42 protein-coding genes (1 of these 42 running past the window's edge) are annotated in these 57,671 nt (G+C 56.4%); 24 read left to right on the top strand and 18 right to left on the bottom strand.

Features of this window, described 5'->3' with window-relative positions:
• On the bottom strand, nucleotides 1-2,632 hold the 5' portion of the coding sequence (locus BLQ12_RS16885; RefSeq protein ID WP_092212203.1) for a hypothetical protein. 569 nt of this gene lie to the left of the window's left edge; only the first 2,632 of its 3,201 coding nucleotides appear in the window; it begins with the start codon at nucleotides 2,630-2,632; its stop codon lies beyond the left edge, outside the window.
• A 533-nt stretch (nucleotides 2,633-3,165) separates the two neighbouring features.
• Here BLQ12_RS16885 and BLQ12_RS16880 point away from each other — a divergent pair.
• From BLQ12_RS16880 to BLQ12_RS16845, 7 genes are all read left to right on the top strand, one after another.
• Nucleotides 3,166-6,051 carry a M16 family metallopeptidase gene (locus BLQ12_RS16880; protein ID WP_175469884.1) on the top strand — a complete coding sequence of 962 codons (2,886 nt, stop codon included), beginning with the start codon at nucleotides 3,166-3,168 and terminating at the stop codon, nucleotides 6,049-6,051.
• The gene (locus BLQ12_RS16875; RefSeq protein WP_092212199.1) at nucleotides 6,048-7,886 is read left to right on the top strand and encodes an extracellular solute-binding protein; all 1,839 of its coding nucleotides are present in this window, start codon (nucleotides 6,048-6,050) and stop codon (nucleotides 7,884-7,886) included. Before BLQ12_RS16880 ends, BLQ12_RS16875 begins: the two co-directional genes overlap by 4 nt.
• A 450-nt stretch (nucleotides 7,887-8,336) precedes the next feature.
• A complete protein-coding gene (locus BLQ12_RS16870) occupies nucleotides 8,337-9,440 on the top strand; it encodes a microcin C ABC transporter permease YejB (protein WP_092212197.1) in 1,104 nt (367 codons plus the stop codon).
• Between the two features lie 573 nt (nucleotides 9,441-10,013).
• A complete protein-coding gene (locus BLQ12_RS16865) occupies nucleotides 10,014-11,048 on the top strand; it encodes an ABC transporter permease (RefSeq protein ID WP_092212377.1) in 1,035 nt (344 codons plus the stop codon).
• Nucleotides 11,045-12,622 (top strand): ABC transporter ATP-binding protein, encoded by a 1,578-nt coding sequence (locus tag BLQ12_RS16860; RefSeq protein ID WP_092212195.1) that lies wholly within the window; start codon nucleotides 11,045-11,047, stop codon nucleotides 12,620-12,622. Before BLQ12_RS16865 ends, BLQ12_RS16860 begins: the two co-directional genes overlap by 4 nt.
• A 75-nt stretch (nucleotides 12,623-12,697) precedes the next feature.
• Complete coding sequence (locus BLQ12_RS16855; protein ID WP_092212193.1) at nucleotides 12,698-13,306, top strand: hypothetical protein; 609 nt, start codon at nucleotides 12,698-12,700, stop codon at nucleotides 13,304-13,306.
• Nucleotides 13,307-13,805: 499 nt separating this feature from the next.
• Nucleotides 13,806-14,777, top strand: coding sequence for a hypothetical protein (locus BLQ12_RS16845; RefSeq protein WP_139164012.1), 972 nt, complete (start codon nucleotides 13,806-13,808; stop codon nucleotides 14,775-14,777).
• A gap of 318 nt (nucleotides 14,778-15,095) precedes the next feature.
• Here BLQ12_RS16845 and BLQ12_RS16840 read toward each other — a convergent pair whose 3' ends face one another.
• The 6 genes from BLQ12_RS16840 to BLQ12_RS16810 all read right to left on the bottom strand — a co-directional run bounded on the left by BLQ12_RS16840 (nucleotide 15,096) and on the right by BLQ12_RS16810 (nucleotide 22,656).
• Nucleotides 15,096-15,407: a hypothetical protein gene (locus BLQ12_RS16840; RefSeq protein ID WP_092212187.1), complete on the bottom strand. Its 312-nt coding sequence runs from the start codon at nucleotides 15,405-15,407 to the stop codon at nucleotides 15,096-15,098.
• A gap of 522 nt (nucleotides 15,408-15,929) precedes the next feature.
• A complete protein-coding gene (locus tag BLQ12_RS16830; RefSeq protein ID WP_175469883.1) occupies nucleotides 15,930-16,955 on the bottom strand; it encodes a helix-turn-helix transcriptional regulator in 1,026 nt (341 codons plus the stop codon).
• A gap of 65 nt (nucleotides 16,956-17,020) precedes the next feature.
• Complete coding sequence (locus tag BLQ12_RS16825; protein ID WP_092212181.1) at nucleotides 17,021-18,043, bottom strand: methyltransferase; 1,023 nt, start codon at nucleotides 18,041-18,043, stop codon at nucleotides 17,021-17,023.
• Between the two features lie 192 nt (nucleotides 18,044-18,235).
• Nucleotides 18,236-20,305, bottom strand: coding sequence for a ferrous iron transport protein B (gene feoB, locus BLQ12_RS16820; RefSeq protein ID WP_092212179.1), 2,070 nt, complete (start codon nucleotides 20,303-20,305; stop codon nucleotides 18,236-18,238).
• Entirely contained in the window at nucleotides 20,293-20,553 is a 261-nt protein-coding gene (locus BLQ12_RS16815; RefSeq protein ID WP_092212177.1) for a FeoA family protein, read from the bottom strand. Before BLQ12_RS16815 ends, feoB begins: the two co-directional genes overlap by 13 nt.
• 51 nt (nucleotides 20,554-20,604) lie before the next feature.
• Nucleotides 20,605-22,656, bottom strand: coding sequence for a TonB-dependent receptor (locus BLQ12_RS16810; protein WP_175469882.1), 2,052 nt, complete (start codon nucleotides 22,654-22,656; stop codon nucleotides 20,605-20,607).
• A 754-nt stretch (nucleotides 22,657-23,410) separates the two neighbouring features.
• Between BLQ12_RS16810 and BLQ12_RS16805 the strand changes: the two genes are divergently transcribed.
• The 6 genes from BLQ12_RS16805 to BLQ12_RS16780 all read left to right on the top strand — a co-directional run bounded on the left by BLQ12_RS16805 (nucleotide 23,411) and on the right by BLQ12_RS16780 (nucleotide 31,420).
• The gene (locus tag BLQ12_RS16805) at nucleotides 23,411-24,208 is read left to right on the top strand and encodes a thioesterase II family protein (RefSeq protein WP_092212173.1); all 798 of its coding nucleotides are present in this window, start codon (nucleotides 23,411-23,413) and stop codon (nucleotides 24,206-24,208) included.
• Between the two features lie 21 nt (nucleotides 24,209-24,229).
• Nucleotides 24,230-24,430: a helix-turn-helix domain-containing protein gene (locus tag BLQ12_RS28395; RefSeq protein WP_092212171.1), complete on the top strand. Its 201-nt coding sequence runs from the start codon at nucleotides 24,230-24,232 to the stop codon at nucleotides 24,428-24,430.
• A 337-nt stretch (nucleotides 24,431-24,767) separates the two neighbouring features.
• Nucleotides 24,768-26,777 carry a TonB-dependent receptor gene (locus tag BLQ12_RS16795; protein WP_092212169.1) on the top strand — a complete coding sequence of 670 codons (2,010 nt, stop codon included), beginning with the start codon at nucleotides 24,768-24,770 and terminating at the stop codon, nucleotides 26,775-26,777.
• Nucleotides 26,778-27,031: 254 nt separating this feature from the next.
• Nucleotides 27,032-27,838, top strand: coding sequence for an outer membrane lipoprotein-sorting protein (locus BLQ12_RS16790; RefSeq protein WP_217640336.1), 807 nt, complete (start codon nucleotides 27,032-27,034; stop codon nucleotides 27,836-27,838).
• Nucleotides 27,835-29,034: a DUF1302 family protein gene (locus tag BLQ12_RS16785; RefSeq protein ID WP_092212167.1), complete on the top strand. Its 1,200-nt coding sequence runs from the start codon at nucleotides 27,835-27,837 to the stop codon at nucleotides 29,032-29,034. Before BLQ12_RS16790 ends, BLQ12_RS16785 begins: the two co-directional genes overlap by 4 nt.
• A gap of 22 nt (nucleotides 29,035-29,056) precedes the next feature.
• Entirely contained in the window at nucleotides 29,057-31,420 is a 2,364-nt protein-coding gene (locus BLQ12_RS16780; protein WP_092212165.1) for an efflux RND transporter permease subunit, read from the top strand.
• Nucleotides 31,421-31,766: 346 nt separating this feature from the next.
• On the opposite strand, the gene BLQ12_RS16775 is transcribed toward BLQ12_RS16780, so the two are convergent.
• Nucleotides 31,767-33,929: a TonB-dependent receptor gene (locus BLQ12_RS16775; protein WP_175469881.1), complete on the bottom strand. Its 2,163-nt coding sequence runs from the start codon at nucleotides 33,927-33,929 to the stop codon at nucleotides 31,767-31,769.
• Nucleotides 33,930-34,506: 577 nt separating this feature from the next.
• Between BLQ12_RS16775 and BLQ12_RS16770 the strand changes: the two genes are divergently transcribed.
• From BLQ12_RS16770 to BLQ12_RS16735, 8 genes are all read left to right on the top strand, one after another.
• Complete coding sequence (locus BLQ12_RS16770; RefSeq protein WP_139164011.1) at nucleotides 34,507-35,316, top strand: DUF3450 domain-containing protein; 810 nt, start codon at nucleotides 34,507-34,509, stop codon at nucleotides 35,314-35,316.
• Nucleotides 35,313-36,737: a MotA/TolQ/ExbB proton channel family protein gene (locus tag BLQ12_RS16765; protein WP_092212159.1), complete on the top strand. Its 1,425-nt coding sequence runs from the start codon at nucleotides 35,313-35,315 to the stop codon at nucleotides 36,735-36,737. The genes BLQ12_RS16770 and BLQ12_RS16765 overlap by 4 nt, the downstream gene beginning before the upstream one ends.
• 3 nt (nucleotides 36,738-36,740) lie before the next feature.
• The gene (locus BLQ12_RS16760; RefSeq protein WP_092212157.1) at nucleotides 36,741-37,337 is read left to right on the top strand and encodes a MotA/TolQ/ExbB proton channel family protein; all 597 of its coding nucleotides are present in this window, start codon (nucleotides 36,741-36,743) and stop codon (nucleotides 37,335-37,337) included.
• Nucleotides 37,334-37,753, top strand: coding sequence for an ExbD/TolR family protein (locus tag BLQ12_RS16755; RefSeq protein ID WP_092212155.1), 420 nt, complete (start codon nucleotides 37,334-37,336; stop codon nucleotides 37,751-37,753). Before BLQ12_RS16760 ends, BLQ12_RS16755 begins: the two co-directional genes overlap by 4 nt.
• The gene (locus BLQ12_RS16750; RefSeq protein WP_092212153.1) at nucleotides 37,750-38,391 is read left to right on the top strand and encodes an energy transducer TonB; all 642 of its coding nucleotides are present in this window, start codon (nucleotides 37,750-37,752) and stop codon (nucleotides 38,389-38,391) included. Before BLQ12_RS16755 ends, BLQ12_RS16750 begins: the two co-directional genes overlap by 4 nt.
• 3 nt (nucleotides 38,392-38,394) lie before the next feature.
• The gene (locus tag BLQ12_RS16745) at nucleotides 38,395-39,642 is read left to right on the top strand and encodes a tetratricopeptide repeat protein (protein WP_092212151.1); all 1,248 of its coding nucleotides are present in this window, start codon (nucleotides 38,395-38,397) and stop codon (nucleotides 39,640-39,642) included.
• Nucleotides 39,643-40,151: 509 nt separating this feature from the next.
• Complete coding sequence (locus BLQ12_RS16740) at nucleotides 40,152-41,540, top strand: radical SAM protein (protein WP_139164010.1); 1,389 nt, start codon at nucleotides 40,152-40,154, stop codon at nucleotides 41,538-41,540.
• Between the two features lie 536 nt (nucleotides 41,541-42,076).
• Nucleotides 42,077-43,567, top strand: a complete 1,491-nt coding sequence (locus BLQ12_RS16735) for a hypothetical protein (RefSeq protein ID WP_092212147.1) — start codon at nucleotides 42,077-42,079, stop codon at nucleotides 43,565-43,567.
• A 248-nt stretch (nucleotides 43,568-43,815) separates the two neighbouring features.
• Here BLQ12_RS16735 and BLQ12_RS16730 read toward each other — a convergent pair whose 3' ends face one another.
• The 3 genes from BLQ12_RS16730 to BLQ12_RS16720 all read right to left on the bottom strand — a co-directional run bounded on the left by BLQ12_RS16730 (nucleotide 43,816) and on the right by BLQ12_RS16720 (nucleotide 46,881).
• Entirely contained in the window at nucleotides 43,816-44,535 is a 720-nt protein-coding gene (locus BLQ12_RS16730; protein ID WP_092212145.1) for a class I SAM-dependent methyltransferase, read from the bottom strand.
• A gap of 3 nt (nucleotides 44,536-44,538) precedes the next feature.
• Complete coding sequence (locus BLQ12_RS16725) at nucleotides 44,539-45,393, bottom strand: substrate-binding periplasmic protein (protein ID WP_175469880.1); 855 nt, start codon at nucleotides 45,391-45,393, stop codon at nucleotides 44,539-44,541.
• Nucleotides 45,394-45,540: 147 nt separating this feature from the next.
• On the bottom strand, nucleotides 45,541-46,881 hold the full coding sequence (locus tag BLQ12_RS16720) for an MATE family efflux transporter (protein ID WP_092212141.1): 1,341 nt from the start codon (nucleotides 46,879-46,881) through the stop codon (nucleotides 45,541-45,543).
• A gap of 1,028 nt (nucleotides 46,882-47,909) precedes the next feature.
• Here BLQ12_RS16720 and BLQ12_RS16715 point away from each other — a divergent pair.
• Nucleotides 47,910-49,286 carry a rhodanese-like domain-containing protein gene (locus tag BLQ12_RS16715; protein ID WP_092212139.1) on the top strand — a complete coding sequence of 459 codons (1,377 nt, stop codon included), beginning with the start codon at nucleotides 47,910-47,912 and terminating at the stop codon, nucleotides 49,284-49,286.
• 309 nt (nucleotides 49,287-49,595) lie between these two features.
• Here BLQ12_RS16715 and BLQ12_RS16710 read toward each other — a convergent pair whose 3' ends face one another.
• The 7 genes from BLQ12_RS16710 to BLQ12_RS16680 form a co-directional block, all read right to left on the bottom strand.
• Complete coding sequence (locus BLQ12_RS16710; RefSeq protein WP_092212137.1) at nucleotides 49,596-50,837, bottom strand: S41 family peptidase; 1,242 nt, start codon at nucleotides 50,835-50,837, stop codon at nucleotides 49,596-49,598.
• Between the two features lie 35 nt (nucleotides 50,838-50,872).
• The gene (locus BLQ12_RS16705) at nucleotides 50,873-51,553 is read right to left on the bottom strand and encodes a DUF1287 domain-containing protein (protein ID WP_092212135.1); all 681 of its coding nucleotides are present in this window, start codon (nucleotides 51,551-51,553) and stop codon (nucleotides 50,873-50,875) included.
• Between the two features lie 2 nt (nucleotides 51,554-51,555).
• Nucleotides 51,556-51,915 (bottom strand): cupin domain-containing protein, encoded by a 360-nt coding sequence (locus BLQ12_RS16700; RefSeq protein WP_092212132.1) that lies wholly within the window; start codon nucleotides 51,913-51,915, stop codon nucleotides 51,556-51,558.
• 17 nt (nucleotides 51,916-51,932) lie between these two features.
• Nucleotides 51,933-52,349, bottom strand: coding sequence for a FosX/FosE/FosI family fosfomycin resistance hydrolase (fosX, locus tag BLQ12_RS16695; protein ID WP_092212130.1), 417 nt, complete (start codon nucleotides 52,347-52,349; stop codon nucleotides 51,933-51,935).
• A gap of 42 nt (nucleotides 52,350-52,391) precedes the next feature.
• Complete coding sequence (locus BLQ12_RS16690) at nucleotides 52,392-52,964, bottom strand: flavodoxin family protein (protein WP_092212128.1); 573 nt, start codon at nucleotides 52,962-52,964, stop codon at nucleotides 52,392-52,394.
• 279 nt (nucleotides 52,965-53,243) lie between these two features.
• Entirely contained in the window at nucleotides 53,244-54,104 is an 861-nt protein-coding gene (locus BLQ12_RS16685) for a DUF4474 domain-containing protein (protein WP_175469879.1), read from the bottom strand.
• Nucleotides 54,105-54,837: 733 nt separating this feature from the next.
• Nucleotides 54,838-55,950: a linear amide C-N hydrolase gene (locus tag BLQ12_RS16680; protein ID WP_092212124.1), complete on the bottom strand. Its 1,113-nt coding sequence runs from the start codon at nucleotides 55,948-55,950 to the stop codon at nucleotides 54,838-54,840.
• A gap of 556 nt (nucleotides 55,951-56,506) precedes the next feature.
• Between BLQ12_RS16680 and BLQ12_RS16675 the strand changes: the two genes are divergently transcribed.
• Both BLQ12_RS16675 and BLQ12_RS27085 read left to right on the top strand, forming a co-directional pair.
• Entirely contained in the window at nucleotides 56,507-56,830 is a 324-nt protein-coding gene (locus BLQ12_RS16675) for a hypothetical protein (protein WP_092212122.1), read from the top strand.
• Nucleotides 56,831-57,489: 659 nt separating this feature from the next.
• A partial coding sequence (locus BLQ12_RS27085) for a sigma factor-like helix-turn-helix DNA-binding protein (RefSeq protein WP_175469878.1) occupies nucleotides 57,490-57,671 on the top strand: 182 nt, incomplete at its 3' end.

The raw sequence follows: 57,671 nt of genomic DNA, 5'->3' as shown, positions 1-57,671 counted from the left end.
CAAAAATGAGCCCGCTCTTGGCCGAATATATATTGGCTACCTCCGAGGCATCCTCTCGGTACCCGAGCCTCTCGTAAGCCTTCATTAGCCAATAGTACGTTTCGGCTAACTTTGTTGCGTCGACCTCACCCTCACGCACGGCATCGGCCGTAAGCCGGGCATCGTGAAGGCACAGGGTCACCCGCGAGTTGTTGCCGAGCCCATGCCAGCCCTGGGCCGTATCGCATAAGGCCTGGACCTTCCACAGGGCACCTGCGGTACTTCGGGCCTGGCATTCCGCTTTTTCAAGGTTTGCCTTCTGCTCGGCAATTTTCCCCATCAGCCCATAGAGATACGCCAACTTAACGTACCCCCGCTGCACCTTGATCTTGTAGTTAATTTCCCCATCATCCGTGGTAAACGTGTCCAGAAGCCCACCAGCTCTTTCAAGGGCCTGAACTGCGTGGGAGTATCGATGGGAGCCTTTGGCAATAAGGCTGGCCGCTATGCGCTTCACCTTCGAGTTAGCTGCACAATAAGTCAACGCATCGACTTTGAAAGCCACCTCATCTTCAGGGTCCTTGTCTGTGATCAGGTCCACCACGGCAAAGGCACCGTCCATATCCTCACCAGCCACGGCTTTGCTGGTGGCCTGCGAAGCGTAGACCTTCTTCCGGTATTTTGAAGCAAGCCCATCGGTGAGGGCCAGGGCAATGCCGTCCTCGCCAATAGCAAACAGAGAGGGGATACCCCAATTTGCCAGGTACAACTCGGTTTTTTCCGCTGTGAAGGGATAGGTGTCCCGCAACTCTTCAATCACGCAATAAGCCTTCAAGGCGCCGGCTCTGTATGAGGCATCTCCGAAATTCTCATATAGAGAGCCGTAAATCTCTAACGTCCTAATAAGGTAAAAAACCTTGGAACGATAATAGTCCACTACATTGGGATCATCCTCCTTTCCGGGGTAATCGGGGTTGGCCGCATCATCGGCTGGAACTTCTTTGGCTAACGCGAACATCACGCCGGGATACAATGCGGCCTGGGCCTCGTTGCCCTCTTCGATATAGGCCTCAGCCGTCTTTTCCATGGAAATAATAATACGTGGAAGGGCCGACTTGTTTGACTCCGACATGGCGGCGATACACTCTTCCATATAATCGGTCAGGGTATCCGCCCTGTCCATCTCGCCCGCATCCCTGTACCCCTTAATGAGACACTGCAATCCGCTCGAGTCTTTATCATCGAAAAAGGCCTTTCCCACGGACTCTATCTTTTTTTTATACAAGAATTCGGATTTCTCAAAGGCTCCCACCACTGTCTCTTGGGAAATGCTTCCGGTACGTTCCTTAAATTCAAGGAGAGACTTTCCCAGCCGCCGTAACCCTTCTGCGCGATACCAAGTGGAAAAGATCTTCGTGTCCAAGATGGGTTCCGCCTCGGAAAAAAAACCGGCTTCGGCCAGTCCGAGGGCGACACGTTCCAAAATGTAGTCATTGACCGTGTCGTCCCGCACCGTCTCGATGAGCTTTTCAGCCTTGTACAGATGGGAGGCATCCGAATTAAAGTAGTAATCCAACCGTTTGGCATTGTCGTCCCCCAAGAGCTCACCCGCAAACAAGGGCTCCCTGATATTGTATTTTGACGCCACCGGGGTGATGATGGATGCGATCTCCGTGTTGTCCCTGACCCAGCCTATGAGGACGGGAAAAGTGTCTCCCAGAAAGGTGTCGTAGGTTTCGATACCGGAGGTCCTGAGCACCCAGCGGATGACACGTTCGGGTGCCATGCTCTCAAGATGAATGGGCCGACCGCCTGCCGCAGCCAGAATATCTCCGATGAGGCGGCTCGCACGGGTTTTGAATGCCGGATCTTCCTTGGAAGAAGACGGACTGTTGGCATCCAACACATCTGTGAGACATGACAAAAGCCGCTGCCTTACAAACACCTCACCAGGCGCCTGTCCCCTTTCCAGGGCGCCTTTGATGACTGCAACGGCCTCGTCAAGTTCGGGATGATCCGTGGTGTCGGGGAGTCCGTCCACTGAAAAGGTAAGCCCCTCAAAGGCGCTTCCCTTACACCCCTTGGTTCTTCTTGCTGTTGCAACCAAGGAGAGCATCATGGTCTTGGCGTGAAAGTGGCCCCCTTCCACCGAAGGCCGGGCGGTGAGCTTCTCCTCGGAGACCTTCAGCATACCGGCCACGGCAGTGCGGGCAGCGCTCAAAGACGACCCGTTTGCCACATCAAGGCCCACCAGGGTGGTCACCGGGCTCACCACAACGGACCGTGTCTTGCCTTCATACATCTCCAGGGGAGCCATCATGACCATCCCCCTGAAATTCAAGCCATCGGGCCCGGTGGTGCCGTCTTTGCCGCCCCGGGCAAAAAGCATGAGCGACTTCAGGTCTACCCCGGCGTCCACGGTCACGGTAAACCGGCCCTTCTCATCGGTGACACAAGGCCCGTAAAGCCCGTCGCTGCCGTCCCTGTTCAGGGCGTAGACCGTGGACTTGAAAACGGGGCCGTCTTCCACCACGCCGGAGAGGGTGATCCCCGGTCCGGGGGCTGCGCCTCCTCCGCCTGACCCGCCGCAGGCAGAAAGGCTCAAGGCTGTCACGGCTGCCAGGAACAGCCTGATCCACATCACATGTTTCATCGATACATCCTTCGTGTTGCAAACGGTTCAATATCCGGGAACCCGGTATTCCCTTCTCCCTGCTCAAGGCACTGCCCGGGCGGTCTGCGAAGGATGGATATTGAAACGCCATCGTTCATCACAGCCGTTCGTACGTCTCACCCCACCTGAGGACACCATGTCCCCGTCATGGGCTGCGCCCATTGATAAGTTCGGCAAGACTAACTTTTCAGCGAAGCACAAGGACTACTACAATCAGCAGGATATCTGTCAAGTTTTTTTTGGGATTAAATCATTTTTTAGGAATACCAAATTCGCCACATCGATCCGGATTAACAGGAAATTAATTTCATAAACCTAAATTAAACAAAAATGAAACCTGTTGACAATCTGCGCAAACGCCAGTAGTCAGAACCTTTCTTTTGGAGTGCCTAAAAAAAAACGGGAGTCAAAACTGGCCTTTCACAGGCAGCACCAGAGAGACCGGTGTGGTCGACAGGGACCCAGTTTTTTTCCGAGCCCTTATGATTCACTTTCTACGGAGTAAACGGCCCATGATGTACACCCCCGAGACTGCTCACCCCTGCACCTTCCTGCCCCCCGGCGGGAAACGCAAAGCCCCCTTTTTGTTCTTTCTCATCGCCCTTTTGACCCTGGGCGGCGCCTGCGGGACCCTTAAGCCGACCCGTCAGGCAACCGCCCCCCTGCCCATGAGCGAGCAGGTGCTCACCGGTACACTGGCAAACGGCCTCCGGTACTACATCCGCCAAAATCCCACCCCCAAGGACCGTGTGGAACTGCGACTCAACGTCCGCACCGGCTCTCTCAATGAAACCGAAGAGGAGCGAGGCCTGGCTCATTTTGTGGAGCATATGGCCTTCAACGGGATCCGCCACTTTGAGCACAACGAGCTCATCGCATTTCTTGAAGAGGCGGGCCTCACCTTCGGGGCCCACACCAACGCCTACACCGCCACCGACGTCACCAACTACCAACTCAGCATCCCCCTGGATCGGCCGGAGCTTCTGGACAAAGCCTTCCTGGTCCTGGGTGACTGGGCAGACGGTCTGCTCTTTGACGAAGGCGAAATCGAAAAGGAAAAGGGCGTGATTGTCGAGGAGTGGCGCATGAGGGACGGGGTAAGAAAGCGCGTGGGCGACAAAAGCCGGGCCGTGCTCCTTTCAGGGTCACGCTACCCCTTGCGTGATCCCATCGGCCTGATGCCCGTGGTGAAGGGTGCCAACCGCCCCTTGCTCAAGGGCTACTACGACGCCAACTACACCCCGGACCGCATGTCCGTGGTGGTGGTGGGTAATATCGATGCCACCGAAATGAAGGAGCGCATTGAAAAGGCCATGGGCGGTATCGCGCCCCGCAAGGCCCGAGCCGCCGCCTCAAAGGAGGTCCCCCTCACCCCGGGCCTGCGTGTCACCACCATCACCGACCCCGAGCTCACCGCCGGAACCGTGGCCATGGACCACTTCTTCCTGCGTAAGCCCACCACCACCTGCGAAGGGTTTAAACGGGATCTCACCGAGCAGCTGGCATTTGCCGCCTTTAACCGGCGCGTCCGAAAAAAAATCACCGACCGGGAGCTGCCCCTGCTTCGAGCCTTCGCCCGCGTAACAAACATCCGGGGTGACCTGCACACGGCCCGGTTCATGGCCCGCCCCGTAAAAGGCAATGTATCCGAAGGGCTTTCGGGCCTCTACGCCGAGATGGAACGGGTCCGCAGGTTCGGGTTCCTGGCCGAAGAGCTCACAGAGCAAAAAAGCGCTTTTAAAAAAGCCCTCACCGAGGCAGCACGGCCCGATCGTCGGGTGGAATCCTCTGACCATGCCGCAGCCATCTGTGAATTCGACACCTACGGCGGCTCCCTCACCGACCCCAACCAGGACCTGGCCCTGTACCTGAAGGCTGCCGGCACCATCACCACAGCCGACCTCAACCAGGCTTTCAGAAGGCTCCTGGCCCCTGACAGCCGCTCGGTCATCTTCACCTTCCCGGAGAAGCGAAAAGCCGAAACACTTACCAAGCCGGAGATCATGAACCTGGCCGCCAAGGTCCAAAGGAAAAAACTGTCGCCCTACACCTTGGCCCCGGCCATCACCGCCCTTGTCACCACGCCCCCCAAAGGCGGAGATGTCGTGAAAGCCGAAAAAATGCCCGCCATCGAAGGGCAGGCCTTTACACTCTCCAACGGGACCCGGCTCGTGGTAAAACCCACGGCCAACGCCCCCGGTGAGTTTTTAATCCGAGCCACGGCCACAGGGGGGCTCTCCAGCGTCCCGGATGCCGACTACAAGCGGGTGAGCATGGCCGCGGGCCTGGTGAACCAAAGCGGCTTTGCGGGCATCCCCCAGACAGAGCTAACCCGGTTCCTCGCCGGACGGGACATCAACGTCTCCCCCTCCATCGGGGCCAACGCCACCCTCTTTTCCGGAGGCGGGGCCACCAGCGAGGCGGAAACCCTTTTTCAGATGCTGCGCCTCTATTTCACGGCCCCGGAGGTCTCCCCCAAGGCACTTTCCATCCATAAAGCACGGATGACCCAGACCATCAACGCCAGGGCCCACGACAAAAAATTCTGCTTTACGGCAGACGCTGCCGAGGCCCGCCACAACGACAAATTCCGGGACCAGCCCCTTGCCATCGGCGACCTTGCGGGCCTCACCCCTGAGGTCCTCCTTGCCGATTACACCGGTTTTTTCGTCTCCCCTTCAACCTTTACCTTCACCGTGGTGGGAGATGTAAACCCCGAAAAGATCGCCAACCTGGCAGCGCGCTACCTGGGCGACCTGCCTGCCGCAACAAACAAAAAAAACAAAGTTGACCGGGGCCTCAGGCTTAAAGCCGTTGGCGGCCCCGAGAGCATCCGCATCACCGGCAAGGGAGACCTTGCGGACCGAGCCTCGGTCTCCGCCTTTTACGAATTCGAGGCACCCTTTTCCCACAAACAAAGCGTGCAGATCTCCATTCTCAGGCGAATCCTCTCACGCAGGCTCAGACTCTCGGTTCGCGAAGAAAAAGGAGGGGTCTACTCCATCTCGGCTAAACTGCGCTTCCAGGCAGAACCGGCTGAACTTTTCAAGGCCTCCCTCTCCTTTACCTGCGATCCCCAACGCGTGGATGAACTCATCCCCCTCACCGAAGGCATGATCCGGGGCATGGGCACAACAGGGGTCACGCAGCAGGAGATGGAACTGGCCGTCAAGCAGAGCCTCACCACCCTGGCCCAGGTAGAGAAAAAAGACCGCTACTGGCTGAACACCATTGCAACGACCCTGGACCACGGCTGGGACTTGGACGAGGTCCTCAGCCGGGAGCAGGTACTCCGAAGCACAACCCGTGACGAACTCAACGCCCTGGCCAAAGAGGCCCTCACCGGCATCAAAGGATACATCACCGTCTATACCCCCGACACCAGGGAGGCTTCATGAAACGCCGCCTGATACACGTGGGCGCGGCGGCTCTCCTTTTTCTGGCCGGCACCCTGCCGGCCATGGCCGGGGAACGCACCACACACGCCGTCACCCTCATCGGCACCCCGAACTACGGAGAAGACTTCACCCACTTTGGCTACACCAACCCAGGCGCCCCCAAGGGAGGCGCCTACCGGCGAGGCATGGTGGGCACCTTCGACAACGTCAACGACGTGGCTGTCAAAGGGCGATGCGCCGCAGGCATCAGCTTCATCTACGACACCCTCATGGAGCCCTCCAAGGACGAGCCATCCACCGCCTATGGCCTCCTGGCCGAAACACTCACCGTGGCAGACGACAATGCCTGGGCTGTCTTCCACTTGAGAAAAGGGGCGACATTCCACGACGGACACCCCGTCACGTCCAAAGACGTCTGCTTCAGCTTTGCGGCCATCACCAGGGAGAGCCCCTTTTACAAAAACTACTTCAAAGGGATCGACCGCGTGGAGGCCCTTGGCCCGCACACCGTAAAATTCTACTTCAAACAAGAGGAGCGCAGCCGGGAACTGCCCTATGTCGCAGGACAGCTCAAGGTGCTCCCCGCGCACTACTGGCAGCACAGGGACCTGTCCAAAAGCACCCTTGAGCCCCCCTTGGGAAGCGGCCCCTATCGCATCGCCTCCGTGGAACCGGGCAAACGGATCACCTATGAGCGGGTTCCCGGCTACTGGGGCCGTGACCTGCCCGTAAACAAGGGGCGCTACAACTTTGACCACATGGTGTTTGAATACTTCAAGGATCGGACCGTGGCCTTTGAAGCCTTTAAGGCGGGCCACTACGACCTTCAAGGGGAGAGCGCAGGAAAAAACTGGTACCGCGGATACACCGGAAAAAACGTGGACATGGGATGGATCCAAAAAAAGGAGATCCCCCACAGCATGCCCTCGGGCATGCGGGGAATCATCATGAACACCCAGGTGCCCCCCTTGAACGATCGAAACGTCCGGCGGGCCCTCACCCGGGCCTTTGACTTTGACTGGATCAACAACAAAATCTACTTCGGCCAGCTCAAACGCCACACCAGCTACTTCTCCAATTCGGAGTTCGCCTGCAGCGGACTGCCCCGGGGCAAGGAAATGAAGGCCCTCGAATCCATAAGAAGCCTGGTGCCCCCGGAGATCTTCACCACCTCCTTTGCCCTCTACAAAGGAGACGGCTCGGGCATGGACCGCAATCGCCTACGCGAGGCTGCTGCCATCCTGGCCGAATCAGGGTATGCGTATAAAGACGGGGCCATGCGGGACACACATGGAAAGCCCTTGAAACTGGAAATCCTCATGGGCTCCAAGGCCACCCAGAAAAAATTCCTTCCCTTCAGGCAAAACCTGAAACGCCTGGGCATTGAGCTCACCCTGCATCTGGTGGACTCCACCCACTACACCCAAAAAGTCCGGAACAGAGAGTACATGATGATCTTCTCCCGGTTCCGCCAGTCCCTCTCCCCGGGCAACGAGCAGCGCGGCATGTGGCACAGCGAAACCGCCGGGGTCAAAGGGAGTCGAAACCTCTGCGGCATCGCCGACCCCGCCGTGGACGCCCTGGTGGAGAAAGTCATCGCCGCCCCGGACCGTAAGACCCTGGTGGCACGAACCCGAGCCCTGGACCGGCTCCTGCTCAACGGGTACTACATCATCCCCGACGGCTACAGCGACCGCTTCCGCATCGCCTACTGGGACCGATTCGGCAGGCCTGAAACCCTGCCCACCCACGGCCTGAGCATCGACGCCTGGTGGGTCGCCCCGGAAAAGGACGCCGCCATGCCCGGCTGCCTGGTCTCTAAAACACATAAATAAAAAAAACCACGGCGGCCTTGCCGGGGGCCAAACTTTTGAAAAGTTTGACAAACAGGCTTTAAACAGCATCACATTTTTACGTTAAACCAAAGGCGTATGTGATTTGGCCCGAGGAACGAGGGACAAACCGCATACGCAATCTGCTTTCAAGGTGGCACACCTTGCCGCCGGAGACAGTCCGGTTAAAGATGCCTCCGGCGGCCCTGCCGGGGGCCAAACTTTTGAAAAGTTTGATAAACAGGTTTTAAAGACAGACTCAGTTTAATCTGAACCAATGGCGAATGTGATTTTCCCTGAGGAACGAAGGGAAAAGCGCATTCGCAACGTGCTTTCAAGGTGGCACACCTTGCCGCCGGAGGCATCTTTTTGGTTTTTACCCTGAGCCCTCTTGCCCCTGTCGTTCATCCGACTTTAACCATAGAAGGCAGTTTTTTTACTTTCGGAGTCCTTATGAAAGAGTACATCGCCAAACGGGTGTTTCTGATCTTCCCCACCCTTTTGGGCATCATCACCATCAATTTTTTCCTGGTTCAGGCGGCCCCGGGAGGGCCGGTGGAGACCATGATCGCCCGGCTCAACGGCACCGAGGTCTCGGCCGTGGACCGGGCCACGGGCAGCCAGGAAATGAGTGGCCCCTCGGACACGGACGAGGCCCTGGGGGAGTCGTCTTCACCGTACAAAGGAGCCGACGGCATTCCGCCGGAGGTGATCAAGGAGATCGAGCGCCTCTACAACTTCGACAAACCGATCTTCACCCGCTACCTCCTAATGCTGAAGGATTTTTCATGCTTTGATTTCGGCGAGAGTTTTTTCAGGGACAAGCGTGTGGTGGACCTCATCAAAGAAAAGCTGCCCGTCTCCATCTCCCTGGGCGTCTGGAGCACGGTGCTCATCTACCTCATCTCCATCCCCCTGGGGATCGCAAAGGCCGTTCGCCACGGCAGCCGGTTCGACCTCTGGAGTTCCCTTGCCGTCATCGTGGGAGATGCCGTGCCCATGTTCCTCTTTGCCATCGTGCTCATTATCTTCTTTGCCGGGGGCAACTACCTTACCCTGTTTCCCCTGCGCGGCCTGGTCTCGGACAACGTTGCCCAGCTCAGCACCTGGGGAAAGATCCTGGATTACCTCTGGCACATGGTGCTGCCCATCACCACCATGGTCATCGGCGGATTTGCCTCCCTGGCCATGCTCACCAAAAACGCCTTCCTGGACGAGATCAGCGCCCAGTACGTCACCACCGCACGGGCCAAGGGCATCACGGAAAAACGTATCCTCTACGGACATATCTTCCGAAACGCCATGCTCATTGTAATTTCAGGGTTTCCCGCGGCCTTTATCTCCATGTTCTTTACAGGCTCCCTCATGACCGAGGTGATCTTCTCCCTGGACGGCATGGGGCTCATGGGCTTTGAGGCGGCCATGGGGCGTGACTACCCCGTGATGTTCGCCACCCTTTACATCTTCACCCTCATGGGACTGGCCCTGAGCATCGTCAGCGACCTCACCTACACCCTGGTGGACCCCAGGATCTCCTTCGGGTCGTCGGGGAGCTGATAAAAGCTTGCCTCCGGCGGCCAGGTGGGGGCACCTGGAAACCCTATGGCGAATGCATGGAGGCAGCTATTATGCCATCGTTCTCGGGGCATTCGCGTGATGTGTGACATGGGGCAACCGTCTTTGCAGGAGAGACCCGTTTCATTCTCATGGAAGCCACAATTCGAAAACGTATTGCCCTTGCGCTCTGTCCCTCGTTCCTCGGGCCAAAGCGCAAGGGCCTTCGGCTCGGGCTTCGCCCGATACAAAAGCAGGTGGTTCATACGAACAGACTCTCAGGGACCGGGAGAAAAGCATACGTTGTCGCAACATGCCCTTTGTCGGTTTAACCGTACTACCTGCAGAGGCCAGGAAAGAATATTACCGGAACTTTTTTCAAAAAGTGTCTTAGCGGAGGCATAGCTTTATAGTTACAAACAAATAGACAAGCCACGAATACCTCAGTGATTTACCCTGAGGAACGAAGGATAAATCGCTGAGGTAACCAGCTTTCAAGGTGGCTCACCTTGCCGCAGGAGGCAGCTTTTTGCCCAACCATAGACTTAAACCGTGCACATGGATACACGCTGCATCATGAAACTATCGCCCCTTACACGCAAACGCCTGTCTGTCTTCAGAAGAGACCGGCGCGCCTTTATCTCTTTGGTAGTCTTCGGCGTTCTCTTTGCCATGAGCCTGGCAGCCGAGATCATCGCCAACGACACGCCCCTTTATGTTCACTATAAAGGGAAGCACTATTTCCCCCTTGTGGTCACCTACAGCGACCGGGAATTCGGAGGATTTCTCCCGTCTGAGGCCTGTTATTCCGACCCCTACCTGATCCATGCCATCGAAGAGGACGGCTGGATCCTCTGGCCGCCGGTGCGCTACAGCTACGACACCATTCGCTACGACCTGCCGGTTCCCCCCCCCACGGCGCCCTCCCTTGCCAACCCCCTGGGCACCGACGACCTGGGCCGGGACGTCTTTGCCCGCATCCTCTACGGGTTTCGCCTCTCGGTCCTCTTCGGGTTTGCCTTCACCTTTGTCACCTCGGCCCTGGGCATTGCCGCAGGGGCCGTCCAGGGGTATTACGGAGGCCGGGTGGACCTCTGGGGCCAGCGCCTCATGGAGGTCTGGTCGGGCATTCCCATGCTTTACCTTCTCATCATCATGAACAGCTTCATGACCCCGGGATTCTGGTGGCTCCTGGCGCTGATGGTCCTCTTCGGGTGGATGCGCCTTGTGGGCGTGGTCCGCGCCGAATTCCTCAGGGGAAGGCAGCTCGACTACGTCCAGGCGGCCCGGGCCCTGGGTGTGAAAGACCGGGAGATCATCACCCGCCACATTTTGCCCAACGCCATGGTGGCGGCCATGACCTTTCTTCCCTTTATCCTCTCGGGCTCCATCGGCATCCTCACCTCCCTGGACTTTCTTGGGTTCGGTATGCCGCCGGGCTCTCCCTCCCTTGGTGAGCTGCTCGCCGCGGGCAAATCCAACCTCCACGCCCCCTGGCTGGGCCTTTCGGCCTTTGCCATCGTGGCTTCCATGCTCACCCTGCTGGTCCTCACCGGAGAAGGCGTACGAAACGCCATGGACCCCAAGCACACCCAAAAGGAGACACCATGACCCTTCTTTCCATCCGAAATCTGGCCGTGGATTTCCAGACAAGCCAGGGCGTGAGCCCTGCTGTTTACGATATGAGTTTTGATGTGGGCCAGGGCGAGGTGGTGGCCCTCGTGGGGGAAAGCGGCTCCGGCAAATCGGTGTGCTCCCACGCCGTGGTCCAGCTCCAGAAGCACCTGGGGGCACAGGTACGGGGCTCCATCGCCTTTGACGGCACCGAGCTCACCGGCCTTTCGGACAAGGCGCTGCGCGCCTACAGGGGCCAGGAGATCGCCTACATCTTCCAGGAGCCGGGCACCTCCCTGAACCCCTTGCACCCCGTGGGTCGGCAGATGACTGAACGGGCCCGCATCGTGGAAGGCATGGAGTCCAAGACAGCCATGGAAAAGGCGGTGCGTCTCCTGGGCGATGCCGGGATCAGGCACCCGGAGGAGCGCATCGGCCATCTGCCCCACACCTTCTCCGGCGGAGAAAAACAGCGCATCATGATCGCCATGGCCCTTATGGGAAACCCCAAGCTCATCGTGGCCGACGAGCCCACCACAGCCCTGGACGCCACCCTCCAGGAACAGATCCTCACCCTCATCACCGGGGTTCGGGACCGCTACGGCACGGCCATCCTCCTCATCACCCACGACCTGGCCGTGGTGCGGTCCCATGCCGATCGGGTGGTGGTGGCCAAAGGGGGGCGCATTGTGGAGAACGCCCCGACAGGGGAACTCTTTGCCGCCCCCAAAAGTCCCTACACCAGAATGCTCCTGAACAAAAGCCACGGCGGACCGGTCTCAGGGCCCCAGACGAGGAGACCTCTCCTTGAGCTCGAAGGGGTCGGCGTCACCTACACCCGGCAGTCCCGATTCAAAAAGGAAAACCCCGTCCGGGCCGTCGACGGGGTCTCCCTGACCCTCACCGAGGGCACCACCCTGGGCGTCGTGGGAGAGAGCGGCTCCGGCAAAAGCACCCTGGCCAGGGCCATCCTTCGCCTCATCCCCTCCACCGGCACCATGCGCTTTGACGAAGAGCCCCTGTCCGAACTCACCGGCGAGCCCTTGAGGCAACTCAGGCGAAGCATCCAGGTGGTGTTCCAGGACCCCCACAGCAGCTTCAACCCGAAGATGACCGTAGGCGATATCGTGGGCGAAGGCCTCAGGGCCTTTTCCATGCCCGGCCCCTATATCGACAAAACAGTGGATCGCTGCCTCACCAACGTGGGCCTCTCCCCTGAAGACAAGATGAAATACCCCCATCAGTTCTCCGGGGGCCAGAAGCAGCGAATCGCCATCGCCAGGGCCCTTGCCCTCTCCCCCAAGCTGGTGATTTTAGACGAACCCACCTCGTCCCTGGACCGCAACATCCAGTTCCAGATTGTCTCTCTGTTAAAAGAACTCCAGGATAAACTCGGCCTTTCCTACCTCTTTATCAGCCACGACCTGGACGTCATCCGGGCCATCAGCCACGACATCGCGGTGATGAAAGAAGGAAAACTCCTGGAGTACGGCCCGGCCGACACCGTGTTTGACTCTCCAGATCACCCCTACACACAGATGCTGATGAAAGGAAGCACCATGGCGGCCTGACACAGGTGGCGGTGCGCGTGCAATCCACTGCCCGCCGGGAAGCCATCTGCTTCCGGTATCTCACAAGGAGTCACAGTGAACGACAAAAATCAAAAAGCAAGGGTAAAACACCTCACGGCTGGAAGCGTGGCTATCGCCGTTGTGTTTCTCTCTGCGTACACCTGGACAAACCATCACCCTTCCCAAGCCGTTGCCCCATCCGTCGACCTCGCAGGAGGCACCGTGGAAACCAGCCCACCTCCCAGGGTTACGCCCCTGGGAAGGGACATGGAGCACGCAACCGCCTCTTCTCTCCACGGCCACACACCCAGTACCCGCCAAGAAGAAAAACGATCCGACCCGGAGCCCTCCCCCTTTGTGGCAAAACATCACCTCAAACGACTCCGGACATTTGTCGGGAAAAACGATCTGGATGGTTTTTTAACCTATCTGTCTGATCATGACATGGATCTCAACACGCAAACAGATGATGAGAGCCGGACAAGGCTCTTTGAGCTCTGGTTCCCATTCACCGATGACATCGGAATGGTAGACCGGCTCAAAAAACTTATCGATGCAGGTGCCATCCTCGATCCGCCGGACCACAACACACTCTCCTCCCTTCTGTTTACGGGAAACACCGATATGTTGATATTTATGGTCACCTTGAGGCCCTCGCCCACCACGCCAAGGTCATCCCCTTAGAATTTCTCCGAATCGATGGGCAAAACGCCCTGGATATCGCCCTTGAAACCCCAACTACAAATGTTTCCATGATTCGTTTTCTTGAAACCCAAGGGGTTGACATTGCACCCCGACACCTGAAAAAGGCAAAACAGAACATTGATGTTGACGGCGTTTACACTCTGGAGGTAAAAACCGAAGGATTCTGCGGTAGCTCAACCTATACGGGATTTCCCTTTGCAAAAAAAGTCGCGGCATATCTGGAAAAAAAGCTGGACGCCCCATCTCCTTGAACGGCTCAAGGAGCTCACCATTCTCCCGCCCCTTTTGCCCATGGAGGCTGCCATCATTCATTCTGATGATGACATCGTACAATCTTCTTGTTTGGAAGAACCAATAATGTTAGCTTATCACAAACAAAAGTTCGCATGACACGCCTCCGGTTTATGCGGCAGCATGTTGTGTCTGTTAATCGTGTCAGAACCATGGGGATACAACCCAGATAAGAAGGAAAAGAAGCATGACAATAAATGAAGAGACAATTGTAATGACGCCCCTTTGGTTGGCCATTGAAGAGAATCTGCTTGCCCTTGAGGGACAAAGCATCACCGAAGAGGACAAGGAAAAAACAGTCCGGAAGATGGTTGGCGATCTGGATGGCAAAGGGTATGCGGTTTCAAAATCCGGCATCAAAATGATGGCACTGAGATGGGCTTTGGACGACATGCTGAAGGTCGGCAGACCCATGCTCAAAGACCTGAACAAGGCACTTTCCGCACTGACCCTTGAAGACTTGGCCAACCCTTGCCATGCCTCTTACAGGGTCACGGATGATCTGGGCAAAACCTGGGAAAGGATCCAGAAAACGGACAGGCGAGAAGCCCTGATCTGGATGTTTGAAGATGCCAAACTGGACCTGCTTATCGAGAAGGCCCAAGGCATGGACGGTGACCTGGGTATTCGGCTCTTGATAGACGAAAGCGTCGAAAGCCCGGTGATTTTGGAGCGCATGGGCATTCCCCAGGAAAAACTGAATCAGGTGAATGCCGATATCGCAGCAGAAATTGCGGCAAGAAACAATGTGCTGTCCCTGCTTGAGACGGTGGAAGACAAGCCCGACCATGAGAAAGTAAAATTCCTTTTCAGCAATGATATCCCGGAAGATCTCATCATTGAGGTTGCCCAGATTGATCAGGCAGACATCGACAAAGCCAAAAAGGCCATGGAAGAAGAGCTGAAAGAGCAGCAGCGCTTAGCAGATGAAGCCGCGGCCAAGAGAAAAGCCGAGGCAGAAGGCCCGGCTCTCGAAGACATCCCCATGGAGCAGGTGGCTGAGCACATCTATGCCATTCGTGAAATCCAGTATTTCAGCGAGGTGGAAAAAGAGATCCGCGCCATGTGTGAGCAGAGCGCCATTCCCAAGGCCCTCGTGGACCTCTCCTTTTCAGACCCAGATAAGTTCGATGAGCTTGAAAAACAGTGCGAAGGGTAGCCGCTAACAAACGGTCCACCCCTGGCCACCTGAAACAAAAAAGATAAATTCGTAAATGTCCCCGATACCCACAAAAAAGGCTCCGAAACCCCGGAGCCTTTTTTGTAGGGTTCAACCCGTAGGCGGGCCGCTTCGAAGGGAAGGCTTTAAACGGATGGATCGTTTGTGAGCCTGGTCTTTTCCGACGGTGTTCAGAGCCACGGAGACATTCCGGAAAAAAAATGTATCGGAGGACAACGGAAAACGCCCGCTTCCAAACAGGCGCGCCGTTAGCCAAAGGCCCCGGGGCCTTTATCGCCAAACGTATTCAGCCAGCCATCATTCCCCGCGCTTGGAGGCCTTGATGGGGTTGAGTTTCCTTTCGGTGGGTCCGTTTTCGGCAAGGGCCGCAACGATGTGGCGGTTCTCGTTACGGATCTTTTCCGTGTCGTACCCCAGGGATTCCAGGGTATCGAGGTACTGTTTTCGCTGACCGCCGTAGCGGTTCACATCGGCCATGTTGCGCCCCACCCTGTCGGGGGTTGTCAGGTAAAGGCCCTTCTCGTCAATGGCCATCACCTGCATAACCCCGTTCACATTGATTTCATCGATCACCATCTCGCGGCTCGTTCCAAATCGGTTGGGTTCCATGGATTCATCTCCTTGTGTTCATGGGGAGGTCTGCCGTGCAGACTGTCGTTAATCACACCCCGCATCGTTAATGGATTGGCGACTTTACTGTTAAACGCCACTCTATTTTTATATTAATCTAAATATTTTTGGCAAGCCTAAAAATCAAACCGCAACGATTTTTGCGCTTCTGTGGCATGCCCCCTCTAAAGCTCCCCCAAAGAGGTTCAAGGCGAACCGGCAGTATCCTGTTCTGCTCCCCGGGGACCGCCCTGAACCAATGGGCCTCCATAGGATGGAAAATCTACGGTATGAATCACTTCCTTTCTGGGCAGGTAAAACGACAAGGACTGATTCAAGAGCGTGTTCAGCTTTATGGCGACCTGCTCTTCTTGGCCGGCGACCGTATGGAGGACATACCAATTCTCAAATCCATGAGAATAAATCATAGCACCCTTAAAACACATGGTGATCTGCACATGTTTTCTTTCTGTTGAATCGACGGGTTCTACCCAGCCGCGTGGGTTACGTGGGTCTGAAACGTCAGGACATCACCAACCGATTGCGCCTCACGTAATCTCCGGGGTTCACACCGAACACGGTGCGATAGGCCCTGATAAAATGGCTGACATTGGCATACCCTACGTCATAGGCGGCTTCACTGACATTTTTCCCACCCTCTTCCAGCCAGATGCGTGCCACCTCCATTTTATGGCGCCTCAGGTAGTCGAAAATGGTTGTGCCGTAGACGCTTCGAAAGCCGGCCTTGAGCTTGGTTTCGTTGATGCCCGTTTGCCGGGCAAGCATGGCAATGGTGGGAGGATGTTTCAGGTCGGAGATGAGACAATCCCTGGCGTCATGGATCCTGTCGGTGTCCCGCCGGGTAAGTCCTCGGCCGGACGCGTCAGGGGACGACGACAGGGCGTTCACCTGCAGGGAGAGAAGTTCAAGGGCTTTGCTCTCCAGAAAGAGGTCCCGACACCCTCCGGTGAAGGGGCAGGTAAGGATCTGATGGCAGGCCGACTGCATGGCCGGGCAAAGGCTCCCTTTCAGTGTAAACTTGTCCCTGACCCGGCCTTCGGAGGTGGGACGGAGCCGATGGGGAAAGCCGGCGGCATCGTCCCCCGCCAGGGTGTAAAGGAGCACCGGATCCACAGAGAGCCCCACGATGCAGATATCCGCATCCCCCACCGACATGCAACGCCCCGATGTATCCGGGGCGTAGCTGGCGTTCATGGCTCCGGCACCGCTTTGAAGTACCGAGGGGCTCGGCCCCAGGCCCTGCAGCCGGCACTCCCCGGATCCGCTGAGCCAGTATTCGAAGTCAATGGGCGCACCGGCGATTTCAAAGTCCAGTACCAGCGGCCGGCTCGCACAGAAACGCCCCACGGTGAGATAGAGTCCGCAGCGGATGGGAATCACCTCATAGCAGCCAGAGTCCCCTTTAAGTCCTGCAAAGGAACTCGTCACCTCCCCATAGGGAGACGTCTCTGAGGTTTTGCGATAATCACTGCAAAAAAAAGCGGCGTCGTCGTCTTCTGGTCTCTCCTGAAACATGTCTCGTTCCATCGGTGGTCTCATGCGGTTATAAGGACATCCATCGGCACCATGGGGCACATAAAAACCGTTTGGTTTTATGGCGCCACTCGTGCGGCAATGTCCAGGGTGTTGTCATAGGAGCCGTCTTCGGGTTTTCTCACGGTAAAATCGCAAAAGCCGGCCTCGGTAAGCGCCTCGGTAAGGCGTGCCTCTGAGATGGCATGGGTGGGGTACCCCCCGAGGCGGGTCATGTACTCCATGATCAGCTGGCTCTTAAGATCCTCCCCCCTCACATCCAGGGTCATGTGTCTGGAGACAAACACCCCGCCGGGGGTAAGGGCGGAACGGACACGCTTCAGAAAATCGACCAGGCGGTGATCGAGGCTCCACTCGTAGAGGTAGTTGGAGACAAACACCAGGTCGTACCCCTCACCGAAATCCCCGCCGGATGCCAAATCCACGCCCCGCGCCTCAAGGCGTCCTTCGTAGCCCGCCTTTTCGATATACGATCCGGCAGCTTCGGCAACCTCCGGAAGATCACACACAACCGCGGACATCTCAGGGTGGCGGTCCAGGATTCCCATGGAAAAATACCCGAAGCTGCCCGCGATGTCGCACATGCGACGCATGGATGAAAATTCAGGAAGCGATGCGATAAACGCTGCTGCGCTCTGTATCTTGCCGCCCCGACCTCCCTGCAGCATGGTCTCCATCATCTCCTCGTTGGCCCATAGTTTATCATCGTGGGCGGGCCCGCCCTGGGTCATGATCTCCCGAGCGTTTCCCAGCAGACCGGACATGTTGGCCATGGCCGTCAGCACCCGTCCCTGGAACGCAGGGGAGGACGACACGAAAAACTCCCGGGCGACGGGGTTCAGAGAATAATCGCCGGCCCTTTCGGCCAGATAGCCCCCTTCACGAAGGATCTCCAGCAGCGACAGGGTCATATCGGAGTCGGTGCCCAATTCACGGGCAAGATGCTCCGTCCCCATGGGCTCTGCGGCCAGGGCGTCAAAAAGGCGCAGGTCAACGGCCGTGCCGAGGATCTGCGGCATGTGAGCGATGAACAGCATGTTGCACGTATCTTTAAAATCAACGGTAAGTTCCGGAAAGTTCATAGTGTGTTCCTTATTAGTTAAAAACGCATCGTTTATATTTCTGTCTATGCTACGGAGGAGATAAAGGCATGTCAAGCTCTTTTTGGGTTGACAAACTTTTTAAGCCTACGCAACAAGACATCATTAAAAAATCACTGGGCGATGGCGCCTTCTCTATCCACCAAACATCTGGAAAATTAAATGGTTAGCAAATCAAAACAGAAGAAGCCCCACACGATAGGCCAGCACGCCCCACACAAAGGAGAGCAGGGAGTAATACGCCACGGTGCCCACAGTCCACTTCATGGATTTGGTTTCAAAATAGATCACCCCCACGGTGGAGTAACAGGGGATGGAAAACAAAATGGCGAAGACAAAGGCCAGTGCGCTGGGCCTCGAAATGGAGACCGCAAGGAAATCGGCGAGCTGGGTGTGGCTGGCAAGCTGTCCCTGGGCGATGCTCTCCATCACCACACTCATCAGGGATCCGTCCGAGGCATGCAGGCCGTAAATAACCCCCATGGCGGCAAGGGCCGCTTCCTTGGAAAAAAAGGCCACGCACAGACAGGTCAACAGCTTCCAGTCCATACCCATCAACTGCCCCAGGGGCTCCAGGGCCTTGCCCATGGCAGCGAGGTAGCTGTCGTTCATGTTGCCCGTCGGAAAATAGGAGAGGGCCCAGACCATGAGAATAATGGCCGCGATCAACGTCCCCCCCTTCTTCAGGTACCCCTTGTAGTGAAGCCATGCATAGCTCCAGATCGTCTTTGCATTGGGCCTGTGATAGGGGGGCAGCTCCATCACCATGCCCGTTGAGGTACCGGGCAACACCGTTCGCCCCACAAGCAATGAGGTGAGAATCAGCTGAAGAAGAAGGGCGCCGCCCATGGCCACAACCACCAGGGAGGCAACATGACCAAAAAAAATGGTCACGATAAAGGCGCAGGTGACCATCACCCCCGGGCAGGGAATCAGGGACGACAGAAAAATCGTCAGGAACCGTTGCCGCGACGAGTCGATGACGCGGGTTCCCATCACCGCGGCGATATTGCACCCAAACCCCATGAACAGGGGCATAAAGGACTTGCCATGGAGTCCGATCCTGTTCATGAGGATATCCGCCACATAGGCCATCCTCGGCAGGTACCCGATGTCTTCAAGGAACCCGATCAGCACCAGGATACCGAACACAAAAGAGGACATGCAGAACACCATGAACACCCCCGGGATGACACCCTGGGTGATCATATCGCACAACACGGGTAGCGCCCCTGCAAACGCCGCCTCCACCGCCCCGATGGAGGCGGTGGTGACGGGCTGCAGCAACCCCACACAAGAAAAACCGATGCACGCAGCCAGAAAAAAGCCCACCAGGATAACCCCCACGCTGAACAGGGCGCCCCACACCGGATGGGTGGCAAACCTGTCAAACCGCCCCCTTCCGGGGTGCCCGTCATTCGCTTCCAGCGTGGTCACACACCCGTGGAGACGCTTCAGGACCCAGTCATAGCGTGCCTCTGCCACAGCAGTCAGGCCTGACATTCCGGTGGCCATGCGGTCACGGACAGCACCCCACCGGTCTGCCCCCATGGCCTTTTCCATCACCCCGCCCAGCTTCGCATCATGCTCCAGGAGCTTGAGCACCACCCAGTCCGGATGGTACCCGTCGGGAAGGTGATCCGCCACCTGCCCCTTTACCTCGCCAAAGGTATCCCGAAGCGCCCCGTCGATGCCCCAGGTCCCGGTTTCCATGGCGTCCCCCCGGGTGCTGCCCGCTTCGATGGCTTCGATCAAATCGGCAACCCCCTCCTGTCTGGACGCTGTCATGGGAACCACACGAACCCCCAGGGCCGCCTCCATGTGTCCGACATCGATGCGCTTGCCCTGGGCGTCGGCCACATCCATCATGTTCAAGGCGATGAGAACCGGTACGCGCATGGCCATGACCTCTGCCGCCATATAAAAGGAGCGTTCCAGCTGGGAGGCATCCACCACAACCACGATAAGATCCGGTCGCTGCTCCACGATAAACTCCCGGGCGATCAGCTCTTCCTGGGAGTTCGCAGAGAGGCTGTAGGTCCCCGGCAGGTCCACCACGTTGTACACAGCGTGGTCTGTCTCAAAAATGCCGCTCTTTTTTTCCACGGTCTTGCCCGGCCAGTTCCCCACATGCTGGCTGGAGCCGGTAAGGGTATTGAACAACGTGGATTTTCCCGTGTTGGGCTGTCCCGCCACGGCAACGGTAAAAACCGGCTCGTGCGCAACTGCTGCTATATTCGACATGACGTTGGCTCTTTCCCTACAATGATTTTTCGCGCTTCACCGCGCCCGATGGCCACCTGGGTATCCCGCAGATAGACAATAAGCGGCCCCACCTTGTAATTCTGGAGGACAACCACCAAGGCACCCGGCGTAAAACCGATACCGGTGGCCCTGCTGATAAAATGCCGCCCCCCGTTCAACTGTTTGATGCGTACCCGATGGCCGGTCCCGGTTCGGTCCAGCGACAGCTCCTGACTGTTTTGCGTCATCTTCAACCCCTTTCACTAAAAATCGGGTTGCGCCTCCCACGGAGCCGCCCCCTAAAGCCGAACGCTCACTTCCGCCCCCACCATGAGGGGATCCCCTGCACGGCCCGCGCCGTTGAAGTGATGGACGTAAAACTCCTCGTCCAGAAGGTTTTTCCCGTACACCCTGGCCGTCCAGCGCTCCGTCTCGTACCCCACGGAAGCGTTCATGAGGGTATAGGGGTCCTGTTCGACCTTGTTGTACTCGTCAAGATACGTTTCCCCGACAAACGAGGCGCACCCGTTCATGAAGAACCCACCGTTGAAAAAGTAGGTACTCCCCAGGGTAAACTTGTACTCCGGTGTGTTGGGGATCTTGTTTCCCTCGAGGTTGGTGCCGGTGGATTTGTTGATCTCGTAATCGTCAAACTCAATGTCGATGATCCCTAAGGCGCCATAGAGTTCAAAGCCCTGAACCGGACGGAAGGAGACGTCGGATTCAAACCCGATGCTGTGGGCCTCACCGGCATTTTCCCGCCGGGAAATGGCCATGCCGCCGTCTCCTCCTGGGCTGGTCACATTCACCTGCATGTCCCGCCAGTCCGTGTAGAACACAGCCGCATTGGCCCTCAGGCGCTTGTCCATGAGATCGCTTTTCCACCCGATTTCATAGGTGACGGCATATTCGGGGTCCACCACCTGCTCCACCAGCTCTTTTTTCACCTGGTTGGCCGAGTAGTCCCCGGCATGGTAACCGGTGGAGATGGCTGTGTAGACATTGTTTTCGTCGTTGACGGCAAAGGTAAGACTCGTGGCGGGAAGCAGGGCAGACCAGTCCTCGTCCATGTCCAGGCTGGTGTCCATGGGGCCGTTCCAGTCCAGGTCCTTTTTCTCATAATTCGCCCGCAGGGACCCCGCCCACTGCCATCGGGACGCAAAATCCCATTTCACCTCGCCAAAGGCGGCAACGTTGACGGTATCGACGGTGGACATCTGCTGCATGGTCATCCCCTGGCTCTGAGGCGCATCCTGCCCAAAGGTCATGTCCGTCTGGAGGTCCAGCTCCTCGTACATGCCGTAGATTCCACCGAGCCAGCTGACATTGCCAGTCTTTCCTGCCAGGCGGGCCTCCTGGGAGAAGGTGTTGTAATTTTCCTCGTAACCGAACACAAAGATATCTTTTTCCGTGAAGTCAAAGTCGGCCAGGATCTCGTACTCCGAATCGGTGTAGCTCGTGACGGTGGTCAAGGTGCCGATGCCCATCTCCCGGTTGAAGGTGAGGATGGGGGTCACGTGGGAGCCCTTGTTTTTTCCGGTTTCATTGTTTCGGGTATGGTAGGAAGGGCCTTCGGAAAGGGGCACCAGGGTATCGTACCCGGAATCGTAGCTGTCGGCGAAAACCGACAATTCGATATCTGAGTCTCCGGCACGGTGGGTGTATTTCAATGCCCCCGTGTACTGGGTGTCATCGTTGGTGTCATCGGCGTTGTAAAAATCGTTTTCAAAGTAGCCGTCCGATGAGGAGGCCTTAAACGAGGCACGCAGACCCGACTGGTCGGTAAGGGAGGTGCTGAAAATCGCTCGGGCCTCCATGGTATTGTAGGACCCATAGGAGATCCCTCCCTCGAACTCGGGCGTCTCGCCGGGGTCTTTTGTGATGATGTTTACAACCCCGGCCTGTGTGTTCCGGCCGTACAGGGCCCCCTGTCCTGCCCTGAGCACCTCCACCCTCTCGGTATCGAGGAAGGTATCCAGGGCAACGTAGGGAATGGCCACCCCGTCCACATTGATCAGCCAGACCTTGTTCATGCTCGGCAGCCCCCCGATACCTCGAAAGCTCAAGGTGGTCTCGTGGGTGTTGAGCTTGTCAAAACTCAGGTTGGGGACAAAATAGGTCAGCTCATCGATACCCCCTATCTTGTTGTCCTTGATCATCATCCCGTCAAACACGGAGAGGCTTGCAGGCACATCCTTGACCTTCTCTTCCACCTTCCGTGACGTCACTGTGATTGTCTCTCCTTCATACGATTCGGGGGAATCTTCCCCCGCATACCCTGTGGAGCCCATTAAAAGAATGCTGGACAAAAGGCCCAGGAACACCAACCCAGAAAACCGACATGTCATCATACCGTCACTCCTTAGACTGCAACCGTTACGCTGCATCGACACAAATCAACCATTTTCGAACACACGGGCACGCCGGGTACCGGATGCCCGTCCGCCGCGCTAAAAGCGATAACGCCTAAAGGAAACTTTTTTGCTTCGGCAAATTTATTACGGAAACTCGACACACTTCACAAGAGCTATGACGGTTTCCTGCGTCCCGGGCTATTCAAATGTCGGATCGGGGTATGCTGCGGTTTCTGAAAAAGGAAAGGAGTGGGGGTCTCCCGTGTTGGGGCATTTGATAAGGTACGCACCGCGTTCAACACCAACACGGGCAGCGATTCCAGTGGAGGCAGGGCTCTCTGCCCCCCCCTCCCCGAAGGGATACATCATGGCCAAAGGGGATATACCCCATTGCCTGCAAGCCTTTGCCGTCCTTCACAGGGCGGCGATTTTCACATGCACGGACACGGCATCTGCACCCAGGGCCATTGCCTCCTCCACATCGCAGACAAGCATTTTGCCTGAAGGGTCAGACCCGAGGCTGGTGGATAGATATCATCGCCCCATCGAATGAATTATTTTCAGGCGGTCATTCCCGCCTGAATCAAATACTCCAAAAGGTTTTTTTTATGCCCAATTCTGAAATATGAGTATTCGTTATTTGACACGTTAGTGGCCCCACTATAGTTTTAGATCGATTAAATTTTTTCGCCTTGCCATACCTCTTTCACTTCGCAACCACACCTAAACAACTATCTTCAATGAGGTATCTATGACGCCTGCCCAGAGCCTTTCAAAATGGTTCATCATCAAGCCCGCGGCACACACAGAACGTGTCCGGTTCTTCGCCCTTCCCTACGCCGGCGGCGGTGCATCTGTTTTTCATGGCTGGGAGAGGCTCCTGCCACCCCATGTCGGGATGTACGCAGTACAAACACCCGGAAGGGAAAACCGTATTTCCGAAGCGCCATACACCTCCATGCCCTCGCTGGTAGAGGCCCTCGCCGAGGCAATGCTCCCCTATCTGGACATGCCGTTTATTCTCTTCGGACACAGCCTTGGAGCCCGGGTGGCCTTTGAGGTGGCCAGGGCCTTGCGAAAATCGTGGGGAATCGAACCTCACCACCTGATCGTGGCGGCCAGCAGAGGACCCCATACCCCTGAACCCAGACCCCTTCATCACCTCCCGGACAAAGCGCTCATCACCGAACTCAAACGGTTCTCCAGGACTCCCCAGGCCGTTCTGACCAACCCGGAACTCACGGGCCTGTTCCTTCCCATGCTCAGGGCCGATTTCACCGTAGACGAAACCTACCGACTCAGGGAGTCTTCACCACTACACTGTCCCATCACGGCATTCGGGGGAAGGTCCGATCCGGAAACGACCCGAGATGAACTCATCACCTGGTCGCGATACACCTCGTCTTGCTTCACCCTTAAAATGGTCGACGGCGACCATTTTTTCATCCTGAAAAACAAAGAGAACCTGCTCAGCAAAATTGCCACTCTGATACACGAAGAAGTGTATCTCCTCCGGACGGATCGCCATGCGGCCGCAACGACGCCTTAACCCGGATATTTCACGAGTCGAATGCACCCATACTCAAGGCCCGGTAACCCAGAAGAAGGGTGCACTCGGCTCGCCAATAAATACCTGGTGGAGGGAGAGCTCAATGTCAGTGAAACAGCCTGGGAGGTGGGCTATACCAATGTGAGTCACTTTATCCGGTCCTATAAAAAGCAGCATGGCGTCAACCCCGGAGACGTCTCCCGGTCGAGCAAAACGGCCTGACCGCAGGATTCAAACAGAAGAAAAATCATCACCTCACGCCCTTCAATTCGCCATGCCTGACATCCGGGATGGCGCCTCCCCCATGTCGGCAGCCCCTCCTTCTCCACAAGCGGGTCAAAAGACATTTCGCATTGACACTTATAATGACTTACACTAACTTCTTTGGAGCCAAAAATTAATTTGGCAGCCCAACAAAGTCATCCCCCCAACCAACAACAAAACCAGAAGACAGAGGTGTTGACACACACCCGGGGGCTTCCAAGGCTGATCAGGGATCCTTTTCCTCATTCCAGCATCAAATTCCGGTTCTGCCGGATAAACGAAGGACTTCGTACTCATGCGCACGCGTAACATTCCAATGGCTTTTCTCTGTTGCCTTCTGGTGTTCGGCAACGCCACCGCTTATGGTGAAAAAGGGCCAGAACCTCGGGCATTGAAAGAGGTGGTAATCACCGCCCAGAAACAAAGTGAAGATCCCCAGAGCATACCCATCAGCCTCACCCTTCTTGACGCCATGGACACGGAAGACCGCGAAATCGGAGTCCTGCGGGACGTTGCCAATTACGCCCCATCCCTCATGATGTTCGACCTGGGGTTCTCCACCACCTCTCCCCCTTCCATCCGCGGCCTTTTTGCCGATGCCATTACCCTGGAGAGCACCATGGGTGTTTACGTGGACGGGATCCCGATGACCATGGGCATCGGCATCAATGACCCCATTCTTGACATTGAGCGCATCGAAGTCCTCAAGGGCCCCCAGGGAACCCTTTACGGAAAGAACACGGAGGCCGGTGTCCTCAACATCATTACAACGGAATTGAGCAACGAACCGACCCGAAAGGTGAGCGTGCGGGGCGGCAGCGACAACCTGCGCGAGGCCTCTGCGTCCGTCGGCGGGCCCCTCATCGAAGACAAACTCTTCCTGGGCGTCTCACTGCACCACTATGAAAAAGACGGGTACGTCAAAAACATCCTTACAGGGGACGAGGTGGATGACCGGAAAAACAATTATGGAAAGGTGAACCTGCGCCTTACCCCCACCGACACCCTGGACATCACCCTCATCAAAAGCATCCTGGAATATGACGACGGCGCCGGGAGCCTGGGGAACCGGTTCCAACCCGACCGGGAGGTCGCCTCCGACCTCGATGGAGAGAACACCTCCAGCAATGACCTCACCAGCCTGAAGGTTCATGGTGACATCACCCCCGACGTTGCCATCGATTCCGTCACCACCCACCGGAGATTCCATGGTGAACAGGTCCAGGACAACGACTTTACCTCCAACCCCATGCTGGAGAGGCACCTTTTTCTGGACAACGTCTACACAAAGAGTTCCCAGGAGCTTCGCCTCAGCGGCACATCTGGCGCCCTCAGCTGGCTCATGGGCCTTTATGCCGACATCTTTGAAAACGAGATCGATGAAACGTGGACGGGCAGCATGCCCATGGCCATCCTGCAGACCATTGACGGAGACTCCCTCGGCATCTTCGGGCATATCAACTATGGGGTAACCCCCCGCCTCAACATCATCGCCGGTCTTCGATACGACGACGAAAAAAAAGAGCTCGACGACAAAAACAGAGACCTGGACGAGAAAAACACCTACAACGAAGTGTCTCCCAAAGTGGCTGTAAATTATGACATTACGCCGGATATCATGGGCTATATCACCGTAGCAAAAGGATACCGCTCCGGCGGGTTCAATCCTTACGCCATCGCCGGCTATCCGAAGACCTATGACGAAGAGACCCTCTATTCCTATGACATCGGTTTTAAATCACGACTCCTTCAGCGACGGCTCACCCTCAACGTCAACCTCTACTACATGGATATTTCGAACATGCAGGTCACGGCAAATATCTCCACATCAAACCCTGCCCATACCTACACGTCCAACGCTGCCGAAGCCACATCCCAGGGAGCAGAGATCGAATTTACGGCACTTCTGGGGAGAAGCTTCACCCTCTTCGGGGGCATCGGTCTCAATGAAACCACCTTTGACACCTTTGAAGATGCCCTGGGCAACTACAGCGGAAACGAAAACCGGTTTGCCCCCGGGTACAGCTTCAACTGCGGTCTTGCCTACCGGGACGCGCGGGGCCTCTTTGCCCAGGTCGATGCCACCGGCTACGGGGATATGTACCTGGATAAAACCAACACCACAAAACGGGATGCCTACGAACTGGTCAACGTAAAATGGGGGTATGAAGCCCAAGCCTTTGATGTCTATCTTTACGGGCGCAATGTGTTTGACACGACATACGACACCTTAAACTTTGCGGGGGTCTACAACATCTACTCCCCGCCAGCCGAGTGGGGCGCCCGCGTCACCGTCCGATTTTAACCCCCGAGCACTTTTCCCAGCCCTCGTCCCCCCATGAAAGGGGACAGGGGCCTCTTGCCCATGTCCTCCATACGATCCCTCCAAGTCATCAGTATTCCGGTCCCCATACCCCTTCAGGAAGTTTAAATACCCCGAAACGGCGTATACGCACTCCGCATATTGACGGCCCGTTTTAACCCCTGTTACGAAGACCATGCACAATAAGTTAGCCTTGGCAAATAATTTTCATACACCGAAAAAGCGAGGTAAATAGAATGACCCGACCCTGCACAAAAAAAAACAGGGCACTTTGCGCCTTTGCCCTCCTGGCAGGTCTTCTTATCCCCCTTTCAGATGCCCAGTGCACAGCGTATTCCGGCCGGGACATCATGGTGAGGGTAGACGAATGCCCCGACGGGGACGACCGCATCTCCGAACTGTCCATGACCCTCATCAACCGGCGAGGGCGCCAGCGCATCCGCCAGGTTGTCTCCTGGCGCAAAGACTACGGCAAAGACACCCGAAAGCTCATGCGTTTTAAAAAGCCCGCCGATGTGGCCGGCACCGCCTTCCTGAGCTGGGACTACGACGACCCGGACAAGGACGACGACCGGTGGCTCTACATGCCCGCCTTGAGAAACACGCGACGCATCAGCGGAGAGGCCACCAACGACTACTTCATGGGGACGGATTTTACCTACGACGACATGGGTGACCGGAACGTGGACGAAGACACCCACCGCCTCCTCAGGGAAGAGACGTTTAAAGAGGTTGACTGCTGGGTGGTGGAGTCCGTGCCCGTGGATCCCACCGACATGTACACGAAAAAAATCAACTGGATCGACAAGGAGAAAGACCTGCCTGTCAAGACGGACTACTACGACAAGGACGGGCACTTAAAAACCTACACCGTGGACACCGTGGAAAAGATCGGGGGCTTCTGGACCGTCACGGCCATGCGCATGGAGAACCACGTGGAACACCACACGACCCTCATGACCTTTCGGGATGTACGCTATGACACCGGTTTGAAAGACAGCCAATTCAAGGTCAACGCCCTGTCCAGGGGCCTGCGTCGATGAGGTTGCCTCCCCTGGCCGTTGCCGCATGCGTTCTGCTTCTGGCCACGGCACCGGCAGGAGCAGGGCCCCTGCCCTTTGCGGGGTACCTGGAAACCCGCCACGCCGTTCAGGTGAAATCCCCCCACGAATTTCTCGCCTCGGAGACGCGACTGAGACTGGAGACCGAAGGCAGCCGGGATGAGGCCTCTTTTTTTGCCTCGGTGAATGCCTCGGAGAACCACATCGACGAGGAGTCCTCCGAGGTCCGACTCCACGAAGGGTACCTGGATTACGCAGGGGATGGCTGGGATGTCCGGGCAGGACGGCAGATCATCATCTGGGGCAACTCCGACGGCCTCCAGGTGACCGATGTCCTCTGTCCCTCGGACCTGACCGAGTACGCCACCCGGGACCTGGATGAAATCCGCATGCCCATCGACGCCGTAAACCTGAGGTACACAGGCTCGGGCGACCTCACCATAGAAACCGTTCTGATTCCCTTTTTCGAGCCGGCGAAGCTCCCCGAAGCGGACAGCCCATGGCGCGTGGGCACAGGTCCCGACCCCACCCCCACCGAGCCGGAAAAAACGCTCGAAAATGGCGAAGTGGGGGTTCGGGCGAGCTGGTTCCTTCCCGGGGTGGACCTCACCTTTTCCTGGGCCCGCCTCTGGAACGACCTGCCCGCTCAGGTCGCCGCAGACACCGACCCCGAGCCCTTGGGCTACCGCCGCACCTCCTTTGCGGGCATGACGGTCTCGGTCCCCTTGGGGTCCCTTGTGGTCAGGGGAGAGGCGGCCTGGTTCTCCAGCGGCTCCTTTCCCGTCGCAGAGCAAGGGGCGCCGGATATTGAAAAGCCCCTTATCAAAGCCCTTGCGGGCTGCGATTGGTACCCGGGGGAGGACTGGACCTTTACCGTTCAGGCCCTGGGAGAGCACATCGTCCGACACAACGAAGACACCGTCCAGGACGAAACCAGAGGCCTTCTCACCCTGCGGGTCGCCAAAAAGCTGTTCCGGGAAAAACTGGAGCTCTCCAACATGGGCTACGTCACCCTCAATGATCAGGACCTCTTCAACCGCTTCGAAGCGGACTACGAGATCACGGACGGCTTCCACGCCATGGCCGGGGCAGACCTCTTTGCAGGCACCCGAAGCGGCATCTACGGCCGCTACAAAGACAACACCCAGATCTGGGTCAAAGCCAAGTACAGTTTTTAACATCACCTCAGGAGATTATCCCATGCTCAACCTCATCAAAATCAACCACGCGTTCCACCGCATGGCGGAGACCATCGTCCGCCTGAGGTGGATCAATATCCTTCTTTTCTTCCTTATCACAGGTTTTTGCGTCAGCGGCATGAAGCATATCCAGTTCGACACCTCATGGGACAACTGGTTCCTGGAAAACGACCCCATGAAAATTGCCGACGACGAGTTCAAAGCCATCTTCGGCAACAACGAATACGTGGCCGTGCTCGTGGAGGTGGATGATGTGTTCGCCCCCGAGGTGCTCACCCTGATCCGGCAGCTCGGGGCAGAGCTCAAGGCCAGGGTGCCCTTTTCCGACGACTTGCTCTCCATCACCGACGGCGAATTCACAGAAGGGACCCAAGGGGGGCTCACCATCTCCGATCTGGTGCCCGACCCGGTGCCCCAAAGCCGGGAAGTGCTGGAAACCATCCGCGCCAAAGCCCTGTCCCGGGAACTCTTCGTCAACCGCATCGTCTCCGATGACTCGCGCCAGACCTGGATCCTCCTTCGCATGAAGACCTACCCCGACAAATGGCGCAACGCCGACAACATCGGCCCGGATATCGCCGCCGGCACGGTGGCCAGCAAGATCATCGCCCAGGCAAAATATGCGTCGCTGAACCCCAGGGGGGCGGGGCTGCCCGTCCTTGCCTTTGACAAAACCGCCTTTTTCAAAAAAGAGACCGCCCGGAACATGGGCCTCTCCCTGATCGCCACGATCATCGTCCTGGCCCTTGCCATCCGAACCCTCACCGGCGTGGTGCTCCCCATGCTCATCGCGGCGTCAAGCATTGTCATCACCTTCGGCATCCAGGGGTACCTGGGGGTGAAAATCGACCCCTCCATGATCCTTGTGCCCATCTATCTGGGCCTTGCCGTGGCCATCGGCTACGCCATCCACCTTTTCGGCTTCTTTAACCGCCACATGGCAGAGACCGGAAAACGAAAGCCGGCGGTCTTTTTTGCCGTATCCGAATGCGGATGGCCCCTTTTGTTCACCGCCCTCACCACCATCGGGGCCCTGCTCTCCTTTCACTTCGTCCCCGTAAGACCCATCCGGTGGTCGGGATCCACGGCATCGGCGCTGGTGGGCATCACCTTTCTCCTCACCCTGGTGCTCATCCCCTCGGTGCTGAGCTTCGGCAAAGATCGCAAGCCCAAAAAGGGCAAAGCCCATGCCCACACCACGGCACTGCTCAACGGCCTCAGCAGCAAAGTCCTTGCCCGTCCCACGGCCATGGCCATCGCCTTTATGAGCATCTTCATCCTCTGCAGTGCAGGCCTTCACCGCTTTGAGGTCTCCTTTGACATCATCAAAAGCTTCGGCCTGAAAATCCCCTACGTGGAAAAGATCTTCCATGTGGCCAACTCCAAGGTGGGGTCCCTCTACTCCTACGACCTCACCGTCACCTTCCCCGAGGCAGGCGACGCCAAAGCGCCTGCCAACCTGGACACCTTTGCAGAGCTGATCCGAGAAGCCGAAGGGTATGAACTCACCAAACGGGTCACCTCCCTCATCCCCATCATCAAGGACATGAACCGCTCCCTCCACAGCGGAGACGACGCCTTCCATACCATCCCGGAAAACCGACAGATGGTGGCACAGCTCCTCCTGCTCTATGAAAACGCCGGCGGGGCCGAGGCGGAAAAATGGGTGGACTACGACTACCAGCGACTGCGCATGCAGATCGAGATGGGGGATTACAACTCCGCAAAGGCCAAGCGTGAACTCGAATCCCTCAAGGCCCATGCCCAGAGCCTTTTCCCCGATGCCACCATCGGGATGGCCGGTTCCATCGCCAAGTTCACCTTTATGCAAACCATTGTCTCCAGGGGCCAGCTCATCTCCTTTGCCATCGCCTTAGGGGTGGTTACCCTCCTCATGATGCTGGTCTTCGGCAGCATCAAAATCGGCCTCATCGCCATGATCCCGAATATTGCCCCTGCCATGGCCATTGGCGGGCTCATGGGGTGGGGGGACATCCCCCTGGACATGATGACCATCACCATCATGCCCATGCTTTTGGGCCTTGCCGTGGACGACACCATTCACTTCATCAACCACTGCCGCCTGGAATTCCAGAGGACGGGAAACTACGCCACTAGCATCCGTCGCACCTTCAACACCATCGGGGTTGCCATCTGCATGACCTCGGTGATCATCACCGCCAATTTTTCGGTTTATACCACCTCGGTGGCCAAGGTCTACGTGCACCTGGGGCTCCTCACGGGCATCGGCATCTTGACGGCCCTGGCCGCCGACCTGTTCGTCACGCCGGTCCTTTTGCTTAAAGTCAAACCTTTCGGCAAGGAGACAGCAACCGATTCGCAATTCGAAAGCCATGCGGCGTAAAAAAGAGCCTCCGGCGGCAAGGTGGGGAATCTTGAAACCCTATGGCGAATGCATGGAGGCAGCCATTATGCGATCGTTCTCGGGGCATTCGCGTGATGTGTGTTGCGGAGTTTTTTTCAAAACAAGGACCCGCCGGAGGCAAGCTGTATAGTTACCAGATTGTTGACCTTTTCTAAAAAACGCACAAATGGTCTCACCCCGAGAAAAAAGGGAGAGACCATTTGCAACCTGGGGTCCAGGGATCATCCCTTGACCGCCACATGTTTTGTCCTCTTTTCAGAGCCTTCTGTGGCTCTGCAGTTCATTCAACGTTGACTATAGAAGGCTTCTTTTTCAACGTTAGCCCTTAGAAGGTATACTTCGCCCCGACGAACCAGGTCCGTCCAAAAGCGGGCCAGACTGTTGAGGATGAAGAACCACTGGCCACGTAGTGGTAATAGGTTTCGTCAAAAAGATTGTTGACCCCACCGTACAGGGTGAGACCACCGGCCATGCTATAGCGCAGACTCAGATCCGTGGTCTCGTAACTATCCACCAACTCGTCTTCAGGCTTGTTCGCTTCATCAAAATAATTGGCGTACCCGCCGGTGTATTTGTACTTCACTCCGGCCGTCAGATGGGAGGTCAGGTCGTAATCGGCGGTGAGAACCACCTTGTGCTCCGGCACCTTCTGCAGTCCGCTGTCACTCCAGTCGATCTGCTTGCCCTCCTCGATGAGTGCCTTTCCTTTGCTATTGTAATCGGTTTTTCCCATGGACCAGGTATAACCTTCCGTGAGCCTGAGCCTTCCGAACACGTGTTCAGCAGAAAAATCCACACCGTAACGTTTCGTCTCCAGTAGGTTCATGGTTTTTTTGTCTTTTTTCCACGAAGACCCGGAGATGTCGCTTGCAATAGAGACTCGATTCAACTCGTTGTCCGTGGTGGTGACGTAAGCGGTGGCGGCGAGAAAGGTGTTGAGGAAATAATCCCGCATCCCGATCTCGTAGGTGTCGTAAATCTCATCTTCGGCTTCGGTGGGCAGGTAGAGTTTTCTCTTGCGGTCTACATACACATCATCGGTCATCTGGATACCGTCCGGCGTGGTAAACCCTCGTTCGTACCGGGCAAAGAGGCGTCCTGTATCCGAATAAAGCCAGGCAGAGGAAAGTTCATAGGCTTCGTTTCTGCGCTCGTTATCGAATGTCGCTGATGTGCCAGCAAATTTGGTACCGGCACCTTCTGGTTTGGTGGTGATCCAATCCGTCATGTCCAAGCGCAGCCCTTGAGTGAACTCAAAATTTCTCAACCGGTTTTTATTGTGGATAAAGACAGCTTTAATCTCTTTTTTATAGTCAAAGATGTCCTTGGTTTTCTGCCTGTACTTGGGCACTGTAAGGCACGCCTTCTGGTCGATACGGTCCACGCCAAACAAAAGGTTTTGTTGTTCACCGTACCCCCAGTTCAGTTTGAGCTTGGCTCCCTTCGTCTCATAGTCCATGTCCTTATCCTCGTAATGAGAATTTCGATAGGAGCCCTTCTGGGACATCAGATCGGTCATAAGTGAAAGGTTTTCGGTAAAATTAATGCTGTGGGAGGCCTTAAAACCCTCGGATTCCCTGTCGCTCTGGTTGTACCGTTTCTTTGTCTCGCGGAGGTATTTTCCAGCCTCTTCATCGTAACCGACAGTCACCCGAGTCTCGGCGGGCACATAATCCTTGCCGTATTTCTTCAGGTTCTCTGCCGTAACGTTGTAGACGTATTTGCCCTCCTCCTCATAATGGGTGTACTTGAGGGACATCATCTGATTATCGGTGAGGCGGTATGCCCCCCCGAGCCCCACGTATTCACCTTTCTTGAATGTATCTTTAAAATAAAGATCCGAGTCATCAGCGGAATAGTTGGCCTGGAGCACGAGCTTCTCCGTGGGCTGAAGTCCTATATTGGCAAACCAACGATGCTGGTCTTCAGATCCGTACTCATACCCCACGGAGTTCTGGGGTTTATTCATTCCCTTGAGGTTTGTGGTTATATTGATGACACCGCCTGCAGTACCGCTACCGTAAAGAACGGCGCCGCCTCCCTCGATGATCTCGATTTTCTCAATCTGATCAACGGGGATGATGTTGTAGTCTGTTTTGTACGGGTGCTGTGTCAAAATACCTATCGGGGCCCCATCAACCATGATTTGAATGTTCCGTCCAGCCGTACGGCTTCCCTGGCCACGGATGTCAATCTCCCCGTACCCCGTCTTGGACACGTTGATTCCCGGTACATCGTCCAGAACCTCAGAAAGATTCTCATACCCCTTATTCTCCATGTCTCCCCGAGTGATCACCTTAATATTCTTGGTGCTGCTAATAGCCTCTATCTCTATGTATTCGCCCCTGACCGTACTCTCCTCCAACGTCACTTCTTTTACCTTTTTTTCGGAAACCGAAACATCCTGGTTCCCCTCAAGGGCAAACACCCCCGATGAACACATCATGCCGATAAGGGTACCGGCGATCACCAAACGCAAAAACATCATGTCTGATACAACTCCTGCAATAACTCGAATAATGGGCAGGGCCCCATCCCACCGTTGCATGGCGTTATGGCAACGGCAGCCCCTGCCCCAACAGGCTCAGGTTTCGGTGGCAGCGCGTGCAGGTCAATACAGCGGCCCCCTGTTCCGTTCCATTCGGTCCGGTACAGCCACAGGCCCTGCCGAATAACGGCACGCCCCCCCTCCCCTGAGAGAATCTACATAAAAATACACGCTCCCTTTCTACTGTTTCGGAAAGCTATAAAAATTAGTCAAGCCAAAAACACTATGAGTGTTAAGGGATAAAGTTAGAGTTGTCAAACTTATTATTCACATCCAAAACCCCGCATCAAAAACACAACACCTAACGCACCCCGACAAAATAAAAAAAAGGCATACGACATGAATATGTGGGTTCCTTATTTTTTCTTGGTATCCCCAACTTTTCGAGAAGAACTAAAAAAAATCGGTTGACACACAACTTATCAGCCGGTAAAAATTTGTGCATTCAGGCCCTGAGGCGTACGTCATCGTTGCGTTCTTTTTCTTTCAACAAACAATCATCAAAGAAAATTCCCCCATGGTTTCACATTCCACACCTACAAAACGCCAGAGGCGCCGTACGGCAAAACGGGTCGGAACGCTTCTCCTGTTGTCCCTGGCGGTCGGTTTCACAGGACCAGGCCTCACATGGTCCGACTCCCATTCATTGGATGAGACCGTCCGCCAGGACATTTCCCTTGCCCACACCACCCAGGAACGGGAAGGGGCCTGGGAAAAAGAACGTCTCGCCCTGGAGACCAGAATTGCCCGCATGCAAGGTAAACAGAGAAAACTCCAGGAAGAGGTAGACGCCCTGCTCTGGGCCAACGGGAGAAAAGAGGAGGAGGCAGCAAGGCTCGACGAGGAGATCGCCAAGGCCTCTCACCTGACCGAAGGCCTCTCACCCCTCATTGCCTCAGAGACAAGACGCGCGGCACGGGTTGTCACCCAGAGCCTGCCATTTCTCAAGAGCGAGAGGGAGACTCGCCTTTCGGCCCTCGCCGAATGGGTCAAGGCCCCGGCCACAAAGCAGGCGGAAAAACTTGAGCGACTGCTGGAGCTGTTCACCATCGAGACCCAGTTCGGCCACACCAGCGAAGCCTGGCAGGAAGAGATCGAGGTGGCAGGCGAGCCCATCACCGTTCAGCTGCTGAAAGTCGGGCGTCTCTCCCTTTACTACCTCACCCTCGACGAAAAAGGGTGCGGGGTCTTCAACCCGAAGACCGGCGCCTTTGAGCCCCTGCCCGCCAACTGTGTCACGCACCTTAAAAAAGCGGTCGCCCTTGCTCAAAGGGAACGAAGCGCAGAACTTGTCAGCCTGCCCATCGGAAGGATAGTGGCCCCATGAAACGCATATTGATTGTTACCGCCCTCTGCCTTGCCTTTGCCACCACGGCGTGGACAGCAGACCTTCGCCAGGCCATGGAGAGCGCCGAAACGGCCCTTGCACAGCGCCAGGCCACCGACAAAGCCTCCCGCACCCGCATCTCCGGTGACCGGGAGAGCCTCACCCGCGAAATCCGGCGCCTGGCCGGCGACATCAAACGACTCAAGGCCCAGGCCATTGACGAAACAAAACGGGGCGAAACCCTTAAGACCCGGATCACCGACCTCACCGAACGGCGGAACAAACTCGACAAGGAGGTGGGACGCATCGTGGCCATCGTGCGCACCGCAGCGAAAAACCTCCGGGATCTCTCCCTGGCGTCCCCTTTCTCCGCCTTTACCCCGGAGCGCCTGGCCCACCTGGAAACCCTGGCCGACGGCACCCAGTTCCCAGGCCTGGAAGACCTGACCAGCCTTTTCGCCTATTTCACCGATGAGATCGCCCGGTGCAGCGAGGTGGCCATACGCACGGCGTCCGTCACCGGTCGGGACGGCATCTCCAGGGAGCTGCCCATCCTGTCGGCCGGACCCTTCATGACCCTGGCCGTCAAGGAAAAGGACACAGAGCCCCTTCTCTATGACGCCGCCACCCTTTCGTTCAAGGAGCTGCCCGCTCCCCCCGGACGCATTTTCAGGTGGAGGCTTAACCGCTACGTGCAGGGCAAAACCGACACCCTGGCCCTGGACCTGAGCGCCGGGGCGGCCCTGGACCACCTGAGGCGCACCCCAAGTTTTGTGGAGCGCATCCAAAACGGCGGCCCCCTGGTCTGGCCCATCGTCCTTATCGGCCTGGCCGGGCTCTTCATCGGGCTGGAGCGGACCCTGTTCCTGAAAAAGGTCCACGACAACACGGACAACACCATGGGCAAGGTCAACGAGCTGGCCGGGTACGGGCAGTGGGAAGAGTGCGACCTCATCGTCAAGGAGCAGAAGACCACCCCGGTGTACAACGTCCTGAGAAAAGGCCTCCAGGCCAGGGGCGAACGGCGCCAGGTGCTTGAGACCATTCTTCAGGAAGCGATCTTAAAGGAGCTTCCCCGCCTTGAGCGATTTCTCCCCTTCCTCGGGATGCTCGGCGCCGTGGCTCCCCTGTTGGGCCTTCTGGGTACGGTCACCGGCATGATCGACACCTTTGAGGTGATCCACATCGCCGGCACCGGCGACCCGCGCATGATGTCCGGGGGCATCTCCACGGCCCTTATCACAACCATGCTGGGCCTTGCCGTGGCCATTCCCATCATGCTCCTGCACACCGTCTTGAACCGACGGGTGGAGCACATCATCGGCGACATGGAAGAAAAAGCCGTGGCCCTGACCAACATCGTCCACCGGGAAACCATCGGGTGCTGCGCCCAGGGCTGCACCAAACAGGCGAGGGCCTGATCCATGGAGGACCTTCTGACGGCCATTTTCGGCTACATCGACAGCGGCGGCGCGGTGATGGTCCCCATCATGCTCTGCTCCCTGGTCCTCTGGGGCCTGATCTTCGAACGGCTCATCGTCTATCGAAACGTTGAAAAACACGACCTCGACCTGGGGGCGGCCCTTGCCCTGGTCCGCAAAGGAGAAACCGGACCGGAGCTGCCGGGCCTCCGGCGGGACCTGGTCCGCTTCATGGCGGAGTACGGCACCGAGTCGCCCAAAGTGAACCGGGGACTGCTGCACCAGTACCGGCTCCAGAAACGGCCCCACCTCACCCGGCGTATCGGCCTCATCGCCACCCTGGCCGCGGTGGCGCCCCTTCTGGGGCTCCTGGGGACCGTCAGCGGAATGATCACCACCTTCGACGTCATCGCCCTTTTCGGCACGGGCAACGCCCGGGCCATGGCAGGGGGGATCTCCGAATCCCTCATCACCACCCAGAGCGGCCTGTCCGTAGCCATCCCCGGCATGTTCATGGGGGTGCTGCTCATGCGGCGCGCACATCGCCTCTCCGCGAAATTAGACGAAACCATCAGCATCATCCAAAGGAGCATGACGTGATACGGGTCCGGGACTCCCTGAGACGAAACAGCAGCACGCCGGAGGTGAACATCTCACCCCTTATCGACCTGGTGTTTCTGCTTCTCATCTTTTTTATGGTGACCACCAGCTTTGTCAAAGAGACCGGTATCGATATCAACCGGCCCCAGGCAGAAACTGCCGTGGTCTCAAAAAAAAATGCCATCCTCGTGGGCATATCCGAGGAAGGCTCGGTGCACTACGACGGAAAACCCATTGATGTACGAAGCGTTCGCCTCCACATCGCGCGTGCCGTGGCCGACAAGCCCGACGCCGATGTGGTGGTGATCGCCGACAAGGCCTGCCCCACCGGAACCCTCATCCGGGTCATGGACCAGTGCCGCCTGGCCGGGGCCACCCGGGTCAGTGTCGCCACCCAGAACAAGGGGGAGAAATGATCGGCGCCCGTACCCGGGGCCCCATGGCCCTTGCGGCCCTGCTGGCCCTGGGGGTAAACATCTTCCTTTTTGCCCTGCTGCCGGGCATGCGCACCGCTCCCAGACGAAGTGAGGACACCCTTCGCCTGAGACCGGTGACCATGGTCCGACTGCAGGAGATGACCCCACCGCCTCCCCCCGAGGCAGTCAAAGAACCGGAGAAACAGGACAAACCCGTAAAGCCCCGACTGGACCTGCCCATCGACCCCACCCCGGTGCACACCTCGGCCGCCCCCACCCTCAAGGTGGGCCCGGGCCTTCCCGAGTTGGACACCACGGCCTTTAATCCCGGTCCCGTGGACATGGTCTTTGGCGAGTCCCAGCTCGACAAGCCCCCCATGCCCACCCACAAGGTGGCGCCCATCTACCCCTTTCGGGCCAAGCGACTGGGCATCTCGGGAAGTGTCACCGTCAAATTCCTCGTGGAAAAAGACGGCAGCGTCCGCGAGATGGAAATCGTGGGTTCCACACCACCCGGCGTCTTCGACAGGGCGGTCATAGACGCCGTGGGCCGCTGGACCTTTAACCCCGGAGAAATCACCGGGGACAAGGTCAGGGTTCGCGTCACCAAAATCATCCATTTTAACCTGCAGAGCTGAACCATGGCCCCTTACCTGATACACAACCGATCATGTGCAACACACCTCGTGGGGCTCTTTGTCATTGCCGGGCTCATGGCCCTGGCACCGAACTGCTTTGCAGGCACCTGCGACAAGCAGCCCTCCCCCTCCGTCACCCTGGCACTGACCAAAGCGTCCAAGGCCATTGAGGAAAAACGGCCAGAAGAGGCCCTGGCAACCCTTGCCAAGGCCTCGAAACGCGCAGGCGAGAGAAGCCACCATATTCTGGAGTTCCACTTAGGGGTTCAACTGGTGCAGGCTGAGCAACCGGAACAGGCCATTGCACACTTTCGCCGGGCCACCGCCCTCTGCGACACCTACGCCCCGGCATGGCAGAACCTGGGACGGGTCGCCTACGAAACCAAACACTACGGCGAAGCCGCCGATGCCCTGGGCCGCGCCTTTGTCTTAACCGGTGAGACGCGTCCCAATCTGCGCTACTTCGAAGCCCTGGCCCGATACAGGGACGAATCCTGGCAGCCCTGTGTCGCCCTCTGCCTGGACCTGTTCTCTCGCTTTCCGGACTGCCGAAACGCCGAGTGGGCAGAGCTGGCTGCCTCAGCAGCCTCTCCTGCCAAGAAAAGACCCCAGGTCATCGACGCCCTCACAACCCAGATCCCCCGCATGGGTGAAAAACCCAAGTTCCGGCGATCCCTTGCCAACCTTCTCCTTTTGGAAAAGCGCTACCCCGAGGCCATGGTACAGCTCCGAAACCTGGATCACCTGGGCGCCATCAACGATGCGGAACTCATGACCTTAGGCGACCTCTTCCGCACGGAAAACCTCCCCCTGGATGCCGCCGACTGCTACCGGCGCCTTGCCGACAAGGGAAAAAACACAGCCGAGCTCACCCGAAAACAGGCCGAATCCCTCATGGCAGGATTCAAGCCCAAAGAGGCCCGGTCCGTTCTCGAACAGGGCGTTACCGCCTGGAACACCGAACGTCTCTGGCTCCTCACCGGCCAGCTGCGGTTCGAGGCAGGGGAACTTTCCGGGGCCGAAGAGGCCTTCCGCAGGGTCCTTGACCTCACCCCGGACCAGGGCCACGCCCTTATGATGCTGGGTTATGTCCTCTTTCAGCAGGAGAAGCCCGAAGAGGCCCTACCGTGGCTGAACAAAGCGGTAAAACGCGCCCCGAGGTGCCAGGCAAAAAGGCTGCGGGATCATGTGGTCCGGCTCCTTGCCGAACGAAACAAGGACAAAAGTGTGGCTCCGGCAGCCAGGGGATAAAAGGACAAAATGCATCGAAAAAGCCTTCTATGGTTAAAGTGCATGGAAAAAAGCCTCCGGCGGCGAGGTGTGCCACCTCGAAAGCAGGTTGCGAATGCGCTTTCCCCTTCGTTCCTCAGGGAAAATCACATTCGCCTTTGATTTTGATTGGCCTGAATCTGTTTTTTTAAAGCCTGTTTGTTAAACTTTTTAAAAGTTTAGCCCCCGGCAGGGCCGCCGGAGGCAGTTTTAACTTGGCTGCCTCCGGTGGCAAGGTGTGCCACCTTGAAAGCTGGTTTCCGCTGCGTTTTAACCCTCGTTCCTCGGGTTAAATCACAGCGGCATTCACGTGTGACTTGTATATTTATTTTAGTTACGCCTGATCTTGTAAAACAGGTTCTACCCCGCAGCAACGCACACTTTTTGAAACCGGCGTCATCCACTCCCTGGCACCCGGCGTTCCTGTTTGCGCCCATTGATTTCGGATAGCCTAACTTTTTAATGATACCCAAAAAATAGGAAAACCCCCCATGCCAAACCTTCAGGTACCCGTACCTACCCCGCCCCGCAACATGATTCCGGAGGAGACACCCGTGGATGCCTTCACCCGTTTTTTTCGAAAAGCCAAATCCCTGGGATGTTTCCCCCAAGCCACGGACACATCGTACGCCTGCGCCTTTTCGGGGGAAGAGACGCCCCCCTATGCGGTGGGCAGCCAGGCCCCGGTCACCGGGCAACGGGCCCGAGCCCTCTGGAGCACCCTCATCGACGCGCCCCTTGATCAAAGCCTGGCAGCAACCATCTGTGTGCCCTTTGGAGCAAGCGGGACCATGGATAAGGGCGCCGATGCAATCCCCGCAGGCGATGCCCTCAGTGCCGCCTACGCCGATGCCGTCATCTGCGATATCATGCGGGACGGGGCGCGGATCCGTCAGCAGGACAACCCCATCCACGCCCTTGTGGTGAGCGGGGAAACCCCAACGGCCCTGGCCGCCAGAGACCTTGCACGCATCATCGAGGCCGCCCGGCGCAACCTCACCCTGGCCAACGATTGTGAAATCACCGTTGAAGGACGCATCGCCGACATGACCCCTGAAAGAATCCGCGCCCTGACCCGCGCCGGAGTCAACCGATTCTCCCTTTCCCTGCTCAGCTTTCAGACCCCGCTGCGACAAGCCGCCGGGCGGCGGGCCGACGGAAAACATGCCGCCAACATCCTGTCGGATCTCATAGAAACCGGCCAGGTCACCGTGAATGTCGGGTTGACATACGGCCTCCCCAACCAAACCACTGCGTCGTTTCGGAAAGACCTGGAAACCCTTGTGGCCATGAAACCCGACGGCATCGACCTCGTGCCCCATGCCCCCATCCATACCCATGGCCTCGATCAATACGCCCTTTTTGAGGAGGGGGCTGCGGTCATGGCCGCCACCACCTGTCGCCGCATCTCCGCAGGGCACTGGGCATGCACCCCCAGGGAACGAAACCTCTCCGCCCTGCTGGCAGGACGGCAGACCCCGTGTCTCCCCTTTGGTTGCGGTGCCGAAGGCTTGGTGGAGGGCCACCGCGTCCTGGTCACGGACCGACTCGAGGACTACCTGAGCACCGCGGGAAGGGAGAAACCTGTGGCCATGGTCCTTCCCCCGACCGACAACCACCGCCTCGCACATGTCGTCACCTCCCAGATGCAAACCCTTGCCCTTGACCTGGCCGGGCTGGGCCGCAGCTTCGGAGACTCTCTTCCCATGGCCCTTCTGCCCCTGCTTCACTGCTGGGTAAACGCCCGGCTGGTTCGCATCGAAGGCCACATCCTGCGCCCCACAACGGCCGGTGAGTACTGGCATGCCACCCTCACGCACGGGCTCATTGACTACCTCTCCCTCTACACAGAGATGGGCTGCCCGGAGCCGTGCGTGTAACGCGGGCTTCCGTTCCGCATCCTGCCCCTCCCTTCGTTCACTCCAGAAACGCGACAGACCCCAAAAAAGAAAGCACCGGGTGCGCCCACCGGTGCTTTTTTGTTGCCTGACCCCATCCCCGCCACCTATGTATTCACAGCATTCAGTAATAAGTATCTACCAGAAAAGTTCCTGCCATCAAGGCTTCACAGACCCTCTAAAAAGGGGACATACGCATACCGATTCGACGAGTTAGAAAAAACAAAATGACTAACAAGAGAGAGAAATCGACTTGAAATACATGGGGTGGTGATGTAAAAAAGTCCTTTGGTTGCAGAATGAAGGGCCCATGCATTCGCAACCTGGGGTCCCCTGGTCGCCGAAGGCAGGCTTTTCCATGCACTTTTACCATAAAAGGCTGTCCTGGCTTGGATGGTGCCTGAACAGTTACAAAAAAATCAGTTTTACGTCCCACCGTCATTTCAGCTTTCAGGTATGGCAACATGCATTGCCTGAAAAATCCAGATAGTGTTCATTAAAAATCATATGGAGGATTCATGAAAGCGAAGGTGTTTTTGGTGTCGATGTTCCTGTTCTTGCTCACCTGCGCCGCCCCGGCGGCGGCCCAGCCCCCGGACCTGCCCCAGGCCATCAGCCTGAGGTCGCCCACCCGGGCCTTCAACGAAGTCTACTATTTTGCCATCCACGACGGCCTGATCTACATCAAAGAGCGGGTTAACGGGGCTTCGTGGCAGCTCCTCGGGGACTCCGGGTCCCCTGAAAACCTCCTGGGCACCCCGATCACCTCCGATGCCATGGAGGAGATCTCGGTGGACGGCCCCATCCTCATCGCCGTCTCGGAGACACGCCAGATTTACTACTGCAAAAACGGCTACGCAGCTCCTGGTGCCATATCATGGACAGACCACTGGGGAACTCCCCTGGGCGCAGGCCAGGGCGTCTCGCTGCCGGAGGACATCCGCGGCTGGGCCCTCTCCCAGGACGACCTGCTGCGAAACAGATTCTATTACGACCAGAACGGCAACGCCTACCCCTGCATGGTAACGACCATATACGCCCTTTTTGAAAACGGGCGGGAGATCCACTTCACCGACCCCTGGACCCCGCCGGACTGGGGCTACCGCATTGCGGGTCCTTTCAGGGACAGGTTCATCGCCGAAAGCCTCAGCGCGGCAGCCTCCACCCTGTTTGTCATCAACCGGTTCGGGGACATGTACACCCACCAGAACGACTTTGATATCGGCGGCGGCAACCCCTTTTTCAACTACACCTACGAAGACGATGTCCACTACGACACCAACGATGCGATCCTCAATTTCTCCCTGGTGAGAAAACGCAGGGTCCCCGATCAGGTGTGGTACAACCAGCCTAAAATCCACGGACGCATCACGAAAAACATCACCATCTTCTTTCCGGAGGACGGGGCTCCCGGAGAAAGCGATCGGATTTTGCGGGTTGAAGGGGTCAGCGAAGAAGGGATACCGGGGTATTTTGAAAAAAATCTGGAAGGGCTGTTCTGGCACTTTATGGAAACCCCCGGACGGATCATTCCCGAAGAGGATTTCATCGACAACCCGCCGGAGAACATGTCCCACCTTACCCTGGGGGAAGCACCGGAATACACGTTTCCCGGCACCATGACCAACCTGATATTCGGAGCCGTCGAGGCAGAACTCACCGACTTCAGCCTCGTCGCCTCCCCTGCCAACCTCAGGCTCAAGACAGAAGACGGCACCTGGATCGACCTGAAACTGCACCACCACTTTACCTTGCGGAACACCCCCCGGGAACACCCCGGAGAAGACGGCGACTACGTGGACCTCAAAGGGGCCATCGAGATCCCTGCGGAACTCAGGGCCTCCGAAGACAAGGCTGTCACCGACCTGCTGAGGCACTATTTTTACGTGGGAAAAGGAGAAGAAAAACGGTTCGCCAAGGTCTCCATTAAGGCAAAAACCGATTCCGTCACCCTCCAGACCACCTCCCTGTCCATGAAAATGGCGTTTTCGGCAGAATCGACACGTTGATACCCGTGATGTAAGCCCCGGGCAACACGCCCGGGACCACCGTTAAAGATGCCTCCGGCGGCCCTGCCGGGGGCCAAACTTTTGAAAAGTTTGACAAACGGGTCTAAAAATTTTCTTGAATAAATTTCGCATGAAAAGCGGATGTGATTTGGCCCGAGGAACGAGGGGCAAAACGCATCCGCAACCTGCTTTCAAGGTGGCACACCTTGCCGCCGGAGGCATCGCTTGTGTATTTTTTCTACCGGCCCCTACTTGCCCGCTTTGATCACCACAATGGAGGGCCGAATCCAAAAGTAATCCGTTTTCTTTTCACTTTCCGGGTACTCCCTGTCCAGCGGGGACGGCTCTTCCACCTGCCTGATCGTAAAGCCACAGGCCATTAAGGCGTTCAAGACCGTGGAGAGTTTTCGGTGGGTTTTCCGCACCCCGTCCACGAACCAGGTCTGAACCCGTTCGCCTTCCTGAAAGTAATCCGTCAGGCGCCAGAATTTTCCGCCCTCATCCTCGCTGTACCCTGTTGGGTTTGCCGTGCACACAGGGTGCTCCATGGAAAAAATCAGCTGCCCCCCTTCGGTGAGATCCCGATAGCACTTGGCAAAAAACGGGGCCAGGTCATCGACATAGTGAAGGGCCATGGAACTCACAATCAGGTCGAAGGCCTCCCCAAAAACCTGCTCTTCATAATAACCGTGTACAAAGGTGATTCCCTTGTCGCCATGCAGGGCTGTGGCATGGGAAAACATGTTTTCCGACGGGTCCAGGGCCACCACCTCCCCGGCGTTGTGCTCTTTTAACCACACTGCCTGATGACCGAAACCCGCCCCGATATCAAGCACCCTCAAACCCGAGACATCCCCCATCATGGGTCGCATGCAGGGCTCTTCCATTTTTCCGTTCAAACCGGTGTCGTCAAGTCTCAATCGCTTATACTGCTCAAAAAATTCATCGTTGTCGTAAATCATTGCCATCCCTTACGGCCCCTTGTGGCAAGGAGCCCCCATGATCCCCTCCACAATGTCCCGAATCTCCCCTTTTGCCTGCATGGCCGCGAGAATCCCGTTCAATTGCGCCAGAAAATCAGTTTTAAAATGGTACCGCCCGAAATCCATGCGGGTCACACCCAGGTGCCCCCACTCCTCATGGATAGAGATGGGCTCGCCAAGGGAAGCATGCTGCCCCCCTTCGTCCAGGAGGCCCTCGTTCCTTAGCTGATCGAGTTCCCAGGATATGGAGAGACCATCGTTCAGGTAGCAGTCCGTTCGTCCGAGCCCGAGCTTCATGAGGTTGATCCGGTTGCTTTTGGCCTCGGAAAGAAAAATGTCCCCCCGCGCCACGGCCTCATTGAAGACCGTCCCACCCGTTGCATACCCCGCGTTTTTGCCGATGGTCAACCCGTAGAATCCCTCGGGCCAGCGGTGACCATTTCTAACGGCAAGGACACGTTCACGACAGAGGAGCACCTCCTCCTGCCGGAGCACCGGAATGCTGTACGGCCAGATGTATGGACGGAGCTCCGGTTTGTAGTAGACGGGTGCAATGGCAAAGCCTTCTCCGCGTTTCAGGTAGTGCAGCCCCCTTTTCCAGGGAATGGAGAGCAGCGTCACCCGGTACCCGTCCATCCGGGAAAAGGCCCGCCTGAAAATGGCGGGATAGATCCCCTCGGCCCGGCCATTGACCTCATAGCTGTAGGGAGGGTAATTGTCTATGCAGAACACCACCACTTCCGTCTCAGCCATGGCATCATGCCACGCCGTAAGCCAGAGGATACTGGCCGCCGCAAAATAAAGGCACCACCGGCGCATCAAATCTGCCCCCGCTGCGTTCATGGACGTTGTCCCATGCCGGTGCGCCTTCCAGCCCCCCTGCATGGGACACATCTCAGGATTATACCAAAAGGATCACAAAAGGTGGAATTTATGGCAACGCACGATGACTCATCCGTCCGACAAGGCGCCCTGGTGTCGATGCAACACTCAGCGCTGTGTCGCGCAGGACATAAGGGGCTGAGGCTCAGAAACGGAGCTGTTCCGGTACCCCATGATAACCCGCACAAAAAGAAAAGAGTTCACAAGGGCTACGGCAGTCAGGCCCGCGGCCATGCCCATCCACAGCCCGGCGGCTTCCAGGCCTTTTACGTAGGCAAAAAAGCAGCCAAAGGGAAACCCCATCCCCCAGATCCCCAGAAAAATGGTCACCATGGGCCTGAAGGTGATCTCAAGGCCGCGCAGACACCCCTGAATGGTCACCTGAACAGCGTCGGGAACCTGATAGACAGCGCCCACAAGGAGGAGACTCACGCCGTAACGGATCACACGGGAATCGGTGGTGGCCAGAGACAGTATGGATTCGGGAACAGCGTAAAACAAAAAGCCCATCGCCGAGGCGGACATGAGCCCCAGGCACAGGGTGGCCAGGGCATAAGAGGTCACCTGCCCAAAGTCCCTGCGCCCGAAGGCCCCGGCAATCTTTACGGAGGCGGCCCCGGCAAGGGCATAGGGCACCATGTAGGTAAGGGACGAGATGTTGATAAGGATATTGTTTGCCGCCGAGGCGGTCACGGACATCTTTCCTGCCAGCACCGTCACAAGGGAGAAGATCAGGCCGATCAACAGCCCGTTAAGGCCGATGGGAAGGCCTTTTTTCAGGAGATGCCCCATCATTTTTAAGGAAACCTGCCGGGTGATGGTCAGCTCTCGTGCAGCATGGGCGTAAAGGATCACGGCCATGAGGGTCCGAGACAGGGTGGTTGCCACGGCGGCCCCTGCGATGCCCCAATCCAGGGTAAAGATAAAAAAGACGTTGGCCCCGACATTCACGAGGTTGAAAAACAGGATCAGGCTGTTGGCAAAGAGGGTCTTTTCCCGGGCCTGGAGGTTCTCTTTCAACACCTGAAAGATCATGACAGGGATCATGGACCCCGCACAAATCATGAGGTACGTAACCACCAGTTTCTCGATGGCGGGGGCAAGCCCCAGGGCCTTTACACAGAAGCCCGAAGCCACAACCATCAGGGCCAGCACCGTACCGCTGGCAAAGCCCAGGGCCAGGGTGGTCCCGGGCACTGCGCCGACATCCCGGTTCTGGGCGATCATCCGTGCCTTCAGCGGACTGACGGCAAAGGTAATCCCTGTTCCGACAAGCAAAAAGGGAGAAAAAATAGCGGTGGCGATGCCGAGGGCGGAGAGAACCTCGGTGGAGTATCGCCCGGCAACCACAATGTCCCCGATGCCGAACAGCATCTGGCCCAGTTGCCCTGCGATAATGGGAAGTGAAAAAAAGAAGATCTCCTTTAAGGATCGACCAAAGGCAGGCATGTGTGCTCCTTCAAAAAAACAGGGTGAACGCGTCAATTACCGGGAGCACGAACGGACAGGTTGAAGGGCCCCGATAATTTGGATGATTATCAGGATTCCTTCGAGAAAACGCGGTCACACTCTAAAAGAGGAGGAAGAAATCCAAAAAGTAACCTCTTTTAACAACACATCGTTTCTATTTTTTTGAAGTGGCTCTTCTTACACGCACCGTCGTTTTTTTGTCAATGAAAATTCCCCTCTGTTTTTTTGCCCGCGGGCAAGGCAAAAAACGGTCTTCTATGGTTAAAGTGCATGGGAAAAAGCCTCCGGCGGCGAGGTGTGCCACCTCGAAAGCAGGTTGCGAATGCGCTTTCCCCTTCGTTCCTCAGGGCCAATCACATTCGCCTTTGATTTTGATTGGCCTGAATCTGTTTTCTAAAGCCTGTTTATTAAACTTTTTAAAAGTTTAGCCCCCGGCAGGACCGCCGGAGGCAATTTTAACTTGGCTGCCTCCGGCGGCGAGATATCCCACCTCGAAAGCACGTTGCGAATGCCTTTCCCCTTCGTTCCTCAGGGAAAATCACATTCGCCTTTCGACCAAACGTCGACCTTGATCATCGTTTGGTCCATCGGCGTATTCTCCCCCAAAGCCCCTTATCCTCTGGAGCGCCGCACTCCTGTGCGGCACGGGTAACGACGGACTAAAAAGCCGCACCGGAGTGCGGCGCTCCGTTTTGGCCGATTTTTCTTGTTATTTTTTTTAACGATCACGGCTCAAGCGTCATTACAAAAATGAACCATGAAGACCTTTTTTGTTCAATCCGTCTTTTTTAAATCAGACAAATGCTCAGCCCCCGACAGAGCTGCCGGGGTATTGGACCGTCAGGCACTGATACCTGATAGAGAAACGTCCTATAGAAACAAGCCGCCGCATTCACAGGATCAATTTGACTTCGTTCCCCGTCAGGACTACACATCACAGGTTTTAGGACATTGCCACACAAGGGCCCCACCTGGGGGCTATCCACACAGCAGGAGACAGATTTGAGATGAAAAACAGATACGCAAGCTTAGCAGCCCTGCTGCTCTTCCTTTTTGGGATGACCGCCGAGATCCGGGCGGATCAGGCCGTGCCCGTCATGGACACACCCCAGGTTGTTGCCGCCATGGGCGCCGATGACTGGATCATCGTGGACACCCGGCTGAACAGTGCCTACAACGGCTGGAAGCTGAACGGTGTAAGCCGGGGCGGCCACATCCCGGGGGCCACGGACTTTTCTGCCAACTGGCTGAAAGTGGGCGGAGACCAGCGTGACGCAGCCCTCGACGAGATCCTCGCCACCAAGGGCATTACCCCGGACAAAAAGGTGCTTCTCTACGATGCCAACGGGCAGGACGCGTTAAGCGTTGCAGCCTACCTCACCTCAAAGGGCTACACCCGCCTGCACCGCTACGATATCTCCGCCTGGGCAAAGGACAAAAAACTGCCCCTGGAACGGTACCCCAACCATCAGCTGCTGGTCCCGGCCGTGGTGCTCAAGGAGATCATCGACGGAAACCGTCCGGAGAGCTTTGAAAACAGCGGAAACATCATCGTGGCCGAGGCCAGCTGGGGAGAAGAGAAAAACTCCTATGCCAAGGGCCATATCCCAGGGGCCTTTCACATCAACACGGACCGCGTTGAGCCGCCCACGAAAACCAAGCCCGTCATGTGGATGCTGGCCGATGACCAGACCTTGAAGGAGATGGCCCTCTCCTTCGGATTTACACGGGATGCCACCGTCATTGTCACCTCGGGAGAACCCCTGGCCGCCTTTCGGGTGGCCACGGTGCTGCGATACGTCGGTGTTACGGATGTACGCGTCCTCAACGGCGGGACCCTGTCCTGGACACTGGCCGGGTTCGCCCTGGAAACCCGACGCCATGAGCCGGTTCCGGTTAAAGACTTCAAGGGACCTGTCCCCGGCAACCCGGACGTCATCGACACCATGGAAGAGACCCGGGCCGGGCTCCGTACCCCCAAGACCTTCACCCTGGTGGACAACCGGACCTGGGCCGAGCATATCGGCGAATCCTCTGGCTATGCCTACCACAAGAAAAAGGGGCGAATTCCCGGTTCGGTCTTTGGCTACGCAGGCAAAAAGGACGCCTACAGCATGGAGTACTACCGAAACCCGGACAAAACCATGCGAAACGCCGACGAAATCCTGGCCCTGTGGAAGGGCCAGGGTATTGACACCGCCACCCACCTTTCGTTCATGTGCGGCAGCGGCTGGCGGGTGGCCGAGATTTACTACGACGCCGATGTCATGGGGCTCAAGGACATCGGGATCTTCAGCGACGGCTGGATCGGATGGAGCAACACCCCGGGTAACCCCGTTGAAACCGGCCTGCCGGATAAAAGATCCCCATTGGACGCGCCCTGACTCCAAGGTGAGGTCGTACGTACGATTTCGTATGATCGCAAACGGTCGATAGCATCGTTTGCCGGGTAAAGGGACTGGGCTGAAACCGTTTTCATACCATGAGGGTGGCCGAAGACCGATATCATGGATGCATCGTACGCACCGAATATCGCACGAAAATCCGACACCGACTAAGGGCTCAATCAAAAAAATGCCGCTGTGCTTTAATCCGAGGGACGAGGGTTAAAGCACAGCGGCAAACAGCTTTCAAGGTGGCTCACCTTGCCGCCGAAGGCATCGCTTTTTGTATGTTTTATTTTTATCCCGTCCCTAATCCGGGAGCTGGTTCAAGAGGTGCTCGACAGCCTTATGGTGTTGGGCGTCCTGACCGCTACAATAGGGAACCTCAAAGGGGACCTCGATATCCGGCTCCACCCCGACTCCTTCCAGGTCAACCCCGTCGATGCGGCATCCCTGGACGGCAAGAAAAAGAAGGGCTTTGTTGGAAAGCGGAAACAGTCGTCCTGCCAGGCTCTGACCTGCCGTGCGCTCCCCGATGACCGTGGGCGCGCCGTATTTTTTTGCGCCAAAGGCCAAAAGCTCCTTGCCGCTGCGGGTGTAACCGTTCACAAGGTAGACTGCGGGCTTGCGCCACTGGGTGTCCACCCTGTTTCTGTTCCCCTTCCTGTCGATGACCTCCAGCACCGGAATGTTTCGGTTAAAGATGTTGAGGTACGAGGGCCACGCCCCTCCAAGGCCATAACGCAGATCGATGATCAAGGCATCGGCATCTTTCAGCGGGCCCCAGGCCAGGGCGTCTCGCAGGGCCTTGTGGTACTCTTCCCCGGCGTAGGAATAGATATGGATATACCCGATACGCCGACCGCCTTTTTCCATCACGCGAACGCTGACCTTCTGCGCCGCCAGCATCTCCTCTTTGGGATTCATGAGCACCGGCTGCATCGTCACCGAAAATGGTGCCGTGCCTTCTTCTCGCCTCACCTCAAACACGGCATCGGTTCCCACCAGGGGCCTTAAGGATGCAACTGGGGTAAACGACTCGCCGTTCACGGAGAGGATCTCGTCGCCCTTTAAAATCCCGGCTTTTTCAGCGGCGCCCCCGGCAAGGAGGGACACCACATGGAACCGCCCTTTGACCCGTTGGGTAAAGACCCCAACCGTGGGGTAGATCACCCCCTTGTGGGGGAACAGGGCCCCGATCTCCGGTATCCTGGAAAAAAGTGCGGCCAGGTAGTAATACTCGGGATCATCCGGCGTTAAATAGCTGGTATGGGAGGCGTTGAGTTCACCCAGCATGGCGTTGACAAGACGGGGAACCGCCTCGGGGGAAGCACCCAGGATCTGCGGCCGGTAGTGCTCTTTAATAACCGGAAACCTCTGATCGATGCGGTGGGGATCAAAAAAATGCGTCTCCACGATGCCGGTAATCTCCGCAAACAGTTTGCCCTGGGAGGAGGAATCCCCAGCCCCAGAGGCCCCGGCACAAAACAAGACAACAAAGCACGCCGTGGCCGCAAGGGCAAATCGTCTATGGCTCCGTGGATGTGTCATGGTGGCTTCTCACCCCTGTGTCAGGATAGATGTCGTCACTTAAGTCGATAATGGCCGATGACCTGCCACTTTCGCACCGAAATCCCCAGAAACGAAATGCCTTCAAGAACATCCTCCTCCAGGGTGACTCCTGCAGATACACAGGGAACGTAGCGCATGTTGTGAATAACGTATGGAAACCCGTCCCGGCGTTTTTTATTGCCTGCCATGCCGATGTGAAGATGCTTCTTCGACCCCGTGTGCCAGATCACGACATCCCCGGGCTGCCAGTCGCCGGGATTTTTCAGATCCGTTGAAAGGGATGCCCACTGCCGCTTAAAAAAGGTCCGAAGGATCCAGACCCGCCTGTGGTCGCTGTATCTGTCGGGGGTCTTGACGCCGTAGTCCCCCTTGTGGGCCGCCACATCCTCATGGACAGCCTTCTGCAGGTCAACGCCCCCGTGCCGAAGGGCTCGCACCACCAGATCCGCGCAGACCCCTTCCCCGGGGTTGACATCGCCCCCGGGATACACCGGGGCCCCCGTGTCTTCTCCCCCCTTGAAGGTGGGAGGAAAATAGCGGGTCAACATCTCCGTGTTGTACGCCGTCTTGTTTGCGATCTCCCCATAGGCCCCGGCAAGCATGTCGTCCACGGGTCCGGCCATCCCATCCGCCGTAAAAACAAGAAACAAAAAAAGAACCGACAGATATGTCTTGATACGAATACCATCTTGCATGCTTACAGCCTTTCCAAGGTCTCAACGGTTCGTTCATTTTTCACATTCCCGGTGTTGAGGACCGTTTTGGGCTCAAAAAGCATGACATGGCATTCCTCTTCGGCAACCGGCAGATGGTCCACGCCACGGGGGATCACAAAAAACTGCCCTTCGGTCAGATCGATGACTCGATCCCTTAATTGAATGGTCAACCGGCCCTTTACAACCATGAAAAGCTCGTCCTCATGCTCGTGTTGGTGCCAGACAAACGCCCCTTTTAATTTGGCGAGTTTGACGTACTGCCCGTTGAGTTCCGCCACGATTTTCGGTTTCCAGAATTCATCAAAAAGGGAAAATTTTTCACTTAAATCCACAGGGTTCATCCGATAACCTTATTCATTTATACGTCAGATCTCATCTGCTCGTATGATACCAAACGTTGATTCAGCGTTTCTGTATGTATTTCAAAAAGGTGGTTGTCATGGTCGAAAAAATAAAGTGACCTTCCCTCTCCCGCAACCCGATCCCGGCCTTTCAATATGTCCACCCCAAGAACGCGTACGCGCTTCACGTACAGATCAAAATCTGCATCAGCCACCTTGAAGGCAACATGGTTGTATGACCTTTCGGATATGGGGCTCCCCTCCATGATCGCGACCCAGAGGCCATTGATCAAAAAAAAACGCTCTTTGGAAAGAGAGAATTCCTGCCCGTTGCTGTCGTAGATTTCTTCGGCGTCAAATATCGCCACCAGAAAGTGCGACATCCGTTCGAGGTCCGAAACAACAAACGTTATATGACTTACGGATTCAATCATTTATGCGATCCACACAAAGGGTTGTTCCTCTCGGCTCCAGGCTCAACCCACCAACACCCCGGCAAGCTCTTCAGCCTTCGCCAGGATCTCTTGGCGGCTCATTACATCATCGGGACGGGTAAGGCCGCACCCTCGAATCGAGTACCCTTCTTTGAACCCATGGGTTTGGAAAAAGAAATGGTATTTGGGAAAGACATCGGCAAACATGTTTTCATCCGGTTGCCCCTGGGTCGAAATCATGACGAATTTTTTACCGGAGGCCAGCCTGCTCGGCCTTGCCTTGGTGTGAAACTCAGGGACATAAAAAGAGTAGGTGCGGTCCATAAAGGCCTTCATCTGGGACGTCACATCCCCGTAGTAAATTGGGGATGCCATGACCAGCACATCGGCTGTGGAGACATCGTCCAGGACCTGTTTCATATCATCGCCAAGGACACATGAGTCGGCTTTGGTCTTGCACCCCATGCAGGCCTGGCACCCTTTGTACGTCAGCTTGTTGAGGGCATAGGTCGTCGTATCGGCCCCATGTTTATCCGCTGTTTCCATGAATCGTTTTGCTATGGCTGTACTGTTTCCATGGTACCTCGGGCTTCCCGTCAGGCAGACAATTTTCACTTGGTATTCTCCTTTCACGACTTAAGGAAAAACGGTTCTTGTGGGCATCAGAGCAAAAACACATCCGTCTGTTCACCAAGATACACGTCGTACACTTTTTTCATAGGAGAAAATGATTACTCATTAAAAAAGCCGTTATCCTTTAAAAAAACAAGCCCCAGGAGCCATTGCCACCCATGGCACAGCACCACCAGACAAGTAAAGCCGGAGCACGGTCTTCCCGTACTCCGGCTTCCTGATGCTTTGTACCATGGGGCTATGGAGACAATTTTCTACTGATTAATCAGAAAAGATTTTTTTGATCTGATTGTACAGAAGTATCCCGGTCCAGAAATCCCTGCTCAGGGCTTCGGCAAGGCTTTCCGGGCTGAAATTCTCAAGTCCGAAAGCCTCCTTGAAATTTATCAGGCCTGCAACACGAATCTCGTTTGCGGCCAGAACGATATCCAGCTTGTCCTGATCCCAGGGTTGGGGATTTCTGGGGGTTGAAAAAACAAACCCCACGGTTTTTCCCTCACACCAGACCTGATCCCCTGCATCGCTGTACCCAAGCCTGTAGAGAGCCTCTGAAAAGGCTTCGGCCATGCCCTCCGAGTGAAACGTGATCTCGATGTCTTCAAGGGTCAGCTGGTCGGGGCGGGCAAACACACCGGGCTTGAATCCGGTCAGCCACCAGTGACGTCCGCTCACCGAGTATTCGGGGAGACCCCGGTTCTTCATGGTAAAGGCGATGTCGAGTTCCTCTTCGGTGTCGGCGCATCGATAATGGTCTTCCCCGGCGATATTCAGCCTTGTGCCCACGTAAAATCCTATTTCCGCCCCGATGGCCGAAAAATACTGCCCCTTCCAGAGTTCAACCATGTACCCCCGGCCGTCGTATTCAAAACGTACCGGCTCCACATCAATGACCATCCCCAGAGGTGCCGCGCATTTGTCGTAAATGTTGTTGTAACCGAACTTGCGCTGGAGGGCGTGGTGCCTTGTCATGTAGATATCTTGATCATCATTGTACTCAAATCCGGCAGCGTATACGGTGCCGGCCACTAATTTATAGGTACACTCTGAATTTTTGGCGCTTGAGATACCGGGAACCAAAAGAACGAACACCGCAAACAAACACATCAACCGAAATCGTTTCATCACAACCATGCTCCATAGACGTTTGACATCAACGTGTACACCCGGGCACACGTCACACAGACCATATACAAGGAGAGCACCGGCCTGCCGACCCCATGATTTTTCTCACACGGCAGTAAAGTACGGCACCTTCCATACCCTGAAATACTCCTCTCAACAACAGTCCACACCTATGCGACAATTACTCTGACATGTCAACGACAGATATATTTTTTTTACTCAACAAAAACACAAAGAAACATCACCCCGCCAGTGCTGCCCCCCATCGAATAGCATCAGGGACACACCCCCTTTTAATGGAGCTTTCGAGACTCAGCGTGTGGCTTTCTTAGCCAAACAGGCATCCACATGCCCCGCCATAATTTACTATACAGACATCTATAAAAAAGACACCATATTGCGCTATTTGATTTAACAGGGATATTTCGCAAAAACCACCAACCCAAAGAAACAGCCCTTGCTCACAATAGCTCACCCGTTAAAACCCAGGAATCTCAAAAACACACAATGCAATTCACGATTTTCGCGTCGCTTGTCTTACCCTTCGGGCGAACCCGGCTCGTAAAACATCAGGGTTAAGGCCTGATCTGTTCCACCCAATAAAAAAGCGTGACAACAGGGCGAAAAACAATTGCCCTGTTGCCACGCGGCAACCAATCCCTCAACGGCCAGTCAGATGAAACGTACCTGATGCATAAACAGGTCCGTGTCGGCTGTCATGCGAAAGCCGACCCTATACGGACGGCGTAATGTCTCTGACGTCCTGCTCTTTTTTGGTATCGAGGGTGACGTGCCAGATCATCTTTTTTGAAAAATCAATGCGATCCAGCTCGACTTTTCGCACGCGCCTGTTGTGCTGCGTATGAAAATAGAGAATTTTTTCGTGCTGATCCCAGGCCGTGGTCCAGAGGGTGGCACTTCTCATGCCCTTGAGATTGACCCCGTCACTGTCCGACCCTTCCGCGGAACCCAGGGGCAGGTTAAAGTTGTCGAGGATCCGGAACAATTCATAAACCGTCTCTTCGGAGTTCTTGGTCGGCCGGGCGGTCTGGCTCCAGGCCACGGCCCGAACAAAGCGGGAAGGCGGAGTAAAATCACCGGGCAGCCCGATCATCCCGCTACCACCGCCCAGGGGAGTCGAATCAAGGTCCTCAACCGTCTTGGGGGGAGCCGCAGCGGGAGAAAGATTCACATAGGTCCGCAGATTGGTCATGTGCCAGTCATAGGTGGGGGAGTTCGTGATGACGCCCAGGGGGTTGTCGAAAAAGCGAGTCTTGCCTTTCAGGCATTCGATGACAACGGACTTGCCCGAGGGTTCGGTGACGATCCAGTGGGCCTCCACGGGGATGCCCAGGGCCTCTTCCACCACAGGGACGATGCGCACCGTCTCCAGCCCCTTTTTGACCTCGTCCACGGTGGCGTATTGGGAAAGGATGTAGGATGCCACATCCACGGCGGTGATGGTGTTTTTTGCTTTGTCCCGCTCATAGGCAGCGTACTCTGCGGTACCGGGATGGTAAAAGAGCCCCACGGAAAGCCCCTTCTCATTCATGCCGTCTGAAAGCAGGTCCTTTTTCAGCATGTCCAGGCCGACAAATCCGTATGTTCCTGTCCACATTTTGCCGTTATCCCCGTCAGGCGTCAGTCCTTTGAATGCATACCCCCGGGGAACAATGGCGACCCTGGAGTTCAGATCAAAGGTACCCCACTCCATGGAGCGGCCGTAAACACACGATCCATCTTCTGCCATCAATCGAATACCGGTGCATGCCTCCGCCGATGCGAAACAACAAGTCACCAGCAGCAAAGCTCCAACCAACCATCCCGTCTGTCTTGTTCCAAACATGAATCGATCTCCCGTTTATTGATTTATATAGCGCCCGAAACCACCCAGGCACCCGTTCACACCAGACTCACCATTAAAACCCGCCCCCCCAAATCCCCCTTTCAACGTCGAGAAACGCTCACCATCTCAACACAAGCTTTTCTTAGCGGAACAAAAATTCAGGCAGCACGAAAGAGCCCCAACTTGCGGGCCCTGTTCAATGCATCGATACAACCGTCCGCCCCGGTGTGTTGAAGCCGGTGAAACACCGGCTTCATGTGCCATCGGAAACACGTCCGGCCCCAGATAATCGTCAAAGGCCTTTGGTGTATAAAACCACATGCTGTCCGCGATGCCGGAAAAAGGGGCCATGGGATTGTGCAACACGGGCGCCTCACCTTTCAGTGTGGCATACGCTCCCGAAAGGGCCGCCACAGACTTCGGTCCAGCGACTGCCAAGGGGACTCTTTCCGTAACCGACCGGTGCGGTGATCAATGCCAGCGATCGCTGTCGTACATAGCCAAGTAGAGAAAGCAAACGGGTCCCCGGCACAATATCGGGAGCAAGGGACATCCTTTGAAGTTTGGTGCGCAGCAAAGCATCCTGCATTTTCCTAATCAACCATGGAGTAATGGCAAAAATGACAGGGAAGCCCCCGGCACATGCCCCAGAAAAACACGTAACAGAATGAACCGGATCTGCTTTTTTCGCATCAACAGGAAGGCTATCCGAAAAAAAGAGGTGGGGGAGAGGATACGCCGTCTTCTGACCTTTTTCGGTCCTGAGCATCCAGAAACGACAAAGCTCAACGCTTTTCGCTTGCGTGGTATCTTCTGGGACTCAGATGGGATGCGCCATAAAAGAAAGGGCTGCAAAGAGATTCTTTTACTCTTTAAGTAATAAGCATTTCACAAGAAGAAGAAGAGGTCAAGCCCATGTTACCTGTCCTCTTTTTACTTTCTTTAATTCTCAACCACGACGTGCGTCCACACTGAATCTGACGCAAGACGTCTTGAGCTTTCAAAATTTTAAAACCCACGGAAGAGTTTTTTAGACTTTATGAACCAATGCCAGCGATGGCCGCATGCCCACGGGCCCGGACACAAAAAGGCAAGACCCAGCTGTTGTTTTTTTGTATCAGGTACTGGTGGCTGATCCTGGGGATATTTGGAGCCAATACGACGGAAGTCGATGGCACCATGGCATCCAGTGGCGTTTTCACTCAACACCGTATCACACCATCCAAAGCGACAGGTGCCCGCTCAAATACAGCAGCCCCCGTCCCCTCATGGGGCTACGTTTAGACATAAAGACTGATCGTACGTAACAGAGTCATGCTGCCGGGGCGAAGGCTTCAGACACTCTCTCAAAAGCCCTATTTGCCAGGCAGATACCTTGAAAGTTCGTCCTCAAGTTCCTCAGGAGAAAACCCATAGGGACTAAGGCCGCTGTCATATTTCACCCGTCCCTCCTTATCTATGAAGTAAATGTCAGGCGACATGTAAAACTGCCCCCCTAACGACATCTAAAATTGACCCCCTCCCACTATGGAGGGACTCATGGAAAATGTGAGATACAAGGTTCTTCATTCTGCTTCCACAACACGAAGGAAGGACCTTATGCTACAGCCTGATGAAGTCGCCGCTATACTGCGGCTTAAAAAACTCGGATGGGGTTCAAAAACGATTGCCCGGGAGTTGGGCATCAGCAAAAACACGGTTAAAAGCTACCTTAAGAAAAA

This window comes from Desulfoluna spongiiphila (assembly GCF_900101345.1).
Classification (GTDB): Bacteria; Desulfobacterota; Desulfobacteria; order Desulfobacterales; family Desulfolunaceae; genus Desulfoluna; species Desulfoluna spongiiphila.
This window is presented reverse-complemented; position numbering and strand designations above follow the sequence as displayed.

Bases quoted from the DNA above. Each gene is read 5' to 3' on its own strand.
- BLQ12_RS16730 (WP_092212145.1), bottom strand. From the start codon at position 44,535: ATGGCAATGATTTACGACAACGATGAATTTTTTGAGCAGTATAAGCGA.
- BLQ12_RS16710 (WP_092212137.1), bottom strand. From the start codon at position 50,837: ATGACACATCCACGGAGCCATAGACGATTTGCCCTTGCGGCCACGGCG.
- BLQ12_RS16860 (WP_092212195.1), top strand. From the start codon at position 11,045: ATGACCCTTCTTTCCATCCGAAATCTGGCCGTGGATTTCCAGACAAGC.
- BLQ12_RS16790 (WP_217640336.1), top strand. From the start codon at position 27,032: ATGACCCGACCCTGCACAAAAAAAAACAGGGCACTTTGCGCCTTTGCC.
- BLQ12_RS16875 (WP_092212199.1), top strand. From the start codon at position 6,048: ATGAAACGCCGCCTGATACACGTGGGCGCGGCGGCTCTCCTTTTTCTG.
- BLQ12_RS16795 (WP_092212169.1), top strand. From the start codon at position 24,768: ATGCGCACGCGTAACATTCCAATGGCTTTTCTCTGTTGCCTTCTGGTG.
- BLQ12_RS16705 (WP_092212135.1), bottom strand. From the start codon at position 51,553: ATGCAAGATGGTATTCGTATCAAGACATATCTGTCGGTTCTTTTTTTG.
- BLQ12_RS16815 (WP_092212177.1), bottom strand. From the start codon at position 20,553: ATGACGCAAAACAGTCAGGAGCTGTCGCTGGACCGAACCGGGACCGGC.
- BLQ12_RS16685 (WP_175469879.1), bottom strand. From the start codon at position 54,104: ATGAAACGATTTCGGTTGATGTGTTTGTTTGCGGTGTTCGTTCTTTTG.
- BLQ12_RS16785 (WP_092212167.1), top strand. From the start codon at position 27,835: ATGAGGTTGCCTCCCCTGGCCGTTGCCGCATGCGTTCTGCTTCTGGCC.
- BLQ12_RS16715 (WP_092212139.1), top strand. From the start codon at position 47,910: ATGAAAAACAGATACGCAAGCTTAGCAGCCCTGCTGCTCTTCCTTTTT.
- BLQ12_RS16780 (WP_092212165.1), top strand. From the start codon at position 29,057: ATGCTCAACCTCATCAAAATCAACCACGCGTTCCACCGCATGGCGGAG.
- BLQ12_RS16830 (WP_175469883.1), bottom strand. From the start codon at position 16,955: ATGGAACGAGACATGTTTCAGGAGAGACCAGAAGACGACGACGCCGCT.
- BLQ12_RS16735 (WP_092212147.1), top strand. From the start codon at position 42,077: ATGAAAGCGAAGGTGTTTTTGGTGTCGATGTTCCTGTTCTTGCTCACC.
- BLQ12_RS16740 (WP_139164010.1), top strand. From the start codon at position 40,152: ATGCCAAACCTTCAGGTACCCGTACCTACCCCGCCCCGCAACATGATT.
- BLQ12_RS16750 (WP_092212153.1), top strand. From the start codon at position 37,750: ATGATCGGCGCCCGTACCCGGGGCCCCATGGCCCTTGCGGCCCTGCTG.
- BLQ12_RS16845 (WP_139164012.1), top strand. From the start codon at position 13,806: ATGACAATAAATGAAGAGACAATTGTAATGACGCCCCTTTGGTTGGCC.
- BLQ12_RS16805 (WP_092212173.1), top strand. From the start codon at position 23,411: ATGACGCCTGCCCAGAGCCTTTCAAAATGGTTCATCATCAAGCCCGCG.
- BLQ12_RS16775 (WP_175469881.1), bottom strand. From the start codon at position 33,929: ATGATGTTTTTGCGTTTGGTGATCGCCGGTACCCTTATCGGCATGATG.
- BLQ12_RS16720 (WP_092212141.1), bottom strand. From the start codon at position 46,881: ATGCCTGCCTTTGGTCGATCCTTAAAGGAGATCTTCTTTTTTTCACTT.
- BLQ12_RS28395 (WP_092212171.1), top strand. From the start codon at position 24,230: ATGCACCCATACTCAAGGCCCGGTAACCCAGAAGAAGGGTGCACTCGG.
- fosX (WP_092212130.1), bottom strand. From the start codon at position 52,349: ATGATTGAATCCGTAAGTCATATAACGTTTGTTGTTTCGGACCTCGAA.
- BLQ12_RS16870 (WP_092212197.1), top strand. From the start codon at position 8,337: ATGAAAGAGTACATCGCCAAACGGGTGTTTCTGATCTTCCCCACCCTT.
- BLQ12_RS16680 (WP_092212124.1), bottom strand. From the start codon at position 55,950: ATGTTTGGAACAAGACAGACGGGATGGTTGGTTGGAGCTTTGCTGCTG.
- BLQ12_RS16760 (WP_092212157.1), top strand. From the start codon at position 36,741: ATGGAGGACCTTCTGACGGCCATTTTCGGCTACATCGACAGCGGCGGC.
- feoB (WP_092212179.1), bottom strand. From the start codon at position 20,305: ATGTCGAATATAGCAGCAGTTGCGCACGAGCCGGTTTTTACCGTTGCC.
- BLQ12_RS16725 (WP_175469880.1), bottom strand. From the start codon at position 45,393: ATGAACGCAGCGGGGGCAGATTTGATGCGCCGGTGGTGCCTTTATTTT.
- BLQ12_RS16840 (WP_092212187.1), bottom strand. From the start codon at position 15,407: ATGGAACCCAACCGATTTGGAACGAGCCGCGAGATGGTGATCGATGAA.
- BLQ12_RS16880 (WP_175469884.1), top strand. From the start codon at position 3,166: ATGATGTACACCCCCGAGACTGCTCACCCCTGCACCTTCCTGCCCCCC.
- BLQ12_RS16770 (WP_139164011.1), top strand. From the start codon at position 34,507: ATGGTTTCACATTCCACACCTACAAAACGCCAGAGGCGCCGTACGGCA.
- BLQ12_RS16765 (WP_092212159.1), top strand. From the start codon at position 35,313: ATGAAACGCATATTGATTGTTACCGCCCTCTGCCTTGCCTTTGCCACC.
- BLQ12_RS16865 (WP_092212377.1), top strand. From the start codon at position 10,014: ATGAAACTATCGCCCCTTACACGCAAACGCCTGTCTGTCTTCAGAAGA.
- BLQ12_RS16700 (WP_092212132.1), bottom strand. From the start codon at position 51,915: ATGAACCCTGTGGATTTAAGTGAAAAATTTTCCCTTTTTGATGAATTC.
- BLQ12_RS16745 (WP_092212151.1), top strand. From the start codon at position 38,395: ATGGCCCCTTACCTGATACACAACCGATCATGTGCAACACACCTCGTG.
- BLQ12_RS16810 (WP_175469882.1), bottom strand. From the start codon at position 22,656: ATGATGACATGTCGGTTTTCTGGGTTGGTGTTCCTGGGCCTTTTGTCC.
- BLQ12_RS16825 (WP_092212181.1), bottom strand. From the start codon at position 18,043: ATGAACTTTCCGGAACTTACCGTTGATTTTAAAGATACGTGCAACATG.